This window comes from Pseudomonas sp. RW407, from assembly GCF_003176655.1.
Classification (GTDB): domain Bacteria; phylum Pseudomonadota; class Gammaproteobacteria; order Pseudomonadales; family Pseudomonadaceae; genus Pseudomonas; species Pseudomonas delhiensis.
This window is the reverse complement of the sequence record NZ_QGSL01000091.1, coordinates 844298-901174: the sequence shown is the minus strand read 5'-3', so window position 1 is coordinate 901174 and position 56877 is coordinate 844298. Positions and strand designations below refer to the sequence as shown.

Sequence of the window (56877 nt, the reverse complement as noted above, 5' to 3'; positions counted from 1 at the left end):
CGTGTGGGAGCTTATGAGAAAGCCGGGATCTTCGATTAAGGAGGTGATCCAGCCGCAGGTTCCCCTACGGCTACCTTGTTACGACTTCACCCCAGTCATGAATCACTCCGTGGTAACCGTCCCCCCGAAGGTTAGACTAGCTACTTCTGGAGCAACCCACTCCCATGGTGTGACGGGCGGTGTGTACAAGGCCCGGGAACGTATTCACCGTGACATTCTGATTCACGATTACTAGCGATTCCGACTTCACGCAGTCGAGTTGCAGACTGCGATCCGGACTACGATCGGTTTTCTGGGATTAGCTCCGCCTCGCGGCTTGGCAACCCTCTGTACCGACCATTGTAGCACGTGTGTAGCCCTGGCCGTAAGGGCCATGATGACTTGACGTCATCCCCACCTTCCTCCGGTTTGTCACCGGCAGTCTCCTTAGAGTGCCCGGCATAACCCGCTGGTAACTAAGGACAAGGGTTGCGCTCGTTACGGGACTTAACCCAACATCTCACGACACGAGCTGACGACAGCCATGCAGCACCTGTGTTCCGATTCCCGAAGGCACTCCCGCATCTCTGCAGGATTCCGGACATGTCAAGGCCAGGTAAGGTTCTTCGCGTTGCTTCGAATTAAACCACATGCTCCACCGCTTGTGCGGGCCCCCGTCAATTCATTTGAGTTTTAACCTTGCGGCCGTACTCCCCAGGCGGTCGACTTATCGCGTTAGCTGCGCCACTAAGATCTCAAGGATCCCAACGGCTAGTCGACATCGTTTACGGCGTGGACTACCAGGGTATCTAATCCTGTTTGCTCCCCACGCTTTCGCACCTCAGTGTCAGTATCAGTCCAGGTGGTCGCCTTCGCCACTGGTGTTCCTTCCTATATCTACGCATTTCACCGCTACACAGGAAATTCCACCACCCTCTACCGTACTCTAGTCAGGCAGTTATGGATGCAGTTCCCAGGTTGAGCCCGGGGATTTCACATCCATCTTACCAAACCACCTACGCGCGCTTTACGCCCAGTAATTCCGATTAACGCTTGCACCCTTCGTATTACCGCGGCTGCTGGCACGAAGTTAGCCGGTGCTTATTCTGTTGGTAACGTCAAAACTACAAGGTATTAACTTGCAGCCCTTCCTCCCAACTTAAAGTGCTTTACAATCCGAAGACCTTCTTCACACACGCGGCATGGCTGGATCAGGCTTTCGCCCATTGTCCAATATTCCCCACTGCTGCCTCCCGTAGGAGTCTGGACCGTGTCTCAGTTCCAGTGTGACTGATCATCCTCTCAGACCAGTTACGGATCGTCGCCTAGGTGAGCCATTACCCCACCTACTAGCTAATCCGACCTAGGCTCATCTGATAGCGTGAGGTCCGAAGATCCCCCACTTTCTCCCGTAGGACGTATGCGGTATTAGCGTCCCTTTCGGAACGTTGTCCCCCACTACCAGGCAGATTCCTAGGCATTACTCACCCGTCCGCCGCTGAATCAGAGAGCAAGCTCCCTTCATCCGCTCGACTTGCATGTGTTAGGCCTGCCGCCAGCGTTCAATCTGAGCCATGATCAAACTCTTCAGTTCAATACTGATCGGGTTTTGAGAAAACCCTAAACTTGGCTCAGCAATCGCAAAAACTCTCGAATTCACGAGTGTTACTTGTGATGCTGATAATCTTGCGATCACCAGTCTTAGCTCACAAGCACCCACACGAATTGCTTGATTCAACTTGTTAAAGAGCAGTGGCTGATTCTTTCGTCTCAACCGAGGCCGCGCATTCTACAGCAACCTCTCTTTCCGTCAACACCTAATTTAAAAAATATTTTCTTTAAATTCAGCGTCTTATGTAAAACCCAACGGGCTTTACCAGTTGACGGGCGGCGAATTATATAGACATCCGAACAGCTGTCAACACCCTCTTTCAAAACGATGTTTCTCGACAGAGGCCAAGCCGGTTCAGACGCCCACCCTATATAGAGCACTGGCATTGCAGCACAGCTGGTCGCCTGCCCCTTGCCTGATCGCCGGCATCACGGCAGCATGCCCGGCGGCACCGCCAAGAGGGATTCCGGGCGGCCGCCACATCTCTATCGGCTTTCCCAAGGAACCTTGGATATGGATATCAAGATCATCGCATTCATCTGCCTGGCAGCCCTGGCACTGGAACTGCTGCGCGTCTACCGCAGCTCCACCGACAGGCGCCGGGGCCAGCGGGAAACAGGGCCGCAGGGCTGATTCCCCCACCCCACCGCTGAAGCATCGCCCGATGCCGGCGAGGCGGGGGAATCGCTTCTGTAGACAGCGCTACGGCAACAAGTTCCCCTTCCTCATATCTACATATCCGTGCAAAGGCGCATTGGCTCCGGCTCGCTTCGGGACATACGGGTGTCACCGACCCAGTGAACGGCGGCCGACCGCTGACCTCAGCCCAGCGGCCGCTCCACACCACGCAGGTGGGCCAGCACCTGGTCCGCCGCGCGGTCCAGGCAGCCCTTGAAGAAGTGGTTGGCGCCGGCGAACAGGCTCACCGCGCGCTGTTCCGGGCGCGCCCAGTCCAGCAGGTTGGCCAGCGGCGCCATCTCGTCGGCCTCGCCGTGCAGCAGCAGGCAGTCCGCCGGCAGCGCCATGGGCTCGTAGTGGCGGCCGCCGGGCACCGTACCCACCGGCAACCCCATCAGTACCGTGGCCGCGGGTGGCTGCGCCAGGTCGCGGACGGCGCGGGCGAACACGTAGGCGCCGAAGGAAAAGCCCACCAGCGCCAGCGGCAGGTCCGAGTAGCGTTCGCGCAGGTAAGCGGCCACCGCCTGGCTGTCCTGCGCCTCGCCGATGCCCTCGGCGTATTCGCCCTCGGTGCCGTCCACCCCGCGGAAGCTCGGCCGCACCGCCAGCCAGCCGGCCTTGCTCAGGCGCCGCGCCAGGGTCAGCGGCACCAGGTGCCGCGGGCTGCCGCCGAGCAGTGGTTGCGGATGGCTGATCATCGCCACGCCACGGGCCGGGCCGACGGGGGCGTCGATCAGCAGCTGGATCTTTCCGGCCAGGCCATCGATCAGCAACGGGTTGCGGTCGTCTTCGGGCATCGCGGTGTTCTCGTTCACAAAGCGGGCGGCCAGGGTACTGCAGGTGGACGCGGGAACACGAGCGGATGGCCACCGCCGGCCCCAGCCGCCTCCCGGGCGAACTGATACACTGCTCAACTGCCCCCGGCCCGGTGCCCGGCGGCCCGCCCCGGACGCCGGGGCAGCGAACAAGAAGTGAACGAGGACAGTATGAAAGCCGATTTCGCGACCACCCACCTGCAAGCGGCGGTGACAGCATGATCGAGGTAACCGAGGTTTCCATTGCCGAGCTGCGCGACGCGCTCGAATCCGGCCGCACCACCGCGGTCGAGCTGGTCAAGGCCTATCTCGCGCGGATCGACGCCTACGATGGCGCCGACACCCCCACCGCCCTGAACGCGGTCGTGGTACGCAACCCCGATGCGCTGGCGGAGGCCGAAGCATCCGACGCCCGCCGCGCCCGTGGCGAGACACTGGGCCCGCTGGACGGCATCCCCTACACCGCCAAGGACAGCTACCTGGTGAAAGGCCTGACCGCGGCCTCCGGCAGCCCCGCCTTCAAGGACCTGGTAGCCTACCGCGACGCCTTCACCATCGAGCGCCTGCGCGCCGCCGGCGCCATCTGCCTGGGCAAGACCAACATGCCGCCCATGGCCAACGGTGGCATGCAGCGCGGCGTCTACGGCCGCGCCGAAAGCCCCTACAACGCCGCCTACCTCACTGCGCCCTTCGCCTCCGGCTCGTCCAACGGCGCGGGCACGGCCACCGCGGCCAGCTTCTCCGCCTTCGGCCTGGCCGAGGAGACCTGGTCCAGCGGCCGCGGCCCGGCCTCGAACAACGGCCTGTGCGCCTATACCCCCTCGCGCGGGGTGATCTCGGTGCGTGGCAACTGGCCGCTGACGCCGACCATGGACGTGGTGGTGCCCTACGCCCGGACCATGGCCGACCTGCTGGAAGTGCTGGACGTGGTGGTGGCCGAGGATGCCGACAAGCGCGGCGACCTGTGGCGCCTGCAGCCCTGGGTGCCGATCCCCGGCGTCGCCTCGGTACGTCCGGCCTCCTACCTGGAACTGGCCGCCAAGGCCGATGCCCTGGCCGGCAAGCGCCTCGGCGTGCCACGCATGTTCATCAACAAGGATGACGCGGCCGGCACCAGCGAGCACCCCGGCATCGGCGGCCCCACCGGGCAACGCATCGATACCCGGCCCTCGGTGATCGCCCTCTGGGAGCAAGCCCGCAAGGCCCTGGAGGCGGCCGGCGCCGAAGTGGTCGAGGTGGACTTCCCGCTGGTCTCCAACTGTGAGGGCGACCGCCCCGGCGCGCCTACCGTGTTCAACCGCGGCCTGGTGTCCGAGCAGTTCCTCCACGACGAACTCTGGGAACTCAGCGGCTGGGCCTTCGACGATTTCCTGCGGGCCAACGGCGATCCCAGGCTGAACCGCCTGGCCGACGTGCAGGGCGAGCTGATCTTCCCCCACGACCCCGGCACCCTGCCCAACCGCGAGGGCGACCTCGCCGCCGGCATGGACGAATACGTGCGCATGGCCCAGCGCGGCATCAGGCCCTGGGACCAGATCGCCAGCCTGCCCGACGGCCTGCGCGGCCTGGAGAAGACGCGCAAGCTCGACCTGGAAGACTGGATGGACCAGCTCGGCCTCGACGCCGTGCTCTTCCCCACCGTGGCCGACGTGGGCCCGGCGGACGCCGACGTCAACCCGGCATCCGCCGACATCGCCTGGAGCAACGGCGTGTGGGTGGCCAACGGCAACCTCGCCATCCGCCACCTGGGCGTGCCCACGGTGACGGTGCCCATGGGCGTGATGGCGGACATCGGCATGCCGGTGGGCCTGACCTTCGCCGGCCGCGCCTATGACGACTCGGCCCTGCTGCGCTACGCCGCGGCCTTCGAGTCGACCGGCAAGCGCCGCATGATCCCGCCGCGCACCCCGCCGCTGGCGCAAGGCTGACGGGGCACGGGCAGGGCCGGCGCGCAGACGTCGGCTCTGCCTGATACGGGACGGCATCGAAACAAGGATGACGAACGGACGATGAACGGCAAAATGACGCTCGCCCTGACCACGCTTTGCGCACTTCTCGCCGCTGGCTGCTCGAACGCCCCGGCGGTCCATCACGACGATACCCCCTACCGCATCACCCGCTACATGCTGCCCGACGGCCAGGCGCTGGATCTCTATCTCGAATACCCCATCTACCCCAGGGCAGCACTGGCGCAGCGCGTCGAAGGCGTCGTGGTCTTCGACATCGCTTTCTCCGGCGCTACCGGGGGCCCCACCGCCGTCGAGATCGTGCAGAGCCCCGACGATCAACTCGCCGAGGCAGTCAGGCGCGCCGCGCTGAGAGCTCATGTGTCCGGCGTATCGGCCCCGCTGAAAGACACGCCCGTCAAGTTCCGCACCGAGTATCGCTTCGAGCTCGCCAGGCCACGCGCGACCTTGCTCTGAGCAGCCGCCCTGCCCCACGCCAAGCGCCTACGACGTTCCCCTTCAGCCAGAAATGAAAGCCCGGTCGCAGGGAACATCACGCCTCTGACACGCCTACCAGGCTCGCGCGTAGGGCGAATAACCGTTCGCGGTTATCCGCCGCCATCCGGAACACCGATGCCCGGCGGTTCGCGCGGCCGGGGCCAATCGCGGACGGAGTCCGCTCCTACGGATGCGAGAGCTACCGTGCCTCACAGTGATCTGTAGGAGCGGGCCCTGCCCGCGAATCGCGCGCAGGGCGCGCTCCTACAGGGCTCCTCCCATCGCCATGGCCGCATGGGTTTCGCCAAGGCTCAGCCCATCCCACGAAGAGCGCTGCCAGCCGGTGGCGTAGGAGCGGACTCCGTCCGCGATTATCCGTCGCCGGAAACGCCCCTCTCAGGAACTGCTCGGTGATTATTTGTAAATGCTAATTATTTTTATTTACAACATATTTACCCTTACATACCATTTTGCCGACGGAGAAATCCCTCTCCGATTTCCTACGTAAACAAGAATCGCAGCCGGCCCCTGCCACGGCCTCATGCGGCTTTCATCCGACCAGGACCCTGCAAAATGAGACAAGTAGTATCCAGCGCCCTGCTGCTAGGCCTCTCCACCCTCCCCCTGGCTATCCAGGCCGCGGCCAAGGATGACCGCGTGGACCTCGGCGCCACCGAGGTGCTCGGCACCCAGGACGCCGCCGCGGCCGCCACCACCGAAGGCAGTGGTTCCTACACCACCAAGGCCATGCGCACCTCGACCAAGATCCCCATGTCGATCCGCGAGACGCCGCAGTCGGTCAGCGTGGTGACGCGCCAGCGCATGGACGACCAGGGCATGAACGACCTCAACGACGCGGTGAAGGGCGTTACCGGCCTGACCGTGCAGCAGTACGGCCCGGCGCGGGTGAGCTATGCCTCGCGCGGCTTCGACGTCGACAACATCATGTACGACGGCCTGCCCACCAGCATCTCCACCTACACCCAGGACGTGATCTCCGCGGCGGACCTTGCGATGTTCGACCGCGTCGAAGTGGTGCGCGGCGCCACCGGCCTGATGCAGGGCGCCGGCAACCCGGCGGCGGCCATCAACATGGTGCGCAAGCGCCCGACCCAGGACTTCCACATGAGCCTGGAAGGCAGCGCCGGCACCTGGGACCGCTACCGCAGCGAGGCCGACGTCTCCGGCCCGCTGAACAGCGAAGGCACCCTCCGCGGCCGCGCCGTGATGGCCTACCAGACCAAGGACAGCTTCCAGGACTACGTCAGCAGCGAGCGCGGCGTGCTCTACGGCATCACCGAGGCCGACCTGAGCCCGGACACCACCCTGGCCATCGGCGCCTCCTACCAGGACGACAACCGCAACGACAACTGGGTGGGCCTGCCCGCCCCGCTGGGCGGCCGCCACCTGGACCTCAAGCGCTCCGACTACTACGGCGCCGACTGGTCCTACTGGGATACCAAGACCACCCACCTGTTCAGCGACCTGACGCACCGCTTCGACAACGGCTGGCAGATGAAGCTGGCGGCCGACAAGCTATGGGCGCGCATCAACATGCTCGGCCTGTACAACAGCTGCTACTACACCCAGGACTGCCCGACCATGACCCAGGGCGCCGGCAAGTACGACTACACCGACGACCACGACAGCTACGACGCCTTCGCCAACGGCCCCTTCCAGCTGCTGGGCCGCGAGCACGAGCTGGTGGTGGGCGCCAGCTACCGCCAGGAACGCTTCGACGGCCACGGCGGCTGGGGCGACCTGTTCAAGAAGGACGGCACGCCCCTGGGCGCGATGGACCCGACCCAGTGGGACCCGACCTCGACCCTCAAGCCGAACATCGACATGAACCTGTGGGGCATGAAGCTCGACCAGGAGCAGAAAGGCACCTACGTCACCACCCGCCTGAACATCGCCGACCCGCTGAAGGTCATCCTCGGCGGCCGCCTGGACTGGTACGAGGCCGACGCCCACGGCGACACCGACGTGTTCAAGGTCACCCGCAAGGTCACCCGCTACGCCGGGGTGATCTACGACCTCAACGAAACCTACTCGGTCTACGCCAGCTACACCGACATCTTCAAACCGCAGGACACGCTGGACGCCAGCGGCAACGTGCTCACCCCCATCACCGGCAAGAACTACGAGATCGGCCTGAAGGGCGAGCACTTCGGCGGTGCGCTGAACTCGCAGATCGCGCTGTTCCAGGTGGACCAGGAAAACCGCGCCACCGACGACACCAGCAGCCCCAACCCGTGCCCGGCCAACCCCAGCTCCTTCGACTACTGCCAGCGCGCTTCCGGCAAGGTGCGCAGCCAGGGCGTGGACATGGAGCTGAGCGGCGCGTTGACCGACAACTGGCAGGCGATGGCGGGCTACACCTACGTCGACGCCAAGTACAAGCACGACGCCGATGAATCCAACGTCGGCAAGCCCTTCGACCCGAGCAAGCCGCGCCACCTGTTCAAGCTGGCCACCACCTACAACCTGCCGGGCGACCTGCACAAGTGGCGCGTGGGCGGCAACCTGACCACCCAGAGCAAGACCGAGGACAACGAGACCGGCTTCCAGCAGGGCGGCTACACCGTGGTCGACGCCATGCTCGGCTACAGGGTCAGCGAGAACATCGACACCCGCGTCAACTTCAACAACATCTTCGACAAGTACTATTACAGCGGCATCAGCTTCGGCAACCTGAACTACGGCGAGCCGCGCAACCTGATGTTCAGCGTCAAGTACTCCATGTAACGCCAGGAGCAAATGTCTTGCAGGCTGCTCTTCGTAGGCGCGAGCTTGCTCGCGCCTACGAGAGGCCGTGCTCGCTCGTACCCTGATCCGCGGTCAGCGATACACGCCGGCCTGCCGGCCGGATCGCGGATAAGATCCGCTCCTACGGTTTGGCCCCTTGCACCGTGCCTCCCTGTAGGAGCGGGCCCTGCCCGCGATTCGCGCGCAGGGCGCGCTCCTACATGGGAATGGCGGCGTAGGAGCGGATCTTATCCGCGAATCACGCCGATACCTCCGGCTATCGCAGACAAACTCCGCTCCCCGGCATCACCGCCGCTCCCGTTCACGGCCGCCGCCCTGCCCCGCGGCGAGCTATCGGCTCGCCGTCCAGGCGCGGCTTGTAGAACAGGAAGTGCTCGGTGCGCGCCGTCCTCAGGTAGGTTCTCGCCCAGGACGGCCTGACATGGCGGTCGTGGAAGTACAGCGCGCCATCGGTACGGTCGCGCAGTTGGCGGTTGAGCGCCTGGCGGGCGATGTCGCGGGCCAGGTCGTAGCGTTTTTCCTCCACCACCTGGTCGGGACGCCCGTCGCACCACCAGGAGAACTGGCAGCTCTTCTTCTCCGAGCCCTGCTTGACCACGGCGCAGACGGTGTCCGGGAAGTCCTTGCTGGCCACCCGGTTCATCACCACGTTGGCCACCGCTTCCATGTCCCCGCGCGAGGCGCCCTTGGCCTCCCAGTAGACGGAGCGGGCCAGGCAGGTGATGGCGTCGTCCAGCGGCGCCTCCCCGGCCGGGTCCACGGCGCGGGCCTCACTGCGGGTGATGGGCTTGACCTGGGCGGCCGTCCCGGACGCCCCCTGCTCGGCCGCCTGTTCCTCGAGCACCTCGGCCTTGTTCTCCGCCACCGCGGCCTTCTGAGCGGCCGGCCCGGCGAATGCCGGGGCGCCGAACAGCAAGGCGACGATGCACGCTACCCTGACTGTCCAACGCATATCGACCTCGCTCGCCGACACCTGACGCGCCGCGACGATTCGCGGCAGTTGGCCGGCTGCATACGGTCTGTAGACCGCCCCATGCCCCGATCATTCCCATTGATTTCGCCGCAGCCCGCGGCTGGCGCGGCCTGTAACGCAACGGCGGGGGCTCGCGAAGGCTCTGGGGCGACGGTAGGCAGGTTCCTCAACCCAGGAAGGCGCACACCTGCGCCAACACCTCGTCGGCCTTCTGCCGATGCGGAACGTGGCCGCAGTCCGCCAGCAGCTTCATGCTGGCTGGTCCGGCGGCGTGGGCGACGAAGCGCTCGGGGTGGCGGGCCGAGCCGAACTCGTCCTGCTCGCCGTGCAGGCACAGCAGCGGGCATTGCAGGCGCGCCAGCTGGGCATCCAGGTTCCAGTCGGCGAAGGCCGGCGACAGCCAGGTATCCACCCAGGCCCGCAGCACCCAGTGGGCCTTGTCGCCATGGTATTTCGCCAGGCGATCCAGTTCGCCCGGCCGGGCGAAGTCACGCTCGGCGGCACGGATACCTTCCAGGGTGCGATCCTCGACGAAGGCCTGGGCCGACTCCAGCACCAGCGCCTCGCAGGCCGGGCCGAAGGCCGCCGCGCAGCCCACCGCCATGCCGCCACCGACGCTGTGGCCGAAGGCGACGAAACGCTCCAGGCCCAGTTGCTCGCGCAGCGCGGCGAAGCCCTGCTGCGCCTCGTCCTCGACGAAACCCCGCGACAGCAGCACCGGATGGGCATCGGACTGGCCGAAGCCCAGGCGGTCATAGGCGATCACCTCGCGCCCGCTGGCCCGGGCCAGTTGCCCGGGGAACTCCCGCCACAGCGCCACACAGCCCAGGGAATCGTGGAACAGCACGATGGGCGCCGCCACGGCGACCCCGGCCGGCGTCCAGCGCCGGGCGAAGAGCCGGCCGTGCGGGGTATCGATCCAGTGTTCGCGGGTGCTGACCGCTTTCATGGCGCTGGCTTCCTCTTTTCGTCCGAACCCGGCCGCCGCTCGGGAGCGGCGGCATGCTGAAGGGACACGCTTTTAGGCCGTCGGCGGGAAGAATGCAACCCGGGAGCGCCTTCGATCCAGAGCGGCTGGCTGTTCCCGCTTCCGATAGCCACGTCACCACCCTGGTGCATTTCGCCATCCCCGGCACCGCACCAGCGATGTAGACGCCGCCCATGCCGGCCATCCCTTCGTCGCAGGAGAGGCTTTACAGGAATACTGTATGTGCATACAGTATTTTCCACAGTACCCGTCAGCCACTTCCCAGACACCAGGGGGACACCATGCACGCCGACACCTACCAGCAACTCGCTGCCCGTGTTAACGCCCAGATCGCCGCCCATGACGCCCGCCAGCGCCCCGGCCTGACCCTGCAGCGCGTCCCCGGCGACGACGCCAAGGCCTGGGAACGGGTGCTGACGGAACTGCGCGGCACGGACAACCTCACCGTACTGCCGCTGCGCGACGGCGCGGTGCGCCTGGCCTGGCACAGCTGGCTGGACTGAGCCGGGTACTGCGGCAGACCAGGTCGGTTATCGCCGGGCAGCTCTCCTGCGGCAGCCTTTTACGGGCCGCGCCGCCGCAGCCATTCGTCCACCACCTCGCCCATGGTCGCCGGGGCGCCGCTGCGTATCCAGGCCATGAAGGCGCGATCGAAACGGAAGCCCTCGCCGCACTGCTCGCGCAGGAAGCGGCGGACGTTCTGGGTGTTGCGGTAGCCCGGGTCGACCGGGGTCTGCCGGGTGATCGGCTGGCTGTGCCAATCGAAGCTCATGGGGCCACTCCCTGGTTGCGGCATGAAGGGAACCAGCCTGCCATGATGTGGCGTGGCCAGCCAGGCTCCGTACCGCGCCAGGGGCGATATGCGTTGCTCGGATGGCATGAGAAAAGCCCCGCTTGTGGTAGGGCCCCGATGAAGGCGAAGAGCATCGCCCGGCGGTCGTGGCACCGGGCGATGACATGCCGGCCTGGCATGGTTTCCAGCGTCGAACCTGGTGGGTTGCGTCGCCCCGCCGGCCTCCTGCCGGCGGTCTTCCTGTTCATCGGTGCGATCCACCGATGTCCATGAAACGAAGCGGATCGTTAGAACCTGTAGCCGAAGCCAACTGTCAGCATGTGCAGTTCCCCACCGGCTTCCACGCCCTCGCTCGCGCCTGTTCCCCTGGTGATGTGGCGGAAGTCGTACATGTAGGCGCCGCTCACCTCGAGCTCGTCGGACAACTGGTAGGTGAAGCCCAGGTGGGCGCTCTTGGGCTGGTTGCACGGCGCAATGGAGATCAGCGTGGCCTCCCGGTCGGGGACCTGGTGATTGGCCAGGGAGACCCCCGTGCGCAGCTGAAGGCGCTCGCTGTACCTGTAGTTCACCCCGAAGCGGAAGACGTTCTGGTCGCGCCAGCCAAAGCCCGGGCCATTGCCGGCGCCCGGCGCTCCGCCTTCGGTCAGTGAGTTGGACAGGGCGCGCTCGCGGCTCCAGTCGATCCACAGGTAGTCGAAGGCGAAGGTCCAGGCGCCCAGGTCATAGGCCAGCCCCAGGCCCGCCTGCTGCGGCATGTTCAGGCGCCCGGCGGGGATGATGTCCTCATGGGCGTCGAGCTTCTGGAACCAGACGGGCGACGAGTAAGTGAGGCCCAGGCGCAGGCCCGGTGCGAGCGTTCCCAGGTAGCCGATGCCCAGGCCGGCGCCCAGGGCATGGTCCCGGTCGTTGGTCGCGCCGAAGTTCTCCAGGCCGTGCAGCATCAGGCTTTCGTAACCGAGCTTGAGCGACAGCCCGAAATAGTGCCCGGGCTGGAACTCATAGGTGGCCGTGGGCGCGACCAGCACCTGGGCCAGTTCGGACTTCACGTTGGATGTCCCGAAGGCCGGGATGGGTTTGCCGTAGTCGATGCCCGCGCCATATCCGGACACCGAAAGGCCGAGGGTGATATCCGGGCGGTACTGGTAGTTGGCGCCGAACCCCGGGACGAACACCAGGACATCGTCGCTGTTCTTCGCGCCATGCACGTCCGAGCGCAATTGCCCGGCCGTTGCCGTCAGGCTGCCGTCCACCCGCGAGCCGACGGCGCCCATGCCGGCCGGGTTGTTGACCGCCGCCAGCGCGTCGGTGGGGTTGGCGATGCCCGCCCCGCCCATGCCCATGGCCTGCACGCCGTAACCGGCGTACTGCGGCCCGTTGGAGGCCTCCGCCTGGGCCGAGAAGATCGCCAGGCACGCAAGAAAAACTCGAACAGACCCACTCATGACCCTGACTCCTTGTATTTGTTTTGCTCAGGTCGACACCGCATCGCCCGCTTGCGGGCAAGCCGAACCCCTGGCGCCTGCGTCGCGGCAGGCGCCATTGGCGGGGTTCGCGGGGTGTAAAAAGAGGACAGGCCCTAACCGAGAGCCCGCCTCACGCTCGAAAAGCGGGGGTCAGGGACGGCCTGCGCCCTTGCCGACGGCCACGCGGGTGGTGAAGATCGTGGTTTCGGTGCGCAGGTTGACCATGGCATCGAAGATGTTGTCGCCATCGACCTTGGTGGCGACGAGGAACAGCGTCTTGCCGTCCTCCCCACCCAGGGTGCTGGCGATGCACTCGTAGCCCGGCATCGTGATGCGGTCGGTGATCACGCCCTGGCTGTCGATGCGCATGAACTGCTCCGCGCGCAGCATGCTCAGCCAGATGCCGCCTTCGGCGTCGATGGACACCCCGTCGATGCAGCCGCGCTTGTGGGCGCGGTCGTCGGCGCTGGGGAACACCTGGGTCATGTCCAGCAGGACACGGCGGTTCTCCAGGCGGCCATCGACGATATCGACCGCGCTGATGCGCTCGACGAAGGTCTCCACGAAGACCAGGGTCTTCTGGTCAGGCGTGATCACGATGCCATTGGGGAAGTTGCAGTCCTCCACTCCCACCGAGATTTCGCCATTGGGCTCGACGATCACGATGCGGCCCGGCTTCAGGCCCTCGCCCTCGAAGACCCGTGCGCCGACGTCGTCGACATAGATGCGCCCGCTCTGGTCGATGACCATGTCGCCGACATAGCCGGTATACACGTCGGACAGGTCCGCGTAGAGCTCGAGGCCTTCAGGGGTGTAGCGGTACAACCGGGTGTCGTGCATGGAGCTGAGGATCAGCTCGCCATTGGGCAGGAAGCCCAGGCCATTGGGCTTGTTCGGCATCTCGGCGATGACCGTCTTGTTGCCGGCGGCATCGATCGCGTACACCTTCTTGCCCAGCATGTCCGAGATGTACAGCGTGCCGTCCCGCCAGCGCGGGCTTTCACCGAAGTACAGGCCGCTGGTGAGCACGTTCAGTTGGTGTTGTTTTTGTTCTACCGACATTTCGCATACCACCTTCGTTGTTTGTGTTTTATCGAGGAAGGCCCCGGGGTTGAGCAGAGCCTTCGGTGCACGCTTGAGCGCCGTTCGGACATCCTGTCCCGGTGGCGCCTACCGGCCGGGTCAGGCGATCTCGAACAGCCCGGCGGCGCCCATGCCGCCACCGACGCACATCGACACCACCACGTAGCGCGCCTTGCGGCGCCGGCCTTCGAGCAGCGCATGGCCGACCTGGCGGGCGCCGGTCATGCCATAGGGATGGCCGATGGCGATGGCCCCGCCGTTGACGTTGCACAGCTCGGGGTCGATGCCGAGCTGGCGCTGGCAGTACAGGGCCTGGCAGGCGAAGGCCTCGTTGAGCTCCCACAGGTCGATGTCCCGGATGCGCAGGCCGTGCCGCTTGAGCAGCTTGGGAACGGCGAGCAGCGGGCCGATGCCCATCTCTTCGGGCGCCAGCCCGGCCACCGCCATGCCGCGGTAGATGCCCAGGGGTTGCAGGCCGTGCCGCTCGGCGAAGCGCCGGTCCGCCAGGACGCAGGCGCTGGCGCCGTCGGACAGCTGGCTCGCGTTGCCGGCCGTGACGCTGCCACCTTCCAGCACCGGCGCCAGGCTCGACAGGCCCGCCAGGGTGGTATCCGGCCGGTTGCCTTCGTCCTGCCGCAACTCCACCGCCTGCAGGCGGGTGACGCCGGAGGCCTTGTCGACCACCCGCTGGAAGGCGCTGACGGGCACTATCTCCTCGCGGAACAGCCCCTGCTCCTGCGCACGCGCGGTGCGCATCTGCGAGGCGAAGGCGAATTCGTCCTGCGCCTCCCGCGGGATGCCGTACTTGCACGCGACGAACTCGGCCGTCTGCAGCATGGGCATGTAGGCATGGGGAGCCGCCTGGACGACCGCGCCGTCCTGCTCGTCGGCAACCCACTGGAAGTAGCGCTGCTGCACGGCGGAAATGTTCTCCTGCCCGCCGGCGGCGACCACGTCCATGCCATCGACGATGATCTGCTTGGCAGCCGTGGCGATCGCCATCAGCCCCGAGGAGCATTGGCGGTCCAGCGTCTGGCCGCTCACCGACAGCGGCAGCCCGGCGGCGAACACCGCGTTGCGGGCCAGGTTGGAGCCAGCCGTGCCGGCGGCCAGGACGGTGCCGATCACCACGTCGTCGATCAGGTTCGGCTCGACGCCAGCACGTTCGACTGCATGGCGCAGAGCATGCCCCATCAGGCTGGGCGACTTGACGTCGTTCAGGGCCCCGCGCATGGCCTTGCCGATGGGCGTGCGCGCGGTGGAGACGATCAGCGCCTCACGCATGGTCCGCTCCCGCCCGCGCCGGGTAGCGCCCGGACAGCAAGGCGCCGGCGCCCGGTACGAAGGGCTCCAGCCCCAGGTGGTCGAGCATCCGCCGCACCGTGCACACGGCCGTCGAAGTCACCGGGATGCCCAGGGCCTCCTCGGCCAACTGGATAGACGGCAGCGACTGCATCTGCACGCAGGCCGACAGCACCACCACGTCGACGCCCCGGGTATCGAGCTGCTTCACGTCCTCGAGCAGCAGTGCGGGATCGCGCCTGCCGACCTCCAGGTTGTCCGGAATCTCGAAGGCGATCGAATCGACGACCTCGATGCCCTCGCTCTCGATGTATTCCACCACGCGGTCGCACAGCGAGCGCATGTAGGGCGCGAGCAGCGAGACCCTCCGCGCGCCCATGAGCTTCAGCCCCTCGACCAGCGCCCCCGCCGAAGTCATCACCGGTGCCTGGCAATGGTTGGCCCGGGCGATCGCGGTCAGCTCCTGCTGGACCTGGCGGTGGTAGCCGTTGCCCATGGCCATGATCGCCACCAGGCAGGCCGTGCTCATGACATCCACCCGCGCATCCGCCAGCTCGGCGGCGCAGCGCAGGGCCTCGCGGTTCATCGCCTCCAGCTCTTCGCGGGTGACCTTGTGCATGCGCATCCGGCTGGAATGGAAGGTGAAGCGCTCGGGACGGACCAGCTGGCGGGCACCGAGCATCGCCGGGATTTCCGTCTCCATCGTGGTGTTGGAACTGGGCACGATCTGGCCAATTCGATAGGTAGCGGTCATGGACGAACCCCTTCGGCAGAAATCTGGTGTTGCTGCAGAACCTCGCGCAATGCCTGCGGGACACTTACGCCGCGGCGTTCCGCCGGCGCGATGCAGACCGGCGAGAAGACGCCCTCGAAAGCCAGCCTGCCGTCGGGCAGGTGGGCATGGGCCAGCAGGTCGAAGCTGCGTTCGCGTATGACACCCACCTGGATGCGGATGTCGACCACCGCGTCTGGCGGCAGGCTCACGTGGAAGGTCAGCGCCATGTGCTTGCAGGGCAGGCCGACGTTCCCCTCGCCCGCCGCCCCCGGGCCCCAGCCGATATGGCGGTAGAAGTGCATGACCGCGCCGATCAGGTACTCGCTGAAACGGCCGGTGAAGGCGACCCCGGCGGGGTCGCAATCGATCCAGCGCACGGTCCGCCGCACCGTGAAGGGCGAATGGCCGACGACGACCTCGATGCTCTCGTTCATGCCGCGCTCCCGGTCTTGCCCAGGCGGGCCATCAGCTCCGGGTACTCGCGCCGCAGCCGCTGGTCATCCACCCGGCCGGTGCGGGTCATGAAGCGGTAGACGAATTCCTCGGGCGAGTAGCTGTCCATCCACTGCGCCATGCGCTCGTACCAGAGGTAGGAACGCTCGGACGCCAGGATAAGCTTCTGCTTGCTGGGCTTGTGGTTGCGCTCGTAGGCGGCCAGGCCCGCCAGGGCGTCCTCGCCGCACCCCAGCAGCGCCCGCGCCAGGGCGATGGAGTCGTTCATCGCGATGCGCGTGCCGGAGCCGATGGAGAAGTGCGCGCTCGCCAGGGCGTCGCCCACCAGCACATGGCGGCCATGGGCCCAGCGGGCGTTGCGAATGACCGGGAACTGGCGCCACACGACACGGGCGTCGCCATCCATCAGCGGGGCCCCCTCCAGCTCGGGCGCGAAGATCTTCTCCATCAGCGCCAGGCGCTGCGCATCGCTGAGGCTGCCGAGGTTCAGGCGCTGCCAGGTGGCGTCGTCGCACTCGGCGACGAAGGTGCTCATCTCGTCGCTGTAGGCGTAGTAGTGCGCGACGAAATGCCCGCCTTCGTACTTGCGGAACACCAGTGCCGAGGCGTCGAAGACTTTCGGCGTGCCGTACCAGGCGAAGTGGTTGCCCAGAGTGCTGGTGGTGGTGCCGAAGGCCTGCTCGAACTCCCGGCGGATCACCGAGTTGACGCCATCGGCGCCGACCACCACATCCGCGTCGTCCAGCCCCAGCCGGGCGAGATCGGCCGTGCCGTCGATACGCTGCCGGTAGTGCACCACCACCCCGGCCTCCTCCGCCTGTTGTTCGAGGATCTGCAGCAGCCGGAGCCTGGGAATCGCGCCTCCCTTCACCGGGAGGCGGATGTCGATCGGCGTTTCCGCCTGCACTATCACCTGGTGCTCGTGTTGCGTGGTGGCGGCACAGAGCGCCTCGTAGGAAGCGACGTCCGCATCGCGCAGCTGCTGCAGGCCGGTATCGGCCAGCACCACGCCGAAGCCGAAGGTCGCGTCCGCCGCATTCTGCTCGATGACTTCCACCTGCCACTGCGGCGCGCCACGCTTGAGCAACAGGCCGAGGTAGAGGCCGGACGGGCCCCCGCCGACGATTGCCACCTTCATCACTGCTCTCCGCGGCTGATCTGCAGCCGATAGCGATCGAACTCGGTCACCTCGCCGACGAAGCCGCCGGTCAGCGCGGCATTCCATAGTGCTGGCACGAAGCCCAGCTTCTTGCGCTCGAAGACCAGCGCGTCTTCGGTGCTGATCTTCCAGTAGCCGTTGTCCAGGTTCTCGACGCTGAACTCCGGGGCCTGCCCGGCGGCCTCGAGCAGGGGGCGGAACTCCGGCGCATCCAGCACGAACAGGGCGACACCTTCCGTGCAGCCGGGGTCGATCCCGTTGGCCTTGGCCAGCCAGACCTGGTCGATGCTGGTGAAGCCGGTCTCCCCGGCCCTCAGGCCATCCTCGAGGGCCATGGCGGCCTCGAGGGTGCGGGTGGCGTCCTGCGCATCCAGGGCGTCCATGGGGCGCTCCTGGATGGTGATCTCCAGGTAATAGCCGTTCGGGTCGTTGAAGTAGATCGACTCGATCAGCTCGTGGCGGATCTGGAAGATCAGCGGGATGCCCTGGCTTTCCAGGCGGTCGCGCCATTGCAGCAGCTCTTCGCGGGTGTCCACGCGCCAGGCGGTGTGGGTCGCCTCGTAGCGGTAGTCCGCCACCGGCCGGGTGTAGTCCGGCTGCTCGGTGTTGATGTAGTAGAAGAAGGCGATGGTGCTGTGGTTGCCGCTGTCGAAGAAGAAGTGCAGGAAATCGGGGTGGTTGGACGGGCCCCAGCCGCGCGCCGATATGGCGTGGACCAGGGGCAGGCCCAGCTTGTCCCGGTAGAACTCGACGGTTTCCCGCAGTTTCCAGGTCGGCCTGGCGCTATGGTGGACGCCCTTGAGGACGGGCTGATCGGTTGCCATCTGACGTACTCCTCTGAACCGTATTTCAGTTCGCTTGTTGTGCCCGCTCACGCTCGACGTTCGCCTTGACCAGCTCGCGCAGCTTCTCCTTGCTGAGCTTGCCGGAGGCGGTCAGGGGGAAGGCGTCGAGCACTTCGATGCGTTCCGGCCACTTGAACTTGGCCAGACCGTAGTCCTGGAGGAAGGCGCCCAGCTCGGCGACGCTGGGCACGGGGAAGCCATTGCGCAGCACGATGGCGGCGCACAGGCGCTCGTCGAACACCGGGCATGGGTAACCGACAGCGGCCACTGCGGCCACGGCCGGGTGGCCCGCCACGGCCATCTCCACTTCTTCGCAATTGATCTTCTCGCCGCCACGGCTGACCAGGTCCTTCAGGCGGCCGCAGAAGACGTAGTAGGTCTTGCCGTCGACCACCTTCGTGTACATGAGGTCGCCCGAGCGGTAGTAGCCGTCGCGGGTGAAGGTCTCGCGGTTGCGCTCTTCTGCGTTGTAGTAGCCGTGGATGGTGTACGGGCCCTTGAATGCGGGCTCGCCAATTTCACCGGGCTTGGCGTCTTGCTCGGTGCCCGGCACCAGGATGCGGATCTCGTCGAACTCGGAGACCGGACGACCGTTCGTGGTGTCGTGCGCTTCGGCGGCGTCATCCTTGTGAGTGAGCGTGATGACTCCCTCGGTGATGCCGAAGATGTTATGGGTGCGTACGCCTAGCAGCTTTTGCAGCTTGGCAGCGCTGTTGGCGACGATCACGCCGCGAGCGTTGGACAGGTCGACCCGGCCTTCATGAATGGCAGACTCGAGACGGGCAATGATCGGCCCGCCCAGCATCAACCATGTCGGCCGGGTCGAAGCGATCAACGAGATCAGGGTTTCCGGCTGCAGGTTGGGGGCCACCGTGACGGTGCCACCGGTCATCAGGAACGGGCCGAAGCAGCAGCCCATGTTGAGGTTGTGGACCATGGGCTGCGGCATGAACAGCACGTCGTCGGGCTGGTAGTCCAGCCAGCGGGCGACGGCCCGCATGTTGTAGAGGTATTCGTTGTGGAAGCGCGGGATGATCTTCGGCACCCCCGTGGTGCCGCCGGACAGCTGGAATACCGCGACCTGGAAGGGGTCCAGTTTCACGTGTTGCAGCAAGGCCTCGGCCTCGGCCAGATCGGTGTCGGCAATCAGGGCATCCTGTACCAGCACACCCTCCTGCGGCTCGCCGCGAACCTGCATGATCAGCCTCAGGGACGGCGCCACATCCTGCATCTTGCGGGCAAACGCGACGCTGTCGAATTTTTCGGGCTCATCCCCTTGAACGATGTGCAATCTGGCCTCGCCATGGTTGGCGAGGTAGCCGATTTCACGCTCGCGGTGAGCGGCCATGGTGCAGATCGGAATCAAGCCGGCCTTGAGGCATGCGAAGAAGGAGATCACCAATTGCTCGCTGTCGCGCAACTGATAGATGACACGATCCAGGGGCTTGAGCCCCTGCTTCAGGAGGGCACCTGCCAGGCGGGAGGACAGCTCATCGAGCTCGCGGTAGGTGATTCGGAGCTCCGGCCCGAGCAGCGCGACGTTGTCCGGATGCTGACGAACGACTGATTTCAGCCCGTCAACAAGGGTTTCGTAACCCAGCGCCCCTCCCGCCACGTAGCGGTCGAGTTCGCTCTGCTTCGGATAGACGACGCCAGGAATGGGCGCGGCTACCCGGCGCAGCCGTTCGCCCTGGGAGGAGGCGCCGGCAGAGAGGGATGAAGTTTCGTTTTTTGTAATTGTCATGGCTGCACGCTCTTGTTGTTTTCAGAAGTTTTCTTGAAGCCACCGCCTCAGGTGTCCGCCGGCGACGAGCTGTCCGGATACCTCGCCCTCCTCCAGGGCCTGGCCATGGTGATTGCCACGCACGCGGTGACGTTCCTTGGCCGAAGCCGGGATGGCATCGAAGATCGCGTCGACATCCGCGGGGAATACGCAGTTGTCGCCGGTGTATTCGACGAGCAGCGTCGGCTGTTCGATGGCATGGGCGCACCTGGCCAGCGAGGCGTTGGACGACAGGCCGGACCAGGTCGAGAGCCAGGACTCCGGCGTCACGATGCGGCCGAAGCCGACGCTGCCCAGGTTCGAGACGAAGGGGTCGCTGCCCCAGAGCGAGCCGACGTAGCGGTCCGACGGGTCGAGGGAGGTATCCCAGCAGCGCAGGTCGGCGTCGGTGCGCCACACCTGGAAGATCGGCCCATGGCTAGCCAGGGCCTTGTCGCTGCGCTCCCGGCCCGACTTCAGCCGGTCACGTGCGGCCTGGCGGCGTTCGACCAGTTGCCTGGCGAAGGCATCGATGCGCGCCACCCGCTGGCGCTGCGCGGCCCGGTAGCGCTCGATGAACCCGGCGGCGTAGCTGGAGGAATCCGGCGGCAGGCGGAAGCCGTTGGCCTCGCTGAACGGGTCCAGGGCCGGGTCGACGGAGAAGGGATCGGCCTCGTCGACCACGGAAGGGTCCAGGGCATTCATCAGCAGCACGCCCTGCCCGGGATGGGGCGACACCAGGGCGATGCCATCGGCCACCGGGAAATCCGCCGTGCCGAATTGGCTAGGCCGCCCCGCCGGCGTCTTCGCGATGCGCCGTTCCGGCGCGCATTGGGCCTGCTGGTTGTAGTAGGCGAACAGCCCCGCCCCGCCCGAGTTGCCGAGCAGTACGATGGTCTGGAAGCCCATTGAGCGCAGGTGGCGCATCCCGGCGGCAACGTCGTACAGCGCGAACTCGTGTTCGAGGCGCAGGTCGTTGCCGATCGAGCGCGCGCCCTGGACCCAGCAGGCCCAGCCGGCATCCAGCACATCCGGGACCAGATAGTGGGTCACCACCAGTTCCCGGGGATGCATGATGAAGACGACCTTGCGCTCTCCCCCTCGGGAAAACAGCACGCCCAGCGCACCCTGGCCATCCTGGGTGACCAGCGGACAGGGGGTCGAACTGAACGGCTCGGCCATGCGCTCCGGCCGCCACGACGCACCACGCAGGCCCGCAGTGACCGCCACCTTCTTGTTGTTGGAATCAGCCGCCATGGGCCCTCCTGAGTGATGCCGGAAATCCTTCGATCGATTAATTGAGATACGCTCAATTAATGCTCGAGACAAGGCTAGGGCAAAAATTGAGATGGTGTCAATTGAGTGTAGTGAAAATTTTTCCGCACCCTGAAAACGCAGGAAGGCCCACGGCGGATCCGACCGATCAGTGGCCCCGATACCCGCCAGGGCCGGCGGCCGCCCTCACCCCTCGTTTGAGCGGCGGGAACGCCAGGTGGTAATCTGAGAGAGTGTCAATTAAATCCAAGGGAATGCCTGGATGTCGGACGGTACCGAAACAGCTGCAACACCCAAGGCGCCGCGCAAACGCGCGGGCCGCCGCCCCAAGAGCGACCAGGACGTCTCGCGGGAGGCGATGATCGACTGCGCGATCCGCATCGCCCGCAGCGAGTCCCTGACGGAAGTCAGCATGGTCAGGATCGGCAAGGAACTTGGGGTGGCGGCCGGCATGGTCCACTACCACCTGGGCAGCCGCGATGAACTGATCAGCACCGTGATCAACGCCGCCTTCAAGGAGCGCGTGCAGTTGCTCCCGGCGCCGACCGGGAACTCGCGCGAGGACATCGCGGCCGTTGCCCGCTCCTCGCTCGCCACCATGGAGCGCTGGCCAGGGCTGGCCACCTACATCCTCACGGAGAACAAGTTCCGCCTGTTCCAGCGCGTGCAACCCGGCGAGACCGACTACGGCCTGGCCTACTTCGACCATATCGGCCGAATCCTCGAACGGGCCGGCCTGGCCGGCCCCTTCGCCGCCATGGCCTATCACCTGCTGATGCTGTTCGTCACGGTGATAGCCGCGGAGAAGGAAAACCACCAAGCCCCCCACTCCCACGGCGATTTCATCGGCGGCTACCTGGCCAGGTTCGCCACCGACGCCTACCCGGGCGCGGCATTCCTGGCGGCGCCTTTCGTCAACGTCGACAGCGCCAACACCTTCGATGCGGGCCTGGAGCTTCTGCTGGATGGGTTCGACGGCTGGCGCGCGGGAGGGGCGAAAGGCAGGTGAGCCCGGCAGCCACCGCCGGGCCCTGCTTCGCCTCCCCTACAAGCTACCTTTGACCGCCTCCAGCCCCGGCCTGCCATCGACGGTGGCGACGTCCTTCAGCCAGGGCGCCAGGGCGTCCGGGTTCTTCCTGAGCCAGGCCCGGGCGGCGTCCTCGGGCTCCATCTTGTCGTCCAGGATGGAGCCCATGATGGTGTTCTCCATGTCCAGCGTGAAGCTGAGGTTCTTCAGCAGGCGACCCACGTTCGGGCATTCGTCCACGTAGCCCTTGCGGGTGCTGGTGTAGACGGTCGCGTCGCCGAAGTCGGGGCCGAAGAATGCGTCGCCGCCGGTGAGGAAGCGGATCCTGAAGCGGGTGTTCATCGGGTGTGGCTCCCAGCCCAGGAAGAGGATCGCGTTCTTCCGGCGGATGGCCCGGTCGACCTGGGACAGCATGCCCGACTCACTGGAAGCCACCACGCTGAAGCCGGCGTCCTTGAGGCCGAAGGCATTCTGCTCGATGGCCTTGAGCACGGCGTTGTTGCCGCCGTCGCCCGGTTCCAGGCCGTAGATCCTGCCGTTCAGCTCGTCCTTGAATTTCGGGATGTCGGCGAAGTCCTTCAGGCCCCGGTTCCACAGGTCTTCCGGCACGGCGAGGGTGTACTTGGCGTGCTGCAGGTTGGCCCGCACGATGTCGATGGTACCGGCTTCGCGGTAGGGCTTCAGGTCCGGCTCCATGGTCGGGATCCAGGTGCCGAGGAAGACGTCCATGTTCCGGCCTTCGGCCAGCGCCTTGTAGGTCAGCGGTACGCCGAGCAAGGTCACCTTGGTCTTGTAGCCCAGCCCCTTGAGCAGGGTGTTGGCGATGGCCGTGGTGGACTGGATGTCCGTCCAGCCGGGGTCGGACATCCGCACGGTCTGGCACTGTGCGGGCTCCGTGGCCTGGGCCAGAACGGGAAGACCGGCCAGCGCGCCCAGGAACAGGAACGATGCAGCTTTCATCTGATGAACCCTCAAGGCAGTGGTTGTCGTTTTGCTTGTTGTCCTGCCCCTGGAACAGGGGCCCGCATCAGCGCCGGATGGCGATGCGTCTCCCGCAGTAGCCGGGGTGACGGGCCCCCTGGTACTGCCTGAAGAGTTCGGAAACCCGGCGGTCCACCGCGTCGGCGAAGACGCAGGCGCGGCCGGCCTGGAAGTCGACGTTCATCAGCATCTGCTCGCTGACGGCCAGCGGCTCGTCGCTTCCCTCCCGGTGGAGGTCGTGGACGATGTGCAGGCGCTTGAGGTCGCGGTCGATGAACCGGGTGCGCACTTCCAGCGCGTCGCCCAGCTTCGCCTGCGCCAGGTAGTTGATGTGCGCTTCCAGGGTGAACAGCGTGTGCCCGGTGTCGGCGCGCCCCGCCTCATCCAGGCCGATGCGCTCCATCAGCGCATCGGTGGCGTAGCTGAAGATCAGCAGGTAGAACGCATCGCGCAGATGCTCGTTGTAGTCGATCCAGTCACGCAGGACCGGCGTCCGGTAGGTCAGCATTCGGTCATTCCCCTGCGCTCAGAGATCCAGTTCCAGCGTGCCGGACAGCGCCCGCGACACGCAGACCATCATGCTGCCGTTGCAACGCCTCTCGGCCTCGCTCAGCACGCTGTCGCGGTGATCGGGAATGCCGGCCAGCACGCGCGTCTCGCAGGATGCGCAGGTGCCCTCGCGGCAGGAGCTCTCGACCTGCACACCGTTGGCTTCCAGCACCTGCAGAAGGCTCTGGTCGGCGGGCACCTCCAGGCACCTGCCGCTGCGTGCCAGCTTCACCGTGAAAGCGGTGTCGGCCCCGGCCTTCTCCACCTGCCTGGGGGTGAACCATTCGAAGTGCACCTGTTCGGCGGGGAAGCCCCGGGCCGCCGCCTCGACGGCCAGCATCAGGGGCGTCGGCCCGCAGGTGTAGAGGTGCGCGCGCCCGGGCAGCCGGGCGACCGTGCCTTCGATGTCGAACAGCCCGCCGGCCTCTTCGTCCGCATGCAGGGTCACCCGCTCGCCGTAGGCCGCCAACTGGTCGAGGAAGGCGGCCCGCTCGCGGCTGCGCACCAGGTAGAACAGCCGCCAGGGGCGCCGGTTGGCCTCGCACCAGCGGATCATCGACAGGATCGGCGTGATGCCGATGCCGCCGGCGAAGAAGACGAACTCGCCGGCGTCCTCGAACAACGGAAAGTGGTTGCGCGGCGGCGTTACCCGGACCAGGTCGCCGACGTGCAGCGACTGGTGGATGTAGCGCGAACCGCCACGGCTGGCCGGCGCCAGCCCCACGCCGACGCGGTAGCTCTCCCGCTCCCGCGCATCGCCGCACAGCGAGTACTGGCGCACCAGGCCGCCGGGCAGGTGCAACTCGATGTGCGCACCGGCCGTGTAGGCCGGCAATTCGCCGCCGGCGGGGTCGCGCAGCTCGACGACGCGCACGTCCCTGGCGGCGCTGGCGATGTCCGTTACCTGCAGTGTCAGACGTTCGACCGACATGTTCACCTCTACTGCATCCGAAGTTGGGGCCCCTGCCCGCCCGCGGCCGGCAGGGAGCCATGCTTCCCCACCCGGCGTCACTTGCGCCGCAGGTTCGCGCTGGCCTTGAGCATCGCGGTGATCAGTTCGTCGCGTGCCTGCGAGAGCTCCGCCTGGCTGCCGTTGGCGGACTCGGCGGCCACGCCCCGCACCAGCTGCGCGGCGGTTTCGGCATCCAGGCGCGGGTCGCCCAGGTCTTCCCACCAGCGGTGGAAGCTCTCGGTGTACTTCTGGCAGAAGGCCTCCAGCCCACCGGGGCCGCCGCCCAGGTGGAACAGCAGGGTCGGGCCCATGGCCGCCCAGCGCAGGCCGGGGCCGGCCCAGACCGCGGTATCCACGTCCTCGACGCTGGCCGCGCCGATCTTCACCAGGTGGATGGCCTCGCGCCAGAGCGCCGCCTGCAGCCGGTTGGCCACATGCCCAGGGACTTCGCGGTGCACGCGGATGGTCACCTTGCCAACCTGCTCGTAGAAGCGCTCCGCGCCCTCGACGGCCGCCTGCGCGGTGCGCTGGTTGCCCATGACCTCCACCAGGGGGATCAAGTGCGGCGGGTTGAACGGATGGCCGAGGACGAAGCGCGACGGGTCCTTCCAGCCGGCCTGCATTTCGCTCAGCGGCAGGCCCGAGGCGGACGAGGCGACGATCGCCCCCGGCTTGAGCAGCGGTTCGATCTCCCCGTAGAGCGCATGCTTGAGCTGGATGCGCTCGGGCACGCTTTCCTGGATGAAGTCGGCATTCTTCACCGCCTCGGCGGCGCTGCGGTAAAAGCTCAGTTCACCCGGTGCGCCGTCCTTCACCAGCCCCAGCTCCACCAGGGTCGGCCAGGCGTTCTTCACATAGTCGCGGACATCGCTTTCCATCCCCTCGGCGGGATCGAATACCGCCACGTTGCGGCCGGAAGCCAGGAACAACGCCGTCCAGCTGGCGCCGATGACGCCGGCGCCCAGTACCGCCACATTCTGGAACTCATTCATCAGAAGAACCTCGGTTGGAGTGGGGAGGCGGCGGTCAGTCCGCCGTCGATGACATAGCACTGCCCGGTGACGAACCCCGCCTGCTCGGAGGCGAGCCAGGCCACCAGCCCGGCGACGTCCCCGGGCCGGCCGAAGCGCCCGGTGGCATGCCGCGCCAGCGCATCGGCCCTGGCTTTGCCGGGGTCGCGGGCCTGGGCGAAACCGTCCTCGGCCATGGCGGTCATGATCCAGCCCGGGCATACGGCGTTGCAGCGCACCCGTGGGCCATGGTCGATGGCGATGGAGCGCGTCAGGCCATGGACGAAGGCCTTGGAGGCGTTGTACAGGGCCATGGACGGATCGGCGTTCAGCCCGGAGATCGAGCCGAGGTTGACGATGCTGCCGCCCCGCTCCGCCATGACCGGCAGCACGGCGCGGCAGAGGTTGAAGGTACCCTTGGCGTTGATGCCCATGACCAGCTCCCAGTCCTCGTCGGAGGTCTGGTCGAGGGTTTTTTCCACCTGTACGCCGGCGTTGTTGACCAGCACGGTCGGCACACCGAAGTGCTCGAGGGTTTGCTCCAGCACGCGGCGGGCATCGTGGGTCCGCGAGACATCCGCCTGCACCCACAGCACGGCTTCGTCCAGGTCCGCCGGACGCATGCCGCGCCCGCAGGTGGCGACCCGCGCGCCCTGGGCGAGGAACTCGTCGACGATGGCGCGGCCGATGCCGCGCCCGCCGCCGGTGACTATCACGATGTCCTGGCTCATGGCAGTTCCCCATGGGCGAACATGACGTGGCGGACCGCGGTGTAGGCCTCCAGGGCGAACACCGACATGTCGCAGCCGTGCCCCGAGCCCTTCATGGCCGCCCAGGGCATTTCCGGCGTCGCCACGCCGTGGGTGTTCACCCAGGTGAAGCCGTAGCGCAGCCGGCTGGTAACGGCCATCGCCCGCGCGCCATCGCGCGTCCACACCGACGAGGCCAGGCCGTAGCGGCCGGCGTTGGCGATGGCCACCGGGTCCTCGTCGGCGCCGAAGCGCGAGACGCTGACCACCGGTCCGAAGACCTCGCAGGTGGCGATTTCGGCATCGTTGTCGACGTTGGCCACCAGCGTGGGGCGGTAGAAGAAGCCCGGGCGATCCTCGGCGAAGCCGCCGGTCACCACCTCCGCCCACCCGCGCGCACGTTCGACGAAGCCGGCCACACGCTGGCGATGCGCCTCGCTGATCAGCGGGCCCATCTGCGTGCCCGCCTCGCGCGGCGCGCCGGTGCGGATCGAACCCACGGCGGCGGCCAGTTCGGCGACGACGCGGTCGTAGATCGCGTCGGCCACCAGCAGCCGGCAGGGCTGCGCGCAATCCTGGCCGGCGTTGAAGAAGGCCGTGGCTCGCAACGTGGCCACCAGCCTGTCGACGTCGGCATCGGCGTAGACGATCACCGGCGCCTTGCCACCCAGCTCCAGATGCACCTGGCGCAGTTGCCGCGAGGCCGCGCGCAGGGCGGCCGCTCCCGTGGCGGGGGAGCCGGTGATGCTGACACCCTCCATGCCCGGAGCATTGACAAGACGATCACCGACACTCGCTCCCTTTCCATTGATCACGTTCACCACGCCCCTGGGCACCACGTCCTGCAGCAGTTCGGCCAGGCGCAGGGTCGACAGCGGCGTGGTTTCCGAGGGCTTGAGCACCACCGTGCAGCCCGCCGCCAGGGGCGCGGCGAGCTTCCAAGCGGCCATCATCAGCGGGTAGTTCCAGGGCGCGATGGCGGCCACCGGCCCCAGCGGGTCGCGACGGATCAGGCTGGTGTGCCCCGCCACGTATTCGCCGGCCGCCACGCCCGACAGCGTGCGCGCCGCGCCGGCGAAGAAGCGGAAGGTGTCGAGGGTCAGCGGCATTTCGTCGTCCAGCGCCGAGGGCCAGGGCTTGCCGGCGTTGGCGCTTTCCAGCGCAGCCAGTTCCGGCGCGTGGGCCGCGATGACATCGGCGATGTCCAGCAACAGTGCGCAACGTTCGGCCGGCGTGGTCTTCGAGAACGTCTGGAAGGCCTCGTCGGCCGCTCGCGCGGCGGCGTCCACCTGTTCCGGGCTGGCCTCGTTGACCTGGGCGATGGGCTCGCCGCTGGCCGGGTCGATCACCGCCAGGGCCTCGCCCTCGCCCGCCACCAGTTCGCCGTCGATCAGCATTCGGGTTTGCATGGGCCTCTCCCCTCTCAGAACTCGACCTTGTCGCCGCCCTTGAGCCCGAGGCGCGCGCGGGCCTCGGCCGGGGTGGCGACCTGCAGGCCGAGGTTCTCGACGATCGAGCGGATCTTGCGCACCTGCTCGGCATTGCTCTTCGCCTTCTCGCCCGGCGCGATGTAGAGGCTGTCTTCCAGGCCGACACGCAGGTTGCCGCCCAGCAGCGCGGCCTGGGTGGCGAAGTGCATCTGGTTCTTGCCGGCCGCCAGCACCGACCACTCGTAGTCCTTGCCGAACAGCTTCTGGGCGATGGTGTGCATGTGCATCAGGTTGTCGAGGTCGGCGCCGACGCCACCGAGCACGCCGAACACCATCTGCACGAAGAACGGCGGCTTGATCCAGCCCTGGTCGATGACCCAGGCCAGGTTGTAGAGGTGGCCCAGGTCGTAGCACTCGAATTCGAAGCGCGTGCCGTGGCCCTCGCCCAGTTCCTTCACGATGTATTCGATGTCGGCGAAGGTGTTGCGGAAGATGAAGTCGCGGGTGCTGTCGAGGAACGCCGGCTCCCACGCGTGCTTCCAGCTCGGGTACCTGGCCTTCATCGGGAAGATGCCGAAGTTCATCGAGCCGACGTTCAGCGAGGCCATTTCCGGGCTCAGGCTGACCGCGGCGCGCAGGCGCTCCTCGCGGCTCATGCCCAGGCCGCCGCCGGTGGAGACGTTGAGCACGGCGTCGCTGCGGTCCCTGATCCGCCCCATGAAGTCGCGGAACAGTTCGGGGCGCGGGTCGGGCTTGCCGGTCTCGGGATGACGGGCATGCAGGTGGATGATCGACGCCCCGGCCTCGGCCGCCTCGATGGACGAGCGGGCGATCTCGTCGGGGGTGATCGGCAGGTATTCCGACATGGTCGGGGTGTGCACGCCGCCGGTGGTGGCGCAGGTGATGATGACGGACTTGGGCATGATCGCTCTCACAGTTTCATTTGCTGGACTTGGGCGGTCAGGCCGCCATCGAGGACCCACAGTTGCCCGGAGGCGTACCGGGCTTCGTCGCTGGCGAGCCAGTTCACCAGGTTGGCGACGTCTTCCGGGGTGCCGTAGCGGCGCACCGGGTGCACGTCGCGCACGGCCGCTTCCAGGCTGTGGATGTCGCCGTGGTCGCGGAAGAAGCTGCGCAGCATCGGCGTGTCGACGTAGCCCGGGCAGACGGCATTGACGCGGATGCCTTCCGGGCCGTGGTCGCAGGCCATGGCGCGCGTCAGTGCGTGCACGGCGCCCTTGGTGGCGCAGTACGCCGCCAGGCCCGGGTCGGCGATGAAGCCGTCGTAGGAACCGAAGTTGACGATGCTCGCCGCACCGCTGTCGCGCAGCAGCGGCAGGGCGAATTTCGAGACGAGGAAGGTGCCGGTGACGTTCACCGCGAAGATGCGGTTCCAGTCGGCCAGGCTGGTCTGCTCGATGGTCTGTTCGATCTCGATGCCGGCGGCGTTGACCAGGATGTCGAGCTTGCCGGCCTGTTCCTGCACCGTCGCCATGGCCTGACGCACGCTCTCCTCCGAGCTGACGTCGAGCGGGACGAAGGTCGTGCCCGGCACGGCCGCGGACTCCTTCAGGTCGGCGGCGAACACCGTGGCGCCTTCCCTGACGAAGCGCGCGCAGATGGCGCGGCCGATCCCGCCCAGGCCGCCGGTGACGAAGGCAACCTTCCCTTGCAGCGCGCCGCTCATGCCTCGACTCCCTGTTCATACGCGCCCAGCACCAGGCCATGGAAGTGGTGCAGCGCGTGCTCGGACTTGCCCGAGCCGTTGGGGCCGGTGACGATGCGCCCCTGCTCGAAGGCCGGCGTGCGCATGCCGCGCTGGACGTTCTCCACCAGGGCGATGTCCTCCACCTGCAGCACTTCGTCGAGGTAGCGGATGGCTTCCTTCTCCATCTCGTTCGCCTCGGGCGTTTCGAGGAAGAAGTCGTAGGTCTCGTAGGTCAGGTCCGGACCGGCCGGGATGATGTGCAGCACGATCATCGAGCTGCGCCCCGGGTAGCGCATCAGGCAGGTGTTGGGCCACAGCCACCACACCGCGTGGGTGCGCACCTTGGCCTGGGAGGTGTCGTAGGCGCTGTTCTGGCCCTGGCCGGCCTCGGCCATGTGGCTGGAGTAGATGCCGTGGGTGCGCACCTTGTAGGTGCTCATGTCCACCAGGGTGCAGAAGTCCTTGTGCGCCGTCGGGCAGTGGTAGCACTCCAGGAAGTTGTCGACGACGTTCTTCCAGTTGGACTTGATGGCGTAGGTCAGGCGGTGGCCGAAGGTCAGGTTGGCGATGTCCGGCGCCCAGTGCAGGATTTCCTCCTGCAACTCGCCGGACTGCTCGCGCAGCGGCCGCGCGGCGGGGTCGAGGTTGACAAAGATGAAGCCGCAGAACTCCTCCACCTGCACGGGGCTGAGGTGGATCTCGCCCTTGTCGAAGTCCTTCAGGCCGCCGACGTGGGGCGCGCCGCTGAGCTGGCCGTCCAGGCCGTAGCACCAGGAGTGGTAGGGGCAGATGATGCGGTTGACCTTGCCCTCGCCGCTGAGCACCGGGTGCGCGCGGTGCTTGCAGACGTTGTAGAAGGCCCGCAGGTTGCCGTCGTGGTCGCGCACCACGGCGATGGGGTTGCCGGCGATTTCCGCAGTGGTGTAGGTGCCCGGCTCGCGGACCTTTTCCACGTGGCAGACCCACTGCCAGGATTTGGCGATGATCTGCTGCTGGTCCAGGCGGAACCATTGCGGGTCGACGTAGGCGTCCGCACGCAGGGACTGGGAGATCAGCGGGTCCGGGTGGTAGCCCCGGGCGATGTTCTGGAGTTGTACTTTGGAGATGACTTCAGACATATCAGCGGCCTTCCGGTACAGGAATTTCCTGGGTTTGTGTTCTTGTCTCGGGGCCGATAGTGGTCGTCGCGGGGCAGGCAAAATGTGCAGGATTCGCCGCGTTTTATTCGTTTTTGGCCATGGTCGCTTTTGGACATGAGCATCCCGTTTGCGACCGCCCTGAGGCAGGCGCGCAGGCTCCCGCCGCCCGTGCGGGGCGGGCTGCAGGGCGTCAGCAGTGGCTTTGGGGGAAAGGCGTCAGGGCGTGACCTGGTGCATCGGCCAGGCCCGGAACTCGAACGGGATGCGCCCGTCCAGGCGGTCGCGGCGCGGCGTCAGGCCGAAGCGCTCGCGGTAGATGCGGCTGAAGTGCGACTGGTTGGCGAAGCCCGATGCCACCGCGATCTCCATCAGCGACATGTCGGTCTGGGTCACCAGGCAACGGGCGCGGTCCAGGCGGATGTCGCGGTAGTAGAGCGCCGGGCTCTTCTGCACGATCTGGTTGAACAGGCGGTCGAGCTGGCGCTGGGAGATGCCGATGCGCTCGCAGATGTCCGGGATCGGCACCGCCTCCTCCAGGTTCTGCTCCATGATGCGGATGGCCTGCTTCACCAGGTCCGGCACGGTGTTGCCCAGCGGCTGCGGCGCCTCGGGGTTCTGCTGCGTGCCCAGCGGGCGCAGGCGCTCGTGAAACAGGTAGCGGGCCGTCTCGTTGGCCAGGGTATCGCCGTGCAGCGAGCGGATGACATGCAGCGCACAGTCGGCCGAGGCCGCACCGCCACAGCAGGTGATGCGCTTGCCGTCCATCACCAGCATGTCCTCGCAGATATCCACGTCCGGGTAGAGCTCCTTCAGCGAATCGATGTGCTCGTAGTGCCCGGTGGCACGCTTGCCATCCAGCAGCCCGGCCCCGGCCAGCAGATAGACACCGGTGTCCAGCGCGCCGAGCACCACCCCTTGCCTCGCCCACAGGCGCAGCGCGGCGCTCAGCGCCGGGCTGTGCAGCGTCTCCGGGTTCCAGCTGGAAGACAGCATCACCAGGTCGGGCGCGCCCTGCACCTCGGCCAGCGCCCGGGTGCCGGTGCTCATCGCATTGCTCGCCACCACCGGACCGCCGGCCATCGACACGACTTCCCAGTGGAAATGGGTGTGCCCGCTCAGGTAGTTGGCCGCGCGGAACGGGTCGATGAAGGCCGTGGTGGCCGCGAGGTTGTAGTGCGGGAAGACCAGGATGAGGATCGAGAACGGCGCGGCGGCTTCGGCGGGCATGGGGGTCTCCGTAGCGGCCCGGAGGGCGGGGCTGCCGGGGAGAAATAGCACAGATCGCCGGGGCCCGCGCGGTCGAAACGACATCGCACGACGCAATGAAAAAAGCCCACCGCCAAGGTGGGCTTCCCGGCGCCGCTCGCGCCTCAGAACGGCAACGGCAGCTTGGCCATGCGGCCGCCATCCACGACTATCACCTGGCCGGTGATGAAGGCCGCCGCGTCGCTGGCCAGGAACACGGCGACGCCGCCGATGTCCCCGGGCTCGCCGGTGCGACCCACCGGGTGCAGCTTCAACAGGCCGGCGCGGGCCAGTTCGGGTTGCGGCTGGGCGTCGATGTAGGCGTCGCTCAGTGCCGAGTTGATCCAGCCCGGGGCGATGGCGTTGCAACGGATGCCGTCGCGCCCCAGGTCAACGGCCATGCCCCGGGTGAAGCCATGCACGCCGGCCTTGGAGCCGCAGTAGGCGGCGTGCCAGGGATTGGCGCCGATGCCTTCGATGGAGCCGATGTTGACGATGCTGCCACCGCCGCGCCGGCGCAACTGGGGCAACAGCGCTTTGGCCAGGAATACCGGGGCGCGCAGGTTGACGGCCATCATGCGGTCCCAGTCGTCCTCGTGCATGTCGTCGAGGGACTTCTCGAACATGAAGCCGGCATTGTTGACCAGGATGTCGGCGCCGCCGAAATGCGCCTCGACGGCCCGGGCGATGGCATAGGGCGCCTCGCGCTCGGCCAGGTCGGCCTGGCACCATGCCACCCGGGGGTTGGCGCCCAGGTCGTCGTCCAGCGGCTGGCGCTGGGCGACCAGCACGCGGGCACCGGCCTCCAGCAGCTTGTCGCTGATCCCGCGGCCGATGCCGCGCCCGCCGCCGGTCACGACGGCTACCTTGTCATTGAGCAGCATGCTCGCCTCCTCAGCCCGAAACCGGCTTGGCGCCAGTGACTTCGACCGTTTCCGCGGCGATGTAGCGCGCCTGGTCGGAGGCCAGGAAGGCGATCACGTCAGCGATGTCCTCCGGTTCCGCGATGCGGCCCAGGGGCACGGTCCTGTTCAGTTCCTCGATGGCCTTCTGCGGGTCCAGGCCACGGCGCTCGAAGCCGCTGCGGATCATCGGCGTGTTGATCTCGTGCGGGCACACGGCATTGACCCGTATGCCGAAGGGCGCGGCGTCCCGCCCCAGGTTCCTGGTCAGCGCGGCTACCGCGCCCTTGCTGGTACAGTAGGCGACATGCCCGGGCCCCGGATAGATGCCCCACACCGAGGAAGTATTGACGATGGCGCCGCCGCCGCGCCGCTTCATGTGCGGTATGGCCGCGCGGCAGAGGAAGAACACGGCGTTGAGGTTGACGTCCATCGCCGTGAACCACATCTCGTCGGTGGTTTCCTCGACGGTGCCACGGGGGATGATGCCGGCGTTGTTGAGCAGGATGTCGACGCCGCCGAAACGCTCGACCGCCCGGGCGACGATCGCCTCGCAGTATTCCTTCTCGCGCAGGTTGCCGGCCAGGCATTCGGCCTCGGCGCCCAGGGCGCGTGCCTCGTCGACCATGGCCCGGCAGCCCTCGGTGTTGATGTCCGAGATCATCAGGCGGGCCCCTTCGGCGGCGAACAGCCGTACCAGCGCCTGACCCACGCCGCCGGCGCTACCGGTAATCACGACAATCTTGTTTTCGAACCGCATTGCCTTGTACCTCAGTGGGATGTGTGAGGCAGATGATCGACAGGCCGGGGGCCGCCGACAAACGACTTCTGCAGCGCATTCGATTGATTTTTAGTTAACCGAAAAACCCATGCATGGGAAGAAATCGATAAAATACTGCCCTGCACGCTTGAGTTTTTCTTAACTGCCCAGGCGTCCTTCCATAGCGGGTGAGTCCCCATGAGCAACCTCCGGCATTCGCTGCCGCCACTGAATGCGCTGCGGACCTTCGAGGCCGCCGCCCGCCACGGCAGTTTCAAGATGGCGGCAGAAGAGCTCTACGTGACCCAGGCGGCGGTCAGCCGCCAGATCCAGGTGCTGGAGGACTTCTACGGGCTCAAGCTGTTCCTGCGCAGCAACCGCAAGGTCGAGCTCACCGACGACGGGCATGCGTTGTACCTGGCCGCGTCGTCGGCCCTGCACCACATCGCCAACGCCTCCAGCGACCTGCTGCGGCGCAACGGCCAGGACCACCTCGCCCTGATCACCACCACGGCCTTCGCCCAGCTGTGGCTGATGCCGCGGCTGAAGCAGCTGCGCGCGCAATATCCCGAACTGCAGCTGCACCTGATCAGCACCGAGGGCAACCCCGACTACCAGGAGAACTTCACGGCGGCGGTGACACTGGGGCTGGAGGAGCACCCGCGCTACGTGGCCGAGTACCTGTTTTCCGAGGAGGTGTTCCCGGTCTGCACCCCGGGCTTTCTCGAACAGCATCCCCAGGTCGCGACGTTGCCGGGGCTGCTGGACGCCACTCTGCTCAACCTCAGCGCGAGCCACTGGAAAGCCAGGCTGTGGGCGCCCATCGACTGGGCGTTCTGGCTGCGGCAGTTCGGCCTGGACGCATCCAGAAGCCGGGAGGCCATGAACTTCAGCCACTTCTCCATGCTCATGGACGCGGTGCACCAGGAGGTCGGCGTCGGCCTGGCCTGGCGCCACCTGGTCCAGCCGCAGTTGGACAGCGGCAGGCTGGTGCGCCCCCTGCAGGAAACCTACTTCGCCGACGACAGGAAGCACTACTTCGTCTGCCGCCGCGACCTGGCCGACTCGACGGGCATCCGCATGCTGCGCGAGTGGCTACTGGCGCAGACCCAGGCGCTGAGAAACCCTGCCCCGTAACAGGGCGCCGACTGGCGCGGGGCAAGGCGGCGACCGCCGCGGCGAAGGCCATCGCTACAGACGATGGCCACCCGCCGCGGTACTCAGGCGCCCTGCCCGGCCGCCTCGAACAGCAGCCCGAACAAGCCTTCGCAATCGGCGCTGGTGGGCAGCGCCGCTATCGCCCCGGCGATCTCCTGCCGGAGGGCCTCGTCCAGGGTGATGCCGGCCAGCAGGTCGAACTTGGCGCGGAACTCTTCGCGGCTCATGGCGGTGGCGGGGTCGCCCTTGGCCGCGGTCACCGGACTGGTGAAGACCTGGCCGTCCTTGAGCGACACCGAGACCCGTGAAAGAATCTCGTTGGGGAAGCGCGCGGAAAGCTCGTCGCTTTCGACGATGTCGACGCGCTGGCTGACGGCCAGGATGTCCGAGGCGTGCACCGCGCCCCCGGTCACTTCCAGCGGCCCCACCTGGCCGCGCACGGCCAGGGCCGCCAGCGGGAAGGCCAGGGCGTACTGCGCCTCATCGGCGTTGGCCGGCGTGTGCCCCTGCAAACGCATGGATTCGTGGAAGGTCTGCACCTTGATGCGCTCGATGTTCTCGCCACGGATCTGCGGGTGCTCGGCAATCAGTGCGGTCAGTGCGGTCAGCGCCGGCTGGGCCCAGCGGCACACCGGCCAGGGCTTGAAGTACTGGGCGTCGATCTCCCAGCGCTGGCCCAGGTCGCACCAGTGGTCGGCGACCTCGTCGAATTCGACCGTCTCGGCTGGGGCCCCGGTGACGCCGGCCTCGGCCAGCAGCAGCGCGTTGAGGCCGGCGAAGGCGCCGGCGCCATGGGCGTCCCGCAGCATGGAGGGGTGGTCCACCAGGCGCATCATCGGGCAGCGCGGGCCGAAGTATTCAGCAATGCCCAGGGCGTGGCGGAACTGCTGTTCGTCGAAGCCCAACAGGCGCGCGCCGCCACACACCACGCCGATGCCGGAGAATGCGCCCGAGGCGTGGTATTGCGGTGCCGTGGCCATGAGCGCGGCGCCGGCGCGCAGGGCGGTTTCGTAGCCGATGGTCAGGGCGCTGAGCAGCTCCGCGCCGCTGATGGTGCGTCCCTGCTGGCGACAGGCGTCCACCAAGGCCAGCAGCGCCGGCACCACGGTGGCGCCGGCGTGGCCCTTGGAGGTGAAGTGGCCCTCGTGGGCATCCAGGCTGTCGACGCAGAAGCCGCCGGCCCAGGCCGCGCCCAGCGGGTGCACCGCGCGGCCGTCGAACAGCAGGCGGCTGGAAAGCACGCCCGCCGGGTAGTGGTTCAAGGCATAACGGCGCAGCGCCTGGTTGGTGGCGTTGTCGCGGGCGCCGGCGGCGACGCCGAGGATGTCCAGCAGGCAGGTCTGCATGAGTTCGCGGGTGTGCGCGGGCGCCTGCTCGAAGCGGAATTCACGGACGAACGAATAGAGCGACATGTGGGGCTCCACAGACGGGTATCGGGAATCGGAGGAACGGGTGCCCGGCGGCGGGCACCCGTTGGCGTCACTGCTTGGCCTGGCTGGCGACCGCGCGCGAGGCCTGCAGCCAGCCGTCCCACTGCTGGCGGTGGGCAGCGATCCATTCCTGGGCGTGGCGGCGAACGTCGGCCGGCTTGTTCTCACCCTTCTGCATGCGCAGGTTCTGCTGGCTTTCGTCGTCGGCGCTGATCTGCAGCTGCGAAAGGAACTTGAGCGCGACCGGGTTCTTGTCGGCGAAGTCCTTGTTCAGCAGCGCCTCCACCTTGTCGATGGCGAAGCCCAGGTTCTTGCCCTGGTAGGTGGTGTTCACGTCGTTGTTGCCGTCGGGCAGGTCGGTCTTGGGCACCTCCAGCCAGACCACGTCGCGGCCTTCCACCAGCACGCCGGCGATCCACTGCGGCACCCAGGTGAAGTAGAGGATCGGCTGGCCCTGCTTGTAGCGGGCGATGGTGTCGGCCATCAGGGCGAAGTAGGAGCCCTGGTTGACGTTGACGCTCTTCTCCAGGTCATAGGCCTTCATGTGGTGGGAGATCACCAGTTCGCAGCCCCAGCCCGGGTTGCAGCCGGTCAGGTTGGCCTTGCCGTCGCCGTCGGTGTCGAACAGCTTGGCGATCTCCGGTTTCTTCAGGTCGGTGATGTAGCGGATGTGGTACTGCTCGGCGGTCTTCTTGTCGATCAGGTAGCCCTGCAGCACACCGGGGATCACGTCGCCGGCCTTGACCAGCGTGTGCGGCCCGTCGACCTTCTGGTAGAAGGCGTCGTGCAGCTTGTCCCAGAAGTGCACGGTGAAGTCCGCGTCGCCGTAGGACAGCGCCACCATCATCGCCGCGTATTCGGTTTCCTTCGGCTCCTGCACGTCGTAGCCCAGCTCGCGCAGCCCGGCCATGGCCAACTCGCCGCGGAAGCGCTCCTCGGCGATCGGCGGGAAGATCGGCGTGACCTTCACGCCCTCCCCCGGCTTGTCCGCCGACGCGGCCATCCCGTACAGCGACACCATGCTCAGGGTGATGGCCGCGGCACAGTGCACAAGCTTGTTCTTGAACGTCTCGAAATGCATCGCTGTATACCTCTTGTTCTTTTCGTTGGGTCGGCAGAATGAATGCAAAGCGGTGGCGGCTCGTTCAGGCCGCCTTGTGCGGCACCGGCTGGCTGCCGAACAGACGCAGCAGCAGGCCCACCGGGCCGCTGTGGTACCAGCGGCGGCTCGGGTCGGAACGGGTGCGTTCGCCCATGGCCTGGGTCAGGCGGTCGAGGAAGATCGCCAGCAGCACCAGGCCGACGCCGCCGACCGTGGCCAGGCCCATGTCCAGGCGGCCGATGCCGCGCAGGACCATCTGGCCGAGCCCGCCGACGGAGATCATCGAGGCGATCACCACCATCGACAGCGACAGCATCAGCGTCTGGTTCACCCCGGCCATGATGGTCGGGGTGGCCAGCGGCAGTTGGACGCGCATGAGCATCTGCCGCGGCGTGCAACCGAAGGCGCGGGCCGCCTCGATCTTGTCTTCGGGCACCTGGCGGATGCCCAGGTTGGTCAGGCGCACCAGCGGCGGCACGGCGAATACGATGGTGACCAGCACGCCCGGCACGTTGCCGATGCCGAACAGCATCACCACCGGCACCAGGTAGACGAACGCCGGCAGCGTCTGCATGGCGTCGAGCAGCGGGCGGACGATGCGCTCGATGCGGTCGCTGCGGGCGGAGAGGATGCCCAGCGGGATGCCGATCACGGCGCAGAAGAGCACGGAGGTCAGCACCAGCGAAAGCGTGGTCATCGACTCGGACCACACGCCGATCAGCCCCAGCAAGGTCAGGGTGACGGCGCACAGCGCGCCCATGCGCGGCCCGGCGAGCTGCCAGCCGAACAGCGCCGCCAGCACGATGGCGATCGTCGGCGGAACGCTCTGCAGCACGTACTCGAAACCGTTGAGCACGTGGTCGATGGGCCAGCGAATGGCGTGGAAGACATCTCGGAAATTGCGTACCAGGAAATTCAGGCTGGTTTCGACCCAATCACCCAGCGGAATGACCGCGTTCTGGAAGGGATCGAGGAAACTGGACTCGGACATGCTCGCTACCTGCTTCTAGGAATGACGAGGACGGCTGTTGCGCAAGGCTGCGCTCAGTGCCGGCTGAGGGTCTGCAACAGCTGGTTCTTGGAGATGGTGCCGTGCAGCGCGCCGCTGCGATCCAGAACCGGCACCGGGTAGGGCAGCTCGGCGACGATGTCGAGCACGTCGTGCAGCGGCGTGTCGGTGTAGACCGGGCGCTGCTCGTGCAGGGTGTAGTGCCCCGCGCCCGCCTCGCCCGCGGCGCCGCCTTCGGCGCCCACGACGCCCATCAGCTGGTTGCGCTCGTTGACCAGGTAGCTGTACGGCACGCCGGCGTTGGGCTGCGGCCCCTTGCCGTTGAGGCGGCAGAGCACCGCCTGGTCGAGTTCGGCGACGTCGCCGGCCTTGAGCACCCGCGAGCTGTCGAAACCCTTGAAGAAGGTCCGCACGTAGTCGTTGGCGGGCTGGTTCAGCAGCTCCTGGGGAGTGCCGATCTGCACTACGCGGCCGCCTTCCATGATCGCGATGCGGTGGCCGATGCGGATGGCTTCCTCGATGTCGTGGGAGATGAAGATGATGGTGCGCTGCTGCTCGGCCTGCAGGCGCATCAGCTCGCCCTGCATCTCGTTGCGGATCAGCGGGTCGAGCGCCGAGAAGGCTTCGTCCATGAGCAGGATGGTGGGGTCGTTGGCCAGCGCCCGGGCCAGGCCGACGCGCTGCTGCATGCCGCCGGAGAGCTGGTGCGGGTAGCTGTGCTCGTGGCCTTCCAGGCCCACCTGGCGCAGCGCCTCGCGGGCCCGGCTGTGGCGTTCCTGCTCCCCTACCCCGGCGATCTCCAGGCCGAAGGCGGTGTTCTCCAGCACGCTCATGTGCGGCATCAGCGCGAAGGACTGGAACACCATGCCCATTTCCTTGCGCCGCACGTCGAGCAGGGCCTTGTCCGACAGCCCGGTGATCTCGCGGCCGTTGAGGTGGATGCTGCCGGAGGTGGGTTCGATCAGCCGGTTGAACAGGCGCACCATGGTGGACTTGCCGGAGCCGGACAGGCCCATGATGACGAAAATCTCGCCACGCTTGACCGAGAAGCTGGCATCGAACACCCCGACGACATGCCCGGACTTGCGGAATATCTCGTTCTTGTCAGCGCCCTTGCGCAGCATCTCCATCGCCTCGTTCGGGCGCGGCCCGAAGACCTTGAAGATGTTGCGTACCGAAAGGATATCGTCGGTCTGACTCATACGTTCCTCACCTTATGCTTATTCTTGTGGCCAAGGTCTTGCTGCGGGGGACCTTACGGCCTCGTAGCACCGGTACCGCCGGAAGAATCACGGCCGCCACTGGCGAGGCGGCCCTTCCGTTCTGCAGAAGCTCCTGCAAGGCTTTACAGCGGCCGTCGAAGGCGACGGCGGCGTGTCTTCAAATTAGGGTTCTGCCTGTCGAGCGTCCAACGACATTTGTTCGCTCAAAACCATAACTTGATGTTATTGATCTGGGCTCAAGCCCTGTACCACGGGCACCTGGGGCGTTATGCGTCCTACATGGTTGAGCGGCTTGTTGGTTAGGCACCATCCTTCACCCCGCCATTCCCGCGAACGCGGGAACCCAGTGGCTTGAGGGCTTGGTGTAGCGCGCCGCTCCGAGTGCTCGGATGTCTCTGGTTTCGCCCCCTCGGGCGAGTCACTTTTGTCAAACGGAGGGAGGCCACCCCCGCAAAAAGGAACCAAAAAGGCTTGCCCCGACATACAGGCCCGATGGAGCCAGGCGACCCTCGCCAACTCCCCCGCCACGGAGGCCCGCCCCGAGGGTACGTCCCTGTAGCCCGCGGGGCTCTCGCGACATCCATGTCGCATGACCTCCTTAGCGCCGGTTTCGCTCGGCCTTCTGAAGGGGCGTTTCGGAGTGCGCGGAGGTTTCTCTGGAAATCCTGCTCTTCGTAGGATCGAGGGGGACGCCTAGTTCTTGCTCGCGAACCTCGCGAACTGGCCGGTGACATCTGCGCACGGGTTCAACTCTGCTCCCTCTCCCTGAAGGGAGAGGGAGCCGTTGGGCAGAACCTGATGTTATGGCGTTAGCCGGCAGCCTCGGTGATGTCCGGCTGGAGCCAATCCTTTTCTCGGCCCAGACAGCCCCTCTCCCGCTTGCGGGAGAGGGTTGGGGTGAGGGCGCTCTCAAGCCCTGGTGCGAGGCCCCCAGGCAAGCTCGGTCGTAGGAGCGGACTCCGTCCGCGATCGGATTCACCGGCCACGCCAGACATCCCCGGCGGCACGGCCAACGGCGTATAACCACGAATGGTTATACGCCCTACGCTCCTAAGTCACGGGCGCCAGCGGCGTTTCCGCGGAGCCCGGGCGGGCCAGGGCGACGGCGGCCAGCAGCACCATGCAGCCGCCGATGAGCATCGACAGGGTCAGCCGCTCGCCCATCAGCAGTACGGCGATAGCCACCGCCACCAATGGCTCGACGGTGGACAGCGTCGCCGCCGCCGAAGGACCGATCGCCGGCGCCCCGGCGAGGAACGCGGCGACAGGTATCAGCGTGGCGAAGACCGCCAACCCCAGGGTTGCCAGCCACGCCTGACCACCCACCGGGAAGGCGGCGTGCTGGAACAGCGCGGCGACGGCGAAGGTGGCGGCGCAGCCCAGCAGGACGATGGCCGCCGAGGCCAGCGGGTGCTCATGGCGAACGCGGTGTGTGCCGTAGATGACCGCCGCTCCGTAGGCCATCGCCGCGAACAGTGCCCACAGTGCGCCGATGGAAGCGCCGGCCAGGCTCAGCCCCGTAGCCAGCGCCACCCCGCCCAGCGCCAGCAACAGGCTGAACAGCTTCGGCAGGCTGGTGCGCTCCCCCAGCCAGACGATGGAAACCAGGGTGACGAAGGCCGGAAAGCTGTAGACCAGGATGATCGCCAGGCTCACCGAACTGGCCCGGCTGGCGCTGTAGTAACCCAGCGCCGCCAGGCCGTAGCCCACGCCCAGCAACAGGTTCTGCCGGACCAGGCGCAGGCTCGGCAAGCCGATGCGCTGCCGGCACAGCAGCGCCAGCAGCACCGCGGCCGCGATGGAGAAGCGCGCCAGCAGCAGGCCGATCGGGTTGGCGCCGCCGACATAGGCGAAGCTGGCGAACAACGGCTGCAGGCCATAGCAGAACGCGGCCAGCAGAACGAGAAGAAAGCCTCGGGAATGAGCGCTCATTCCGGGAAGAAAACGCGGGGTCCGCATGACCTGCTCCCTGGGTATCAGATCGACCGGGCATTCGAAAAAGCCCCGCTTCACCAGAGGGTGAAGCGGGGCCTGTCCGCAGCGAACGGGAAAGGAATCAGTCGGCCAAACGACTGGTCATCTCGGTGCAGTACCAGTCCACGAACTGGCAGACGCCGTTCTCGGCAATCGAGGAATACGGGCCCGGCTCGTACGCCGGCGAGTTCACCCCCGCCTGCGCGCCCTCGACCAGGCGCCGGTCCTGGTCGTTGGTGGCGATCCACACGCGGGTCAGGCGCTCCAGGTCGTAGTCGATGCCTTCCTGGGCATCCTTGGGTACCAGCCACTTGGTGGTCACCAGGGTCTCGTTGGGGCCCTGGGGCAGCACGCGGAAGCTCAGGGCGTGGTCGCCGAGGAAATGGTTCCAGGTGGAGGGGTAGTTGAAGTACAGCAGCGCGCCGATGTTCGGCTCGCCGCTCTTGTCCAGGCGCCGCGCCACCGCCGGCTTGCCGTCCATGGTGTAGCTCACGGCGCCGGCCGAGAGCGGGATGCGCGTCATGCGGAACTGCCCCGCCTCGTCCATCACCAGGCGGCTGGGCAGGCCGGCGGCCTCGCAGCGGTCCCAGTGGGCGCTCAACTCGGGGTCCTCCTCGCCGCCCACGCCGGCCACGGAAAGGTTCTCGACGAAGGAGTTGAGCAGCTCCGGGTGGGTGCCGTCGCAGTGGTAGCACTCGCGATTGTTCTCGAACACCAGCTTCCAGTTGCCGCGCTCGACCAAGTTGGACTCGAAGGCGACCTTGCAGTCTTCCAGGTTGTGCGGCCCGATGAAGGGCGAGACCGCGTCGCGGAAGCGCGAGAAGTCCGGCGCGGTCTCGGCGACGCACACGTAGATGTAGGTGTTCACCACCTCGCAGTGCGCCAGCTTCAGGCCGTAGTCGGCGGGGTTGAATTCAGGCCCCATGTTGCCGGCGAACAGCAGCCTGCCATCTAGGTCGAACACCCATTTGTGGTAGGGGCAGACCAGCTTGGCCACCTTGCCGCTGCTTTCCGTGCACACCTTGGAGCCACGGTGCCGGCAGGCGTTGTGGAACGCCCGGACCTGACCGTCGCCGCCGCGCACCACGGCGATGGGATAGTCGCCGATCTGCAGCGTCAGGTACTGGCCCGGCTTCTCCAGCTCGAAGGTGTGGCCGGCGAAGATCCATTCCTTGTGCCAGAGCTGCTCCAGGTCCTGGCGGTACACCTCGGGGTCGCTATAGACCGCGCGGGGCAGCGCGTGGCGGGCCTTGCGTTGGCGAATCAGGTCGAGCACAGCGGCTTTCTTATCCATTGTTGTATGCACTCCAGAACAGGCGCGGTTTGTATCGGTGCATGCGTGGATCGGCCAGCGGCGGCGTCCGGCGCTGGCGGAAGGGCCCTGCGGCGCGGAGGCTTTCTGTCGTCGGTCGCTTCGGCTAACCTCCATCCACGGAGCCTGCCAGCCCGCCGCGATCACAGCATTTGCGGCAGTCTAGGACCGGGGCCGACGCGAAAGAACCGACATTTTTTCCAAGGTCTTGATTACCTGAAGTTATGGTCAAACACACCGAACCCGATCAGACGCTGATCAAGATGCCGTCGCTGCGCGCGGTGAAGTCCTTCGTGGCCGCGGCCAAATACCAGAACTTCACCCGGGCGGCCGAGGCGCTGTGCGTCACCCAGGCGGCGATCAGCCGGCAGATCCGCGAGCTGGAAACCTACCTGGGCGCCGACCTGTTCAAGCGCGTGGGCCGCGCCGTGGAGCTGACCCCGGCCGGCTCGATCTTCTTCGACGCCGTGCAGCTGTCCTTCGTCAACATCTCCCAGGCGGCCGAGCGCATCCGCCACAACAGCACGTCCAAGTCGATCGTCACCCTCTGCTGCTCGCCGGCCTTCTCGGCGCTCTGGCTCGCCCATCGCCTGCCGGGCTTCTTCGAGGCCAACCCGGACGTGGAGCTCAACCTGATCACCACGCAGAACTTCCTCTCCATGGAGCCGGGGACCAGGCCCGACATCTTCATCACCAAGATGGCCAAGATCCGTGAGGGCTACCGCAGCTACCCGCTCGTCCACGACGTCATCTACCCTGTCTGCACCCCGGCCTACCTCGCCCAGCATCCGGAGATCGCGAGCCTGGAAGGTCTGCGCGAAGGCGTGCTGCTCAACCTCAGCCCCTACGGCCGCTCGCAGGTGGCCGAGCACGTCGACTGGAGCGTCTGGATGGCCTTCCAGGACATCGACCTGAACGACGGCCCGGGCAAGCGTCCGCACTTCTTCAATGCCAACGACTACAACCTGCTGGTACAGATGGTGCTGAGCCACCAGGGGGTGGCGCTGGGCTGGGACCACCTGATCGGCCACCTGGTGGCCAACGGCTCGCTGATCCGTCCCGTGGAGCAGGAAGTGGTGCTGCAGGACACCCTGCACTACCTCACGTTCAACGAGGACAAGGAAGACGACGACGCCTGCCGCCGGTTGCGTGACTGGCTCATGGCGCAGTTCTGAGCAGCCGCGGGCCCTGGCCCGCGGCGCCCCGCGCTACTTCGCCCTGGCGGAGCGGACGCAACCGTGGCGGACTTCCTTCGACGGCGGGTAGCCGAAGAACGAGGTGTAGCACTTGCTGAAGTGGCTCGGCGAAACGAAGCCGCAGGCCAGCGCCGCCTCCACCAGGGACAGGTCCGAGTGCTGCAGCAGGCGGCGGCTCTCGGTGATGCGCAGCTCCAGGTAGTAACGCACCGGCGAGGTCCCCATCTGCTCCTGGAACAGGCGTTCGAGCTGGCGCTTGGAACGACCCACGCACTGTGACAGCTGGTCGGTGCTCAGCGGCTCCTCGATGTTCGCGCTCATCAGGTTGAGCACGTCGCGCAGCGGTTGCGACATCTTCTCGTGCAAGGCCGGGCGGGTCCGCCGGTAGCGGGACTCCTCGAAAGCCAGGATATCGACGACGCCATCGACCAGCTTACGGCCATACAGGCGGTTGATCCATTCCAGCACCATGTTGAAGGCGCCGGCCGGGCTCCCCGCGGTCAGGCGGTTGCCATCGACGATATAGCTCTCGGCCGTCACCACGCTGTTCCTGGCGACTTCCGCAAGGGCCGCGCGGTTTTCCGGATGCACCGCGCATTTGCGGCAATCCAGCAACCCCGCCTTGCCGAGGAACCAGGCGCCGTTCCAGAGACCGGCCAGGGCCACCCCCCTGTCGTCGGCGAGTTGCAGCAGGCGGTTCAGCGCGGGCAGCTCCCGCAGCGGCGTGCGCAGCCCGCCGCAGACCACCAGCAGGTCCAGGTCCAGATGACGGCTCTCCAGGGCCGCGGACGGGCAGATGACCAGGCCCAGGTCGCTCGTCACCGGCTCCCCATCCAGGCTGAAGGTGCGCGTCGAGAAGGCGCCCTCGCGGATCAGGTTGGCGGTGACCAGCGTGTCCAGCGCCTGGGTGAAGGCCGGCAGTGAAAAGTGCTCCAGCAGGACGAAACCCACGCGCCGCTGGCGCTGCGGTTCCGCCTTCTTCTCGGCCATGAAGCGGAGATTCTTGCCTTGCATGGCTTCGCTGAATTGTCGTCTTTCCACCGTTGGCAGCCTCTATGAGTTCTTGTGGGCAGTTGCGGCGTTCATCAGCCTCGCGGCGGGCCTGGCAGGGCGGCGCGGCGAGGGCTGTTCTGTATACCGTCTGTAGGCAAATGTTATACAGGCGGTCTGCCTCCGACCACTCCCCCACACGGCCCACAGACACGCGCAAACCCTAGATCCCGATCATGGCCGGCCCCCGACCGGCCTCGGCGCGCGCCGCCCCCTCTCGCGTCATAGCAGGCCAGAACCCCCGCCCCGGCAGTGGAAACACCTGTGCCCGCAAAGAAAACCTAGTGATTTCCAGCTGGGAAATGCCCGGCCGACAGAGGCGCCAGGGGCCCCCGCCAGCGCCTCTCCGGCGCCCGAAACCCGCTGTATGCGTATGAATTGATCCCAGAAAATGTAATTAGACACCCCGTCGGCGCGCTCCCTATAGTCATTCCACGAACGGCAGGGATCGCCGGCGACGGACAGGAGGTCCTGCCCGCGCCCCGCACGAGCGGATGATCGACAGCACCCAACGACACGACCCGCAGGCCACAGCGGACATCTTCAAGGCGCCCTTCGAAGCGTCGCACAGACGCCGGCATCGAGGCCGCGCCACAACAGTGAAACTCGGGTAATCCCCCGGCTCTGGTTTTCTCGCGTGAGTGAGTCACTCCACGCAACGGATAGCTATTGGCTGAAATAAATAGAACAGGCCCCTGAAATGACGAAGATCACCCATTTACCTGCCGATGACAAAAGCTGTGGCTGGTACCACCTGAGCAAGGCCAGACAACCCAGGCCCGCGCATACCGGCCAGACTTCGGCGCCTTGGGTGATCGTCGGAGCGGGCTTCACCGGGCTGGCCGCGGCGCGCCAGCTGGCGCTGCATTTCCCCCATGAGGAAATCGTCCTGGTCGAAGCCCAGGAAGTAGGCTTCGGCACCTCCGGGCGCAATGCCGGCTTTGCCATCGACCTGCCCCACGACATCGGGGCCGACGACTACATCGGCGACATCGACATCGCCAGGACCAGCCTCAAGCTCAACCTGATGGGCCAGGACCTGCTGCGCGACCAGGTGGAGCGGCACGGCATCGATTGCCAGATGAAGGCCTGCGGCAAGTACCAGGCGGCCATCGAGGACCGCGGCATCGCCGTGCTGGAAGCCTATCGCCGCGGCCTGGACCGGCTCGGCCAGGCCTACGAGATGATCGAGGCCGACGCGCTGCCCGAGCACATCGGCACGCATTTCTACCGCAAGGCGCTGTTCACCCCCGGCACCGTGCTCATCCAGCCCTCCGCCCTGGTCAAGGGCCTGGCGGACAGCCTGCCGGCGAACGTCAGCCTCTACGAGAACACCCCCATCACCGAGGTGGAGTACGGCGACAAGGTCGTGCTCCGGCACGCCCGCGGCAGCTTCGTCGCCGGCCGCCTGGTGCTCACCAACAACGCCTTCGGCATGAGCTTCGGTTTCCTCAGGGGCAAGATGCTGCCGATCTTCACCTACGCCAGCATCACCCGCCCGCTGACCACCGAGGAGCAGGCCCGCCTCGGCGGCAAGCCCTACTGGGGCGTCATCCCGGCGGACCCGTTCGGCACCACCGTGCGCCGCACCCCCGACAACCGCCTGCTGATCCGCAACAGCTTCAGCTTCAACCCGGACGGGCGCAGCAACGCCAAGTACCTGGAGCGCTTCGTCAACCGCCACCAGGCCTCCTTCGCCAGCCGCTTCCCGATGCTGCCCGAGGTCGATTTCGAATACACCTGGGGCGGTGCGCTGGCCCTGTCGCGAAACCACTCGGGCTACTTCGGGCAACTGGCCGCCAATGTCTATGGTGCCCTTTGCTGCAACGGCCTGGGCGTTACCCGCGGAACGGTCACCGGCAAACTCCTGGCCGACTGGCTGGCGGGCGAGCGCAGCGAGCTCATCGACTTCCTGCTGAACTCGCCGGGCCCCAACGGCAACCCGCCGGAGCCCTTCCTGTCCGCGGGCGTCAACCTGAACCTCAAGTGGGGGCAATACCGAGCCGGCAAGGAAAGCTGAGCCCCCGCCGGTCATTTGCCAGGGAACGTCCGGCCGAGATTGGCCGCACGACACGATTCCCGGCGTGCAGACCTGAAGCCGGAGCTCCGCGAGTTCGACGGCTGAAGCCATTTCAGCTGGCGGGCGCGCTCGGTCCGGACTCCGGGAAACTTTGAAATGAGGAAAACAATGACAACTACTACCCCATCCATCGAAGACGTTCCCATCAACACCTTCCACCAGATGCTGACACTGCGCTCCGGAGGCGGCTCGTTCGTCGACGGCTATGTGCTGAGCATCATCGGCGTCGCCATGCTCCAGGTGACCTCGGCATTGAACCTCAGCGGCACCTGGCAAGGCCTGATCGCCGCCGCGGCCCTGATCGGCATCTTCTTCGGCGGTTTTCTCGGTGGCTGGCTGACCGGCCGCTTCGGCCGCAGGCGGGTGTTCTTCGTCGGGCCAATCCTGTTCGTGGTCGGCTCCCTGGGGCAGTACTGGGTCGAGTCGGCGGAAACCCTCTTCGCCCTGCGCCTGCTGATCGGCCTGGCCGTGGGCATCGAGTATCCCGTGACCACCTCGCTGCTGGTCGAGTTCCTGCCCAAGCGCCACCGCGGCCCGCGGCTGGCATTCCTGACCATCCTCTGGTTCGCCGGCGCCTCAGCGGCCTACCTGGTCGGCGAACTGCTCCAGCGCACCGGCGGCGAGGACGCCTGGCGCCTGACACTGGCCAGCGCGGTGGTGATCGGCGTCGCCCTCTTCGCCCTGCGCCTGGGCACTCCCGAGTCGCCCCGCTGGCTGCTCGGCAAGGGCCGCGAAGCCGAAGCCGAACGCGTCATCCGGCAGGTCTACGGGCCCGGCTTCTCGCTCGGCAACCTCCCCGAACAGCAGGCGCTGAAACACCTCGGCTTCCGCAGCCTGCTGCACAGCGGCTATGGCAAGCGAATGCTCTTCGTCACCGTGTTCTGGACCTGCACGGTCATCCCCCTGTTCGCCGTGTACGCCTTCGCCACCACCGTGCTCCAGGCCCTCAACCTCAAGGGCGACTGGGCCTCCTTCGGTTCGGTGGCGATCACCCTGATCTTCGTCGTCGGCTGCATCATCGCCACCCGCCTGATCAACGCCATCGGCCGGCGCAACATGCTGATCCACAGCTTCCTCTGGTCGAGCCTCGCCCTCTTCGGCCTGGGCCTCTTCCACGCCAGCGCACCCCTGGTGATCCTGGCCCTCTTCGGCATCTACGCCCTGTTCATCGGTGGCGCCCAGGTCCTCTCGCTGGTCTATCCGAACGAGCTTTTCCCCACCGAGATCCGCGCCTTCGCGGTGGGCGTCGGCACCTCGATGTCACGCATCGGCGCCGCGGTAGGCACCTTCCTCGTCCCCCTATCCCTGCAGAGCTACGGCATCGCCCAGACCATGTTCGCCGCGGCGATCGTGACCCTCGTGGGCCTGCTGTTCGCCCTGCTCCTCGCCCCTGAAACCCGCTCGCTCAACCTGCAGCAGGCGGCTTCGCTGACACCCCGTCGCGCCACGTCGACCGACAGCTGGCGCGACAAACAGGCCGTGCCCACCTCACTGGAGAACGCATCATGAAATTCGAAGGCATCTACACACCCGCCATCACCCCCCTGGCGGCCGACGGCCAGATCGACCACCAGGCCTTCGCCGAAGTGCTGGAATACCTGATCGCGTCGAAGGTCCACGGCATCATCATCGGCGGCTCCACCGGCGAGTACTACGCCCACACCGCCCAGGAGCGCTTCGACCTGGCCGCCAAGGCCAGGGACGTCGTCAACGGCCGCCTGCCGCTGATCGTCGGCACCGGCGCCATCCGCACCGAGGACTCGGTGGCCTACGCCAAGGCGGCCAGGGAGATCAAGGCCGACGCCATCCTGGTCGGCTCGCCGCCCTATGCCCTGCCCACCCAGCAGGAAATCGCCGACCACGTGCTGGCCGTCGACGGCGCCGCCGGCCTGCCGATCATGCTGTACAACTACCCGGGACGCATGAGCGTGGACATGGGCGAGGAATTCTTCGCCGCCGTCGCCGGCTGCCAGAACATCGTCGCCATCAAGGAAAGCTCCGGCTCCACCGCCCAGCTGCACCGCCTGGCCTGCAAGCACCCGCGGATCGCGCTGTCCTGCGGCTGGGACGACCAGGCCCTGGAGTTCTTCGCCTGGGGCGCGCGCAGTTGGGTCTGCGCCGGCTCCAACTTCATCCCCAGCGAGCACGTCGCCCTGTACGAAGCCTGCGTATTGCAGAACGACTTCACCAAGGGCCGCCGCATCATGGCGGCGATGATGCCGCTGATGGACTTCCTGGAAGGCGGCAAGTTCGTCCAGTCGATCAAGTACGGCTGCGAGCTGGCCGGCCTGCGCAGCGGTGGCGTGCGCGCCCCGCTCAAGGGCATGACCGAGGCCGAGAAGGCCGAGCTGAAAGAGATCGTCGCCGTACTCAAGCGCGAAGTCGCGCTCATCACCGAGGGCTCCCACAATGGCTGAACTGCTGAGCAAGGCGGAATACGCCGCCATCGCAGCCGAACTGCGCTTCCCCACCCGGGCTTTCATCGACGGCAACTTCCGTGACGCCGTCTCCGGCCGCACCTTCGCCACCACCAACCCGGCCACCGGCGAGTTGCTGGCCAACATCGCCGCCTGCGATGCCGGGGACGTCAACCTGGCCGTGGCCGCCGCGCGCCTGGCCTTCGAGGACGGCCGCTGGAGCAAGCGCTCGCCGGGCGAGCGCAAGGCGGTGATGCAACGCTTCGCCCAGCTGCTCGAAGACCACGCCCACGAGCTGGCGGTGATGGAGAGCCTGGACAGCGGCAAACCGGTGCGCGAATGCCAGAACATCGACGTGCCGGAGACCATCCATACCCTGCGCTGGCACGCCGAGCTGATCGACAAGATCTACGACAGCACCGCGCCGGTAGGCTCCGGCGCCGTGACCATGGTGGTGCGCGAGCCCATCGGCGTGGTCGGCCTGGTGCTGCCGTGGAACTTCCCGCTGCTGATGCTGGCCTGGAAGATCGGCCCGTCGCTGGCCGCCGGCTGCTCCATCGTGGTCAAGCCGGCCAAGGAAACCACCCTCACCGCCCTGCGCGTCGCCGAACTGGCGCACCAGGCCGGCATCCCCGCCGGCGTGTTCAACGTGGTGCCCGGCGGCGGCAAGGACGCCGGCGAGCCCATCGGCCGCCACCCGGACGTGGCCATGGTCAGCTTCACCGGCTCCACCGAGACCGGCCGCCTGTTCCTCAAGTACGCCGCGGAATCCAACCTCAAGCGCGTGGTGCTGGAGTGCGGCGGCAAGAACCCGGCGGTGGTGATGAACGACGTGGAAGACCTCGACCAGGTCGCCCAGCACGTGGTCAACGGCGCCTTCTGGAACATGGGCGAGAACTGCTCGGCCTCCTCGCGCCTGATCGTCCACGCCGACATCAAGGACGCCCTGCTCGAGCGCATCGGCGTGCACATGCGCGAATGGAAACTGGGCGACCCGCTGGACCCGCAAAACCGCCTCGGCGCCATGGTCAGCAAGGCCCACTTCGAGAAGGTGCGCTCCTACATCGAGCAGGCCCGCAACGAGCGCCTGGACTTCGTCTACGGCGGCCAGACCCAGGGCGACATCTTCGTCGAGCCCACCGTGGTCGACGACGTCGACCCGCAGAGCCGGCTGTTCCGCGAGGAAATCTTCGGCCCGGTGCTGTCGGTCACCCCCTTCACCGACATCGACGGCGCCATCGACCTGGCCAACGACACCGTCTACGGCCTGGCCGCCTCGGCCTACACCGGCAGCCTGCGCAACGCCCTGCGCCTGGCCCGGGAAATCCGCGCGGGCATCGTCACCGTCAACTGCTTCGGCGAAGGCGACGCCTCCACGCCCTTCGGCGGCTACAAGGAGTCCGGCTTCGGCGGGCGCGACAAGTCGGTCTGGGCCCACGACCAGTACACCGAGATCAAGACCATCTGGATCGACGCCTCGTGATACCCGCGACAACCCCTTGAACTGACCCGCAGTACAGCCCCCACCGCCGCCACGCCGGCGGTGGGGGCGTTTCTCATCCAGGGTGGCAAGCGCTTGGCACGGCCTGTCGCCGTCGATAGCGCACCGGGCCGCCGCACCCATTTCATTCAGCATTTTATTTCTTTTAAAACAAAGAGATAGCCACGCATATATCCACCGGCACATGGACACCGGAAAGGCCCGTCCCTAGCGTGACCCCCACAGATCTCCCAACCGACAAGCAGGAGAAACCCATGGGACGACTGAACGGCAAAGTGGCGCTGATCACTGGTGGCGCGGGCGGCTGCGGCCTGGCCGCTTCCGAACTCTTCGCCCGCGAGGGGGCCAAGGTCGCCCTGCTCGACCTGCCGCACAGCGACGGCAAGGCCGTGGCCGAGCGGATCAATGCGGCCGGCGGCACGGCGCTGTTCGTGCCCGCCGACGTCTCCGTCGCCGAGCAGGTCGAGCGCGCAGTGGCGCAGGTGGAGGAACGCTTCGGCGCCATCACCGTGCTGATGAACCACGCCGGCACCATCCACGTCGGCCCCTTCCTGGACACCCGGGAGAGCGACTGGGACCGGCTGATGAACATCAACGTCAAGAGCATGTTCCTGGTGACCCGCGCGGTGCTGCCGAAGATGATCGAGGCCGGCGGCGGCAGCGTCATCTGCACCTCGTCCATCTCCGGCGTGGTCGGCACCCCCATGGAGGTCCTGTACTGCACCACCAAGGGCGCCTGCCACATGTTCGCCCGGGCGATCTCGGTGGAGTTCCGCGAACGCAACATCCGCAGCAACGCCATCTGCCCCGGGTTCATCGGCACCGCCCACGGCCGGCGCGAGCTGGACCTGCTGCGCGAGTTCGGCACCGAGGTCTCCGACGAGGCGCTGCAGGCCATGCAGGGGCGCCTGTGCGATCCGCGCGCTGGAGATCGCCGGCTACGTGGGCATCATGCTCTGCGGCGCCTTCCCGATGGTCTACCTGATCAAGCGCTTCCTCTCCCGCCCCATCGAGCACGTGGCCTCGCGCCTGGGCCTGTCGCCGGTAGGCGCGGCGGGCATCCTCGCCGCCTCGGCGAACATCCTCGCGATGTTCCGCCTAGTGGCCGACATGCCGCCCAAGGACAAGGTCCTGGTCATCGCCTTCGCGGTCAGCGCGGCCTTCACCTTCGGCTACCACCTGGCCTACTCGGCGAACTTCCAGCCGAGCTTGATCCTGCCGCTGATCGTTGGAAAACTCGCAGGAGGCCTGGTCGGCATGCTCCTGGCCTACTGGCTGGCGGTGCCCAAGGCGCAGCAACTGGGCAGCCAGGAAGCACCGCAGGACGCTCTGCGCGCCTCGACCGGGCTGTCGCAGGGGCGCCCCGCGGCGCCCCTGCCAGGCCCTGGCGCCCGCCGCCCGCAACCCGGGCGGCGCGGCAATACCGGCTCACCACAGGCAACCCGGCGCCATGACGCAGCCCTCCATGAACAGCCAAGACGCGAATAAGCTGGCGGACGCGATAGCCGCCGTCGGCACCGAAAAGCTGGGGCATGTCCTCTGCTCGCTGCTGAGCGGCGACATCGGCTTCGACATGAGTTGCGCCTACCTCTTCCGCTTCGACCGCAACGCGCAGCTGCTGCACGACGGCTACGACGGCCAGGTGTCGGCGAAGACGCTGGAAGCCTACGCCCGCGGCGGCTACCTGCTCGCCCCCTTCTACGTCGCCAGCATGAACCGCCACCCGGCCGGCCTGTGGCGCATGAGCGACCTGGCGCCGGACAGCTTCTTCTCCTCCGGCTTCGCCATCTCCCGCGACCTGCCCCCCTGCGTGTCCTCCACCCACAGCACCCTGGTCGAGGAAATCGGCTACATCATCCACCTGCAGCCGCGCACGGCCATCGTCTTCTCGCTGATGAAGGCCCAGGACCACGGTCCTTTCGACCCTGCGGAAATCCAGCGGCTCGAAACCCTCTCGCCGGTCATCGGCTCGCTATGGGAACTGCACTGGCGCAACGCCCCGAAGAGCGCCGACGCCATCGCCGACAACCCCGAAAGCGAACTGGAAAGCGCCTTCGTCGACATCCTCCAGGGCCAGCTGACCGACGCCCAGCGCTACATCGCCAAGCTCCTCCTGCAGGGCCACAGCAACGCCTCCATCGCCCGCCTGCTGGGCATCTCCGAAGGCACCGTGAAGGTCCACAAGCACAACATCTACCAGCGCCTGGAAATCTCCAGCAACTCCGACCTGTTCCGGTTGTTCATCGGCTACATCGCGCAATCGGCGAGGTAGGTAGTGCTCGCCCTGCCGGTGGGGAAGGCGCCCGGCCCCGTAGGGCCGATAACGCCTACGGCGTGATCCGCCATCGTTCGCGGGCTTCAGGCGTAGTCGATGATGCCAAACTGCTTCGCCATGAACAGTTCGTTCCGCTCGACGATTTCCTCGACAACCTTCCCCTGTGCGTCGAAGCGGAAGTACGTCAGGGCCGTCCAGGTCACGTCCTTGCCTTCAACTTCGTAGCCGTGCCATGTATTGGAGCCGGTAGCGCCATGTGTCAAGGCGACAACGACGACATCCTCCGTGACGACCTCCTTGGAAAATCTGGTCGTTATCGTCTCGTACCGGTCGAGAACATTTTCGCTCAAGGCTCGCTTGAAGTTCTCCAGGCCACGAATCGGAGCGTCGCAATCAGGCCGATGCACAACGACATCAGCGGCAAAATAATCAGCGACCCTCTCCACGTCTTTCCCGTCGACACAATATTTGAAGTAGTTCTTTACGGCTTCCAGATTCTTGATACTCATGCAGTATTACCTCCGTATTCCACAATAGAAAAGTCAGCCGCAACCACCGCACATATGCAGTCGTGGATGACTGAAGACATGCATTGCTTGCAGTATTTGGACTTCCGCGCAGTTACTTCACCCGGGGCCGCCAGTGCGACCGGGCACATTCTAAAAGTGCATTTTGATATTCGTAAATAAATATTATAGTTAATGTGATATCAGATTCAGGAATACCACATGACACTGGAAAGGCTGGAAAGATGGGCAACGGTCAGGCACTTCCGCCTGGCTATCGCGCTCTTCGAATACGGGAGCGTCCTGCACGCCGCGCGCTCGCTCAACCTCTCTCAGCCAACGGCGAGCAAGCTGCTGCAGGACCTCGAGGAGGCGGTGGGTTCCCAACTCTACGTACGGAACCGCAGGGGCGTTACGCCCACTGACCTGGGCTGCGCGTTCGTGGAACGCAGCCGGATGGTCCTGGCGCAGTTGGACCATGTTTCCCAGGCAATCGAGGCCCTGGGAAAAGGGCATGCAGGACGTGTCGCGATAGGAAGCGTGTTGACCGGGTCGAGCTACCTGGTGCCTGCAGCGATCGCGCGGCTTTGGGCAAGCCGCCCGAGCGTGCGCCTCAAGATCGTCGAGGGGGTCAGCGGCGAACTCATTCCCCGGCTGATATCGGGTGAACTGGACTTCCTGGTTGGCAGGCTTTCCGATGTCAGCTCAAGTGCCGTCGTTGCTCAGGAGGCACTGTTCAGCGAGAACGCCATTATCGTTGCGCGGCGTAGTCACCCGCTCGCCCGGCAATCGAATGTCGAACTCGGGGAACTCGCTCGCGCGGCATGGATTCTCCCCCCCTTGGAAACTACCCTGCGAAAGCAATTCGACAACATCTTCTACCAGGAAAATGTCGAGCCACCCCATGCGACCATAGAGACGACTTCCTTCTTCAACATACTCTGGCTGTTGAAGCAGACCGACCTGCTCGGCATTCTCCCGCAGTCGGTGGCCTTCGACCCGGCGCACAGCAAGGACCTCGTTCGCCTCCCCGCCCTCGAGCCCCTGGTCCTGGAGCAGATTGGCATTTCACGCCTGGCGGGCACCGCCCTGTCGCCCGCCGCCTCTGCCCTGGTTGAGGCGCTGCGGGAAGTGATGCGCAGCACCTCGAAACCCCGGACCGATCCGGAGCACGAGCCTTGATCAAGACAGGTACCTGACGGGCTGGGTCCAGGTGACGGAGGATGTGCGAGGGGTGTCTCGCACATTCCTTTTCGATCCAGCGACAGGTTGCCGGCGGTGCGATAGAGATAGCCCAGCGGGTTGTCCGGCAGCTTCGCGGCATGCCGGGCGGCACGCAACCAGGTTTCCTGGACGATGTCGGCGGCGGTGGAGGCGGAACCGGTCTTGCGCTGGATGTACGTCTTGAGCTCCTCGCAATGAGTCTCGACGAGGCGGGTCAGCGAAAGACGTTCGCGAGGAGCCATTTTCGGAACTGCGCAGGCGGCGGGGAATGGGTGCGCACACCACATAAATCGCAATTGATTCTCAAATACGTCAAACTGTTCAGGGTGGCCAGCCTGCCTGTCAGGCATTGTGGTGTTGCCAGCAGGTAGGGAATTGCTGCCAGCGAATGGCTGCTGTCGGCCAGGAGCGGGCACTCCCTCATTAACAGCAATCTGCAGCGTTATAGAGAGAAAAGGACCGACAATAACGGGCCACGTATTAGCCTGGGCTTCAACCGGACTTCGGCAAAATCGAATTCCTCCACCTCCGCGCTCGCCAGCATCATGCCAGGCATCTCACTCAACGCGGATACAAGGCATGACCGACTTCGATCCCTCGGCATGGCTGGGGCGTACCCAGGAAGTTCACGACCAACTTAGCCGCAACCTCGTGCAACGCATCGCAGCTACCTTCAATGCATCGGCGCCGGCCCACGGCGAAGAGCTGCCATGGCTCTGGCACTGGTGCTTCTTCAACGACCAGGTGGCGGGCAACCGCCTGGGCCCGGACGGCCACCCGGTGCTGGGTACTTTCATGCCACCGGCCCACGGGCGCAATCGCATGTGGGCAGGCGGCCGGCTGGATTTCCTCGAACCCTTGCGGATCGGCGCCGAAGCCTGGCGCAAAACCCGAATCGAACGCATCGAGGAGAAGGCCGGGCGCACCGGTTCTCTGCTGTTCGTCACCCTCGCCCATGAGTATTGGCAGGACCGTCAACTGTGCCTGCGCGAGGAGCAGGACATCGTCTACCGCGAGCCCTCGCCGCCCAAGCTCGGCGCAGGCGAGCCCTCGCCCCAGATGGGTTGGGAAGAGCGCATCGCGCCTGACCCCACCCTGCTCTTCCGCTACTCCGCGGTGACCTTCAACGCCCACCGCATCCATTACGACTGGCCCTACGTCACCGCCAGCGAAGGTTACCCCGGCCTGGTGGTGCACGGCCCACTGACTGCAACCCTGAGCCTCGCTGCCTTCGCCCGCGCCAACCCGCTGGCACGCCTGCGCCGCTTCAGCTTCCGAGGCGTGCGCCCGTTGATCGCACCCGAGCCGTTCCAGGTGGGTGGACGCCACACCGAATCCGGCGTAGCCGAACTGTGGGCCGCCAATTCCACCGGCGTGTGCCAGCGCGCCGAAGTCCTGTTCGACTGACCCTGCCCCGCGTCCATCCCGCTGACGCAGCCCAAAGGAAGAGCGATGAACCACCACGACAACGAAGAACTCAATGCCATCCGCGAAGGCGTGCGCGCCCTCTGTGCGGAGTTCCCCGCCGAGTACTGGCGCAAGATCGATGAAGCGAAAGGCTTCCCCGAGGCCTTCGTCAAGGCCATGACCGAGGCCGGCTGGCTGTCGGCGATGATCCCCGAGGAGTACGGCGGCTCCGGCCTGGGCCTGGCCGAGGCCTCGGTGATCCTCGAGGAGGTCAACCGCTGCGGCGGCAACTCCGGGACCATCCACGGACAGATGTACAACATGTTCACCCTGCTGCGTAACGGCAGCGAGGAGCAGAAGCGCTACTACCTGCCCAAACTCGCCAGCGGCGAA

The 56877-nt window shown here is 66.4% G+C and carries 47 protein-coding genes, 1 rRNA gene and 4 pseudogenes; 17 read left to right on the top strand and 35 right to left on the bottom strand.

Features of this window, described 5'->3' with window-relative positions; genetic code table 11:
* Positions 1–36 precede the first annotated feature (36 nt).
* Together DK254_RS16515 and DK254_RS16510 are read right to left on the bottom strand one after the other, a co-directional pair.
* Positions 37–1573: ribosomal RNA gene (locus DK254_RS16515) — 16S ribosomal RNA — on the bottom strand.
* Positions 1574–2412: 839 nt separating this feature from the next.
* A complete protein-coding gene (locus tag DK254_RS16510) occupies positions 2413–3066 on the bottom strand; it encodes an alpha/beta hydrolase (RefSeq protein WP_109934615.1) in 654 nt (217 codons plus the stop codon).
* A 236-nt stretch (positions 3067–3302) separates the two neighbouring features.
* On the opposite strand from DK254_RS16510, the gene DK254_RS16505 reads away from it, so the two are divergent.
* The 3 genes from DK254_RS16505 (at position 3303) to DK254_RS16495 (ending at position 8276) form a co-directional block, all read left to right on the top strand.
* The gene (locus DK254_RS16505) at positions 3303–5012 is read left to right on the top strand and encodes an amidase (protein ID WP_109934614.1); all 1710 of its coding nucleotides are present in this window, start codon (positions 3303–3305) and stop codon (positions 5010–5012) included.
* A gap of 81 nt (positions 5013–5093) precedes the next feature.
* Positions 5094–5507, top strand: a complete 414-nt coding sequence (locus DK254_RS16500; RefSeq protein WP_109934613.1) for an energy transducer TonB — start codon at positions 5094–5096, stop codon at positions 5505–5507.
* Between the two features lie 594 nt (positions 5508–6101).
* Positions 6102–8276: a TonB-dependent siderophore receptor gene (locus DK254_RS16495; protein ID WP_109934612.1), complete on the top strand. Its 2175-nt coding sequence runs from the start codon at positions 6102–6104 to the stop codon at positions 8274–8276.
* A gap of 322 nt (positions 8277–8598) precedes the next feature.
* On the opposite strand, the gene DK254_RS16490 is transcribed toward DK254_RS16495, so the two are convergent.
* Together DK254_RS16490 and DK254_RS16485 are read right to left on the bottom strand one after the other, a co-directional pair.
* Positions 8599–9249, bottom strand: a complete 651-nt coding sequence (locus tag DK254_RS16490) for a cell wall hydrolase (protein WP_109934611.1) — start codon at positions 9247–9249, stop codon at positions 8599–8601.
* Between the two features lie 187 nt (positions 9250–9436).
* Complete coding sequence (locus tag DK254_RS16485; protein ID WP_109934610.1) at positions 9437–10219, bottom strand: alpha/beta fold hydrolase; 783 nt, start codon at positions 10217–10219, stop codon at positions 9437–9439.
* A gap of 320 nt (positions 10220–10539) precedes the next feature.
* Here DK254_RS16485 and DK254_RS16480 point away from each other — a divergent pair, with 320 nt between their 5' ends.
* Positions 10540–10761: a DUF1654 domain-containing protein gene (locus tag DK254_RS16480; protein WP_089391266.1), complete on the top strand. Its 222-nt coding sequence runs from the start codon at positions 10540–10542 to the stop codon at positions 10759–10761.
* Positions 10762–10820: 59 nt separating this feature from the next.
* On the opposite strand, the gene DK254_RS16475 is transcribed toward DK254_RS16480, so the two are convergent.
* From DK254_RS16475 to DK254_RS16430, 10 genes are all read right to left on the bottom strand, one after another.
* On the bottom strand, positions 10821–11030 hold the full coding sequence (locus DK254_RS16475) for a DUF6434 domain-containing protein (RefSeq protein ID WP_109934609.1): 210 nt from the start codon (positions 11028–11030) through the stop codon (positions 10821–10823).
* A gap of 308 nt (positions 11031–11338) precedes the next feature.
* Complete coding sequence (locus DK254_RS16470; protein ID WP_109934608.1) at positions 11339–12493, bottom strand: OmpP1/FadL family transporter; 1155 nt, start codon at positions 12491–12493, stop codon at positions 11339–11341.
* 171 nt (positions 12494–12664) lie between these two features.
* Positions 12665–13576 (bottom strand): SMP-30/gluconolactonase/LRE family protein, encoded by a 912-nt coding sequence (locus DK254_RS16465; RefSeq protein WP_109934607.1) that lies wholly within the window; start codon positions 13574–13576, stop codon positions 12665–12667.
* A gap of 120 nt (positions 13577–13696) precedes the next feature.
* Positions 13697–14881 carry an acetyl-CoA C-acyltransferase gene (locus DK254_RS16460; protein WP_109934606.1) on the bottom strand — a complete coding sequence of 395 codons (1185 nt, stop codon included), beginning with the start codon at positions 14879–14881 and terminating at the stop codon, positions 13697–13699.
* Positions 14874–15653 carry an aspartate/glutamate racemase family protein gene (locus DK254_RS16455; protein ID WP_109934605.1) on the bottom strand — a complete coding sequence of 260 codons (780 nt, stop codon included), beginning with the start codon at positions 15651–15653 and terminating at the stop codon, positions 14874–14876. The genes DK254_RS16460 and DK254_RS16455 overlap by 8 nt, the downstream gene beginning before the upstream one ends.
* Positions 15650–16108, bottom strand: a complete 459-nt coding sequence (locus DK254_RS16450; protein WP_109934604.1) for a thioesterase family protein — start codon at positions 16106–16108, stop codon at positions 15650–15652. Before DK254_RS16450 ends, DK254_RS16455 begins: the two co-directional genes overlap by 4 nt.
* Complete coding sequence (locus DK254_RS16445) at positions 16105–17265, bottom strand: FAD-dependent monooxygenase (protein WP_109934603.1); 1161 nt, start codon at positions 17263–17265, stop codon at positions 16105–16107. Before DK254_RS16445 ends, DK254_RS16450 begins: the two co-directional genes overlap by 4 nt.
* Positions 17265–18110, bottom strand: a complete 846-nt coding sequence (locus tag DK254_RS16440; protein WP_109934602.1) for a VOC family protein — start codon at positions 18108–18110, stop codon at positions 17265–17267. Before DK254_RS16440 ends, DK254_RS16445 begins: the two co-directional genes overlap by 1 nt.
* A 25-nt stretch (positions 18111–18135) precedes the next feature.
* Positions 18136–19875 carry an AMP-binding protein gene (locus tag DK254_RS16435; RefSeq protein WP_109934601.1) on the bottom strand — a complete coding sequence of 580 codons (1740 nt, stop codon included), beginning with the start codon at positions 19873–19875 and terminating at the stop codon, positions 18136–18138.
* A 21-nt stretch (positions 19876–19896) separates the two neighbouring features.
* Positions 19897–21150, bottom strand: a complete 1254-nt coding sequence (locus DK254_RS16430) for an alpha/beta hydrolase (RefSeq protein WP_177412069.1) — start codon at positions 21148–21150, stop codon at positions 19897–19899.
* A gap of 280 nt (positions 21151–21430) precedes the next feature.
* Between DK254_RS16430 and DK254_RS16425 the strand changes: the two genes are divergently transcribed.
* Positions 21431–22177: a TetR/AcrR family transcriptional regulator gene (locus tag DK254_RS16425; protein ID WP_109934600.1), complete on the top strand. Its 747-nt coding sequence runs from the start codon at positions 21431–21433 to the stop codon at positions 22175–22177.
* 36 nt (positions 22178–22213) lie between these two features.
* Here DK254_RS16425 and DK254_RS16420 read toward each other — a convergent pair whose 3' ends face one another.
* The 12 genes from DK254_RS16420 to DK254_RS16365 all read right to left on the bottom strand — a co-directional run bounded on the left by DK254_RS16420 (position 22214) and on the right by DK254_RS16365 (position 33620).
* Complete coding sequence (locus DK254_RS16420) at positions 22214–23155, bottom strand: choline ABC transporter substrate-binding protein (RefSeq protein WP_109934599.1); 942 nt, start codon at positions 23153–23155, stop codon at positions 22214–22216.
* 67 nt (positions 23156–23222) lie between these two features.
* Positions 23223–23684: a thioesterase family protein gene (locus DK254_RS16415; protein ID WP_089391268.1), complete on the bottom strand. Its 462-nt coding sequence runs from the start codon at positions 23682–23684 to the stop codon at positions 23223–23225.
* 18 nt (positions 23685–23702) lie between these two features.
* Positions 23703–24656, bottom strand: a complete 954-nt coding sequence (locus tag DK254_RS16410; RefSeq protein ID WP_109934598.1) for a PDR/VanB family oxidoreductase — start codon at positions 24654–24656, stop codon at positions 23703–23705.
* A gap of 77 nt (positions 24657–24733) precedes the next feature.
* Positions 24734–25669, bottom strand: coding sequence for a 3-hydroxyacyl-CoA dehydrogenase NAD-binding domain-containing protein (locus tag DK254_RS16405; protein WP_109934597.1), 936 nt, complete (start codon positions 25667–25669; stop codon positions 24734–24736).
* On the bottom strand, positions 25669–26418 hold the full coding sequence (locus DK254_RS16400; protein WP_109934596.1) for an SDR family NAD(P)-dependent oxidoreductase: 750 nt from the start codon (positions 26416–26418) through the stop codon (positions 25669–25671). The genes DK254_RS16405 and DK254_RS16400 overlap by 1 nt, the downstream gene beginning before the upstream one ends.
* A complete protein-coding gene (locus DK254_RS16395) occupies positions 26415–27845 on the bottom strand; it encodes an aminobutyraldehyde dehydrogenase (protein WP_109934595.1) in 1431 nt (476 codons plus the stop codon). Before DK254_RS16395 ends, DK254_RS16400 begins: the two co-directional genes overlap by 4 nt.
* A gap of 14 nt (positions 27846–27859) precedes the next feature.
* Positions 27860–28789: a 3-keto-5-aminohexanoate cleavage protein gene (locus DK254_RS16390; RefSeq protein ID WP_109934594.1), complete on the bottom strand. Its 930-nt coding sequence runs from the start codon at positions 28787–28789 to the stop codon at positions 27860–27862.
* 8 nt (positions 28790–28797) lie between these two features.
* Entirely contained in the window at positions 28798–29553 is a 756-nt protein-coding gene (locus DK254_RS16385) for an SDR family NAD(P)-dependent oxidoreductase (RefSeq protein ID WP_109934593.1), read from the bottom strand.
* The gene (locus tag DK254_RS16380) at positions 29550–30692 is read right to left on the bottom strand and encodes an SRPBCC family protein (RefSeq protein WP_109934592.1); all 1143 of its coding nucleotides are present in this window, start codon (positions 30690–30692) and stop codon (positions 29550–29552) included. Before DK254_RS16380 ends, DK254_RS16385 begins: the two co-directional genes overlap by 4 nt.
* A 237-nt stretch (positions 30693–30929) precedes the next feature.
* Positions 30930–31940 (bottom strand): GlxA family transcriptional regulator, encoded by a 1011-nt coding sequence (locus tag DK254_RS16375; RefSeq protein WP_109934591.1) that lies wholly within the window; start codon positions 31938–31940, stop codon positions 30930–30932.
* Positions 31941–32083: 143 nt separating this feature from the next.
* The gene (locus tag DK254_RS16370; protein ID WP_109934590.1) at positions 32084–32842 is read right to left on the bottom strand and encodes an SDR family NAD(P)-dependent oxidoreductase; all 759 of its coding nucleotides are present in this window, start codon (positions 32840–32842) and stop codon (positions 32084–32086) included.
* Positions 32843–32852: 10 nt separating this feature from the next.
* A complete protein-coding gene (locus DK254_RS16365; RefSeq protein WP_109934589.1) occupies positions 32853–33620 on the bottom strand; it encodes an SDR family NAD(P)-dependent oxidoreductase in 768 nt (255 codons plus the stop codon).
* 198 nt (positions 33621–33818) lie between these two features.
* Between DK254_RS16365 and DK254_RS16360 the strand changes: the two genes are divergently transcribed.
* Positions 33819–34757: a LysR substrate-binding domain-containing protein gene (locus DK254_RS16360; RefSeq protein WP_109934588.1), complete on the top strand. Its 939-nt coding sequence runs from the start codon at positions 33819–33821 to the stop codon at positions 34755–34757.
* Between the two features lie 83 nt (positions 34758–34840).
* On the opposite strand, the gene DK254_RS16355 is transcribed toward DK254_RS16360, so the two are convergent.
* The 6 genes from DK254_RS16355 to DK254_RS16330 all read right to left on the bottom strand — a co-directional run bounded on the left by DK254_RS16355 (position 34841) and on the right by DK254_RS16330 (position 42810).
* A complete protein-coding gene (locus tag DK254_RS16355) occupies positions 34841–36190 on the bottom strand; it encodes an MmgE/PrpD family protein (protein ID WP_109934587.1) in 1350 nt (449 codons plus the stop codon).
* A 67-nt stretch (positions 36191–36257) separates the two neighbouring features.
* Positions 36258–37229, bottom strand: coding sequence for a glycine betaine/L-proline ABC transporter substrate-binding protein ProX (gene proX, locus DK254_RS16350; protein ID WP_370686648.1), 972 nt, complete (start codon positions 37227–37229; stop codon positions 36258–36260).
* A gap of 124 nt (positions 37230–37353) precedes the next feature.
* A complete protein-coding gene (gene proW / locus DK254_RS16345) occupies positions 37354–38301 on the bottom strand; it encodes a glycine betaine/L-proline ABC transporter permease ProW (RefSeq protein WP_009620115.1) in 948 nt (315 codons plus the stop codon).
* 53 nt (positions 38302–38354) lie between these two features.
* The gene (proV, locus tag DK254_RS16340) at positions 38355–39521 is read right to left on the bottom strand and encodes a glycine betaine/L-proline ABC transporter ATP-binding protein ProV (protein ID WP_109934586.1); all 1167 of its coding nucleotides are present in this window, start codon (positions 39519–39521) and stop codon (positions 38355–38357) included.
* A 1071-nt stretch (positions 39522–40592) separates the two neighbouring features.
* Positions 40593–41474 carry a DMT family transporter gene (locus DK254_RS16335; protein WP_256595882.1) on the bottom strand — a complete coding sequence of 294 codons (882 nt, stop codon included), beginning with the start codon at positions 41472–41474 and terminating at the stop codon, positions 40593–40595.
* Between the two features lie 124 nt (positions 41475–41598).
* On the bottom strand, positions 41599–42810 hold the full coding sequence (locus tag DK254_RS16330; protein ID WP_109934584.1) for an SRPBCC family protein: 1212 nt from the start codon (positions 42808–42810) through the stop codon (positions 41599–41601).
* A 242-nt stretch (positions 42811–43052) separates the two neighbouring features.
* On the opposite strand from DK254_RS16330, the gene DK254_RS16325 reads away from it, so the two are divergent.
* The gene (locus DK254_RS16325; RefSeq protein WP_109934583.1) at positions 43053–44003 is read left to right on the top strand and encodes a LysR family transcriptional regulator; all 951 of its coding nucleotides are present in this window, start codon (positions 43053–43055) and stop codon (positions 44001–44003) included.
* A 33-nt stretch (positions 44004–44036) separates the two neighbouring features.
* Here DK254_RS16325 and DK254_RS16320 read toward each other — a convergent pair whose 3' ends face one another.
* A complete protein-coding gene (locus DK254_RS16320; RefSeq protein ID WP_256595881.1) occupies positions 44037–45065 on the bottom strand; it encodes a GlxA family transcriptional regulator in 1029 nt (342 codons plus the stop codon).
* 709 nt (positions 45066–45774) lie between these two features.
* Here DK254_RS16320 and DK254_RS16315 point away from each other — a divergent pair.
* From DK254_RS16315 to DK254_RS16285, 7 genes and pseudogenes are all read left to right on the top strand, one after another.
* A complete protein-coding gene (locus DK254_RS16315) occupies positions 45775–47094 on the top strand; it encodes an FAD-binding oxidoreductase (protein WP_109934581.1) in 1320 nt (439 codons plus the stop codon).
* Positions 47095–47262: 168 nt separating this feature from the next.
* A pseudogene (locus tag DK254_RS16310) lies at positions 47263–48588 on the top strand (MFS transporter); the annotation flags it as partial.
* 71 nt (positions 48589–48659) lie between these two features.
* Positions 48660–49571, top strand: coding sequence for a dihydrodipicolinate synthase family protein (locus DK254_RS16305; protein ID WP_109934579.1), 912 nt, complete (start codon positions 48660–48662; stop codon positions 49569–49571).
* Positions 49564–51054, top strand: a complete 1491-nt coding sequence (locus tag DK254_RS16300; RefSeq protein WP_109934578.1) for an aldehyde dehydrogenase — start codon at positions 49564–49566, stop codon at positions 51052–51054. The genes DK254_RS16305 and DK254_RS16300 overlap by 8 nt, the downstream gene beginning before the upstream one ends.
* A gap of 272 nt (positions 51055–51326) precedes the next feature.
* Positions 51327–51848, top strand: a pseudogene (locus DK254_RS16295) (SDR family NAD(P)-dependent oxidoreductase); the annotation flags it as partial.
* A 142-nt stretch (positions 51849–51990) separates the two neighbouring features.
* Positions 51991–52389, top strand: a pseudogene (gene eutH / locus DK254_RS16290) (ethanolamine utilization protein EutH); the annotation flags it as partial.
* A gap of 148 nt (positions 52390–52537) precedes the next feature.
* On the top strand, positions 52538–53344 hold the full coding sequence (locus DK254_RS16285; RefSeq protein WP_109934577.1) for a helix-turn-helix transcriptional regulator: 807 nt from the start codon (positions 52538–52540) through the stop codon (positions 53342–53344).
* Between the two features lie 86 nt (positions 53345–53430).
* Here the strand turns inward: DK254_RS16285 and DK254_RS16280 are convergent, their stop codons facing one another.
* Positions 53431–53856, bottom strand: a complete 426-nt coding sequence (locus tag DK254_RS16280; protein ID WP_109934576.1) for an ester cyclase — start codon at positions 53854–53856, stop codon at positions 53431–53433.
* A gap of 219 nt (positions 53857–54075) precedes the next feature.
* Between DK254_RS16280 and DK254_RS16275 the strand changes: the two genes are divergently transcribed.
* Positions 54076–55035: a LysR family transcriptional regulator gene (locus tag DK254_RS16275; RefSeq protein WP_109934575.1), complete on the top strand. Its 960-nt coding sequence runs from the start codon at positions 54076–54078 to the stop codon at positions 55033–55035.
* 83 nt (positions 55036–55118) lie between these two features.
* On the opposite strand, the pseudogene DK254_RS35195 reads toward DK254_RS16275, so the two are convergent.
* Positions 55119–55319 (bottom strand): annotated as a pseudogene (locus DK254_RS35195) (RNA polymerase sigma factor); the annotation flags it as partial.
* 337 nt (positions 55320–55656) lie between these two features.
* Here DK254_RS35195 and DK254_RS16265 point away from each other — a divergent pair.
* Together DK254_RS16265 and DK254_RS34395 are read left to right on the top strand one after the other, a co-directional pair.
* Positions 55657–56484: a MaoC family dehydratase N-terminal domain-containing protein gene (locus DK254_RS16265; protein WP_109934574.1), complete on the top strand. Its 828-nt coding sequence runs from the start codon at positions 55657–55659 to the stop codon at positions 56482–56484.
* Between the two features lie 45 nt (positions 56485–56529).
* Positions 56530–56877, top strand: a 348-nt coding sequence (locus DK254_RS34395; protein WP_177412076.1) for an acyl-CoA dehydrogenase family protein, incomplete at its 3' end; no start/stop codon positions are given.

What these genes read in the sequence shown, in the direction of transcription:
- DK254_RS16405 (WP_109934597.1), bottom strand. Translation starts at nt 25,669, where the DNA reads ATGAATGAGTTCCAGAATGTGGCGGTACTGGGCGCCGGCGTCATCGGC.
- proW (WP_009620115.1), bottom strand. Translation starts at nt 38,301, where the DNA reads ATGTCCGAGTCCAGTTTCCTCGATCCCTTCCAGAACGCGGTCATTCCG.
- DK254_RS16500 (WP_109934613.1), top strand. Translation starts at nt 5,094, where the DNA reads ATGAACGGCAAAATGACGCTCGCCCTGACCACGCTTTGCGCACTTCTC.
- DK254_RS16380 (WP_109934592.1), bottom strand. Translation starts at nt 30,692, where the DNA reads ATGTCTGAAGTCATCTCCAAAGTACAACTCCAGAACATCGCCCGGGGC.
- DK254_RS16280 (WP_109934576.1), bottom strand. Translation starts at nt 53,856, where the DNA reads ATGAGTATCAAGAATCTGGAAGCCGTAAAGAACTACTTCAAATATTGT.
- DK254_RS16390 (WP_109934594.1), bottom strand. Translation starts at nt 28,789, where the DNA reads ATGCCCAAGTCCGTCATCATCACCTGCGCCACCACCGGCGGCGTGCAC.
- DK254_RS16265 (WP_109934574.1), top strand. Translation starts at nt 55,657, where the DNA reads ATGACCGACTTCGATCCCTCGGCATGGCTGGGGCGTACCCAGGAAGTT.
- DK254_RS16450 (WP_109934604.1), bottom strand. Translation starts at nt 16,108, where the DNA reads ATGAACGAGAGCATCGAGGTCGTCGTCGGCCATTCGCCCTTCACGGTG.
- DK254_RS16285 (WP_109934577.1), top strand. Translation starts at nt 52,538, where the DNA reads ATGAACAGCCAAGACGCGAATAAGCTGGCGGACGCGATAGCCGCCGTC.
- DK254_RS16495 (WP_109934612.1), top strand. Translation starts at nt 6,102, where the DNA reads ATGAGACAAGTAGTATCCAGCGCCCTGCTGCTAGGCCTCTCCACCCTC.
- proX (WP_370686648.1), bottom strand. Translation starts at nt 37,229, where the DNA reads ATGGTGTCGCTGTACGGGATGGCCGCGTCGGCGGACAAGCCGGGGGAG.
- DK254_RS16455 (WP_109934605.1), bottom strand. Translation starts at nt 15,653, where the DNA reads ATGACCGCTACCTATCGAATTGGCCAGATCGTGCCCAGTTCCAACACC.
- DK254_RS16420 (WP_109934599.1), bottom strand. Translation starts at nt 23,155, where the DNA reads ATGAAAGCTGCATCGTTCCTGTTCCTGGGCGCGCTGGCCGGTCTTCCC.
- DK254_RS16465 (WP_109934607.1), bottom strand. Translation starts at nt 13,576, where the DNA reads ATGTCGGTAGAACAAAAACAACACCAACTGAACGTGCTCACCAGCGGC.
- DK254_RS16440 (WP_109934602.1), bottom strand. Translation starts at nt 18,110, where the DNA reads ATGGCAACCGATCAGCCCGTCCTCAAGGGCGTCCACCATAGCGCCAGG.
- DK254_RS16415 (WP_089391268.1), bottom strand. Translation starts at nt 23,684, where the DNA reads ATGCTGACCTACCGGACGCCGGTCCTGCGTGACTGGATCGACTACAAC.
- DK254_RS16505 (WP_109934614.1), top strand. Translation starts at nt 3,303, where the DNA reads ATGATCGAGGTAACCGAGGTTTCCATTGCCGAGCTGCGCGACGCGCTC.
- DK254_RS16335 (WP_256595882.1), bottom strand. Translation starts at nt 41,474, where the DNA reads ATGAGCGCTCATTCCCGAGGCTTTCTTCTCGTTCTGCTGGCCGCGTTC.
- DK254_RS16330 (WP_109934584.1), bottom strand. Translation starts at nt 42,810, where the DNA reads ATGGATAAGAAAGCCGCTGTGCTCGACCTGATTCGCCAACGCAAGGCC.
- DK254_RS16445 (WP_109934603.1), bottom strand. Translation starts at nt 17,265, where the DNA reads ATGAAGGTGGCAATCGTCGGCGGGGGCCCGTCCGGCCTCTACCTCGGC.
- DK254_RS16300 (WP_109934578.1), top strand. Translation starts at nt 49,564, where the DNA reads ATGGCTGAACTGCTGAGCAAGGCGGAATACGCCGCCATCGCAGCCGAA.
- DK254_RS16365 (WP_109934589.1), bottom strand. Translation starts at nt 33,620, where the DNA reads ATGCGGTTCGAAAACAAGATTGTCGTGATTACCGGTAGCGCCGGCGGC.
- DK254_RS16470 (WP_109934608.1), bottom strand. Translation starts at nt 12,493, where the DNA reads ATGAGTGGGTCTGTTCGAGTTTTTCTTGCGTGCCTGGCGATCTTCTCG.
- DK254_RS16435 (WP_109934601.1), bottom strand. Translation starts at nt 19,875, where the DNA reads ATGACAATTACAAAAAACGAAACTTCATCCCTCTCTGCCGGCGCCTCC.
- DK254_RS16315 (WP_109934581.1), top strand. Translation starts at nt 45,775, where the DNA reads ATGACGAAGATCACCCATTTACCTGCCGATGACAAAAGCTGTGGCTGG.
- DK254_RS16375 (WP_109934591.1), bottom strand. Translation starts at nt 31,940, where the DNA reads ATGCCCGCCGAAGCCGCCGCGCCGTTCTCGATCCTCATCCTGGTCTTC.
- DK254_RS16480 (WP_089391266.1), top strand. Translation starts at nt 10,540, where the DNA reads ATGCACGCCGACACCTACCAGCAACTCGCTGCCCGTGTTAACGCCCAG.
- proV (WP_109934586.1), bottom strand. Translation starts at nt 39,521, where the DNA reads ATGAGTCAGACCGACGATATCCTTTCGGTACGCAACATCTTCAAGGTC.
- DK254_RS16400 (WP_109934596.1), bottom strand. Translation starts at nt 26,418, where the DNA reads ATGAGCCAGGACATCGTGATAGTCACCGGCGGCGGGCGCGGCATCGGC.
- DK254_RS16370 (WP_109934590.1), bottom strand. Translation starts at nt 32,842, where the DNA reads ATGCTGCTCAATGACAAGGTAGCCGTCGTGACCGGCGGCGGGCGCGGC.
- DK254_RS16425 (WP_109934600.1), top strand. Translation starts at nt 21,431, where the DNA reads ATGTCGGACGGTACCGAAACAGCTGCAACACCCAAGGCGCCGCGCAAA.
- DK254_RS16460 (WP_109934606.1), bottom strand. Translation starts at nt 14,881, where the DNA reads ATGCGTGAGGCGCTGATCGTCTCCACCGCGCGCACGCCCATCGGCAAG.
- DK254_RS16325 (WP_109934583.1), top strand. Translation starts at nt 43,053, where the DNA reads ATGGTCAAACACACCGAACCCGATCAGACGCTGATCAAGATGCCGTCG.
- DK254_RS16305 (WP_109934579.1), top strand. Translation starts at nt 48,660, where the DNA reads ATGAAATTCGAAGGCATCTACACACCCGCCATCACCCCCCTGGCGGCC.
- DK254_RS16430 (WP_177412069.1), bottom strand. Translation starts at nt 21,150, where the DNA reads ATGGCGGCTGATTCCAACAACAAGAAGGTGGCGGTCACTGCGGGCCTG.
- DK254_RS16485 (WP_109934610.1), bottom strand. Translation starts at nt 10,219, where the DNA reads ATGAAAGCGGTCAGCACCCGCGAACACTGGATCGATACCCCGCACGGC.
- DK254_RS16355 (WP_109934587.1), bottom strand. Translation starts at nt 36,190, where the DNA reads ATGTCGCTCTATTCGTTCGTCCGTGAATTCCGCTTCGAGCAGGCGCCC.
- DK254_RS16410 (WP_109934598.1), bottom strand. Translation starts at nt 24,656, where the DNA reads ATGTCGGTCGAACGTCTGACACTGCAGGTAACGGACATCGCCAGCGCC.
- DK254_RS16395 (WP_109934595.1), bottom strand. Translation starts at nt 27,845, where the DNA reads ATGCAAACCCGAATGCTGATCGACGGCGAACTGGTGGCGGGCGAGGGC.
- DK254_RS16475 (WP_109934609.1), bottom strand. Translation starts at nt 11,030, where the DNA reads ATGAGCTTCGATTGGCACAGCCAGCCGATCACCCGGCAGACCCCGGTC.
- DK254_RS16490 (WP_109934611.1), bottom strand. Translation starts at nt 9,249, where the DNA reads ATGCGTTGGACAGTCAGGGTAGCGTGCATCGTCGCCTTGCTGTTCGGC.
- DK254_RS16510 (WP_109934615.1), bottom strand. Translation starts at nt 3,066, where the DNA reads ATGCCCGAAGACGACCGCAACCCGTTGCTGATCGATGGCCTGGCCGGA.
- DK254_RS16360 (WP_109934588.1), top strand. Translation starts at nt 33,819, where the DNA reads ATGAGCAACCTCCGGCATTCGCTGCCGCCACTGAATGCGCTGCGGACC.
- DK254_RS16275 (WP_109934575.1), top strand. Translation starts at nt 54,076, where the DNA reads ATGACACTGGAAAGGCTGGAAAGATGGGCAACGGTCAGGCACTTCCGC.
- DK254_RS16385 (WP_109934593.1), bottom strand. Translation starts at nt 29,553, where the DNA reads ATGAGCGGCGCGCTGCAAGGGAAGGTTGCCTTCGTCACCGGCGGCCTG.